At 70.6% G+C, this 57,671-nt stretch carries 44 protein-coding genes (1 of these 44 running past the window's edge); 22 read left to right on the top strand and 22 right to left on the bottom strand.

Annotated elements, in window-relative coordinates; genetic code table 11:
• Positions 1-555: the final stretch of a serine hydrolase domain-containing protein gene (locus IU476_RS00220; RefSeq protein WP_195095335.1), read on the top strand. 627 nt of this gene lie to the left of the window's left edge; the window shows 555 of its 1,182 coding nt (coding positions 628-1,182); the start codon falls outside the window, past its left edge; its stop codon occupies positions 553-555.
• A gap of 76 nt (positions 556-631) precedes the next feature.
• Complete coding sequence (locus IU476_RS00215; protein WP_195095333.1) at positions 632-2,101, top strand: amidase; 1,470 nt, start codon at positions 632-634, stop codon at positions 2,099-2,101.
• On the opposite strand, the gene IU476_RS00210 is transcribed toward IU476_RS00215, so the two are convergent.
• The 9 genes from IU476_RS00210 to IU476_RS36940 form a co-directional block, all read right to left on the bottom strand.
• A complete protein-coding gene (locus IU476_RS00210; RefSeq protein ID WP_195095330.1) occupies positions 2,094-3,332 on the bottom strand; it encodes a geranylgeranyl reductase family protein in 1,239 nt (412 codons plus the stop codon). The two genes, IU476_RS00215 and IU476_RS00210, sit on opposite strands and share 8 nt — an antisense overlap.
• A gap of 10 nt (positions 3,333-3,342) precedes the next feature.
• Positions 3,343-4,986 carry a thiamine pyrophosphate-binding protein gene (locus IU476_RS00205; protein ID WP_195095328.1) on the bottom strand — a complete coding sequence of 548 codons (1,644 nt, stop codon included), beginning with the start codon at positions 4,984-4,986 and terminating at the stop codon, positions 3,343-3,345.
• The gene (locus tag IU476_RS00200) at positions 4,983-6,086 is read right to left on the bottom strand and encodes an isochorismate synthase (protein WP_195095326.1); all 1,104 of its coding nucleotides are present in this window, start codon (positions 6,084-6,086) and stop codon (positions 4,983-4,985) included. The genes IU476_RS00205 and IU476_RS00200 overlap by 4 nt, the downstream gene beginning before the upstream one ends.
• A gap of 27 nt (positions 6,087-6,113) precedes the next feature.
• Positions 6,114-7,538 carry a class-III pyridoxal-phosphate-dependent aminotransferase gene (locus IU476_RS00195; RefSeq protein WP_195095324.1) on the bottom strand — a complete coding sequence of 475 codons (1,425 nt, stop codon included), beginning with the start codon at positions 7,536-7,538 and terminating at the stop codon, positions 6,114-6,116.
• Complete coding sequence (locus tag IU476_RS00190) at positions 7,535-8,713, bottom strand: aminotransferase class III-fold pyridoxal phosphate-dependent enzyme (RefSeq protein ID WP_195095322.1); 1,179 nt, start codon at positions 8,711-8,713, stop codon at positions 7,535-7,537. The genes IU476_RS00195 and IU476_RS00190 overlap by 4 nt, the downstream gene beginning before the upstream one ends.
• A gap of 10 nt (positions 8,714-8,723) precedes the next feature.
• Entirely contained in the window at positions 8,724-10,325 is a 1,602-nt protein-coding gene (locus IU476_RS00185; protein ID WP_195095320.1) for an AMP-binding protein, read from the bottom strand.
• Positions 10,326-10,358: 33 nt separating this feature from the next.
• Positions 10,359-12,887 carry an ABC transporter permease gene (locus IU476_RS00180; protein WP_195095318.1) on the bottom strand — a complete coding sequence of 843 codons (2,529 nt, stop codon included), beginning with the start codon at positions 12,885-12,887 and terminating at the stop codon, positions 10,359-10,361.
• Positions 12,884-13,579, bottom strand: a complete 696-nt coding sequence (locus tag IU476_RS00175; RefSeq protein ID WP_195095316.1) for an ABC transporter ATP-binding protein — start codon at positions 13,577-13,579, stop codon at positions 12,884-12,886. Before IU476_RS00175 ends, IU476_RS00180 begins: the two co-directional genes overlap by 4 nt.
• Before the next feature lie 110 nt (positions 13,580-13,689).
• Positions 13,690-15,867: a winged helix-turn-helix domain-containing protein gene (locus tag IU476_RS36940; protein WP_195095314.1), complete on the bottom strand. Its 2,178-nt coding sequence runs from the start codon at positions 15,865-15,867 to the stop codon at positions 13,690-13,692.
• A 534-nt stretch (positions 15,868-16,401) separates the two neighbouring features.
• Here IU476_RS36940 and IU476_RS00165 point away from each other — a divergent pair.
• The 8 genes from IU476_RS00165 to fni are packed head-to-tail and all read left to right on the top strand — an operon-like array spanning position 16,402 to position 24,903.
• Positions 16,402-17,424 (top strand): polyprenyl synthetase family protein, encoded by a 1,023-nt coding sequence (locus tag IU476_RS00165; RefSeq protein ID WP_195095312.1) that lies wholly within the window; start codon positions 16,402-16,404, stop codon positions 17,422-17,424.
• A 29-nt stretch (positions 17,425-17,453) separates the two neighbouring features.
• A complete protein-coding gene (locus tag IU476_RS00160) occupies positions 17,454-18,308 on the top strand; it encodes a methyltransferase domain-containing protein (RefSeq protein WP_195095310.1) in 855 nt (284 codons plus the stop codon).
• A gap of 13 nt (positions 18,309-18,321) precedes the next feature.
• Positions 18,322-19,386, top strand: a complete 1,065-nt coding sequence (locus tag IU476_RS00155) for a hydroxymethylglutaryl-coenzyme A reductase family protein (RefSeq protein WP_195095308.1) — start codon at positions 18,322-18,324, stop codon at positions 19,384-19,386.
• A 1-nt stretch (position 19,387) separates the two neighbouring features.
• Positions 19,388-20,572, top strand: a complete 1,185-nt coding sequence (locus IU476_RS00150) for a hydroxymethylglutaryl-CoA synthase (protein WP_195095306.1) — start codon at positions 19,388-19,390, stop codon at positions 20,570-20,572.
• A gap of 2 nt (positions 20,573-20,574) precedes the next feature.
• Positions 20,575-21,615 carry a mevalonate kinase gene (gene mvk / locus IU476_RS00145; protein ID WP_195095303.1) on the top strand — a complete coding sequence of 347 codons (1,041 nt, stop codon included), beginning with the start codon at positions 20,575-20,577 and terminating at the stop codon, positions 21,613-21,615.
• On the top strand, positions 21,612-22,649 hold the full coding sequence (mvaD, locus tag IU476_RS00140; RefSeq protein WP_195095301.1) for a diphosphomevalonate decarboxylase: 1,038 nt from the start codon (positions 21,612-21,614) through the stop codon (positions 22,647-22,649). Before mvk ends, mvaD begins: the two co-directional genes overlap by 4 nt.
• A complete protein-coding gene (locus IU476_RS00135) occupies positions 22,646-23,800 on the top strand; it encodes a phosphomevalonate kinase (protein WP_195095300.1) in 1,155 nt (384 codons plus the stop codon). Before mvaD ends, IU476_RS00135 begins: the two co-directional genes overlap by 4 nt.
• The gene (gene fni, locus IU476_RS00130; RefSeq protein ID WP_195095299.1) at positions 23,797-24,903 is read left to right on the top strand and encodes a type 2 isopentenyl-diphosphate Delta-isomerase; all 1,107 of its coding nucleotides are present in this window, start codon (positions 23,797-23,799) and stop codon (positions 24,901-24,903) included. The genes IU476_RS00135 and fni overlap by 4 nt, the downstream gene beginning before the upstream one ends.
• 27 nt (positions 24,904-24,930) lie before the next feature.
• On the opposite strand, the gene IU476_RS00125 is transcribed toward fni, so the two are convergent.
• Both IU476_RS00125 and IU476_RS00120 read right to left on the bottom strand, forming a co-directional pair.
• Positions 24,931-25,362 (bottom strand): YybH family protein, encoded by a 432-nt coding sequence (locus IU476_RS00125; RefSeq protein ID WP_195095298.1) that lies wholly within the window; start codon positions 25,360-25,362, stop codon positions 24,931-24,933.
• Positions 25,363-25,373: 11 nt separating this feature from the next.
• Entirely contained in the window at positions 25,374-25,952 is a 579-nt protein-coding gene (locus IU476_RS00120; RefSeq protein WP_195095297.1) for an NADPH-dependent FMN reductase, read from the bottom strand.
• 85 nt (positions 25,953-26,037) lie between these two features.
• Between IU476_RS00120 and IU476_RS00115 the strand changes: the two genes are divergently transcribed.
• Positions 26,038-26,826: a hypothetical protein gene (locus tag IU476_RS00115; protein WP_195095296.1), complete on the top strand. Its 789-nt coding sequence runs from the start codon at positions 26,038-26,040 to the stop codon at positions 26,824-26,826.
• Positions 26,827-26,882: 56 nt separating this feature from the next.
• Here the strand turns inward: IU476_RS00115 and IU476_RS00110 are convergent, their stop codons facing one another.
• Positions 26,883-27,299 carry a DUF1579 domain-containing protein gene (locus IU476_RS00110; RefSeq protein WP_195095295.1) on the bottom strand — a complete coding sequence of 139 codons (417 nt, stop codon included), beginning with the start codon at positions 27,297-27,299 and terminating at the stop codon, positions 26,883-26,885.
• 113 nt (positions 27,300-27,412) lie between these two features.
• Complete coding sequence (locus tag IU476_RS00105) at positions 27,413-28,021, bottom strand: TetR/AcrR family transcriptional regulator (protein WP_324193795.1); 609 nt, start codon at positions 28,019-28,021, stop codon at positions 27,413-27,415.
• 102 nt (positions 28,022-28,123) lie between these two features.
• Here IU476_RS00105 and IU476_RS00100 point away from each other — a divergent pair, with 102 nt between their 5' ends.
• Together IU476_RS00100 and IU476_RS00095 are read left to right on the top strand one after the other, a co-directional pair.
• Positions 28,124-30,862, top strand: coding sequence for an AAA family ATPase (locus tag IU476_RS00100; RefSeq protein ID WP_195095291.1), 2,739 nt, complete (start codon positions 28,124-28,126; stop codon positions 30,860-30,862).
• Between the two features lie 86 nt (positions 30,863-30,948).
• The gene (locus IU476_RS00095; protein ID WP_195095289.1) at positions 30,949-33,708 is read left to right on the top strand and encodes an ATP-binding protein; all 2,760 of its coding nucleotides are present in this window, start codon (positions 30,949-30,951) and stop codon (positions 33,706-33,708) included.
• A gap of 83 nt (positions 33,709-33,791) precedes the next feature.
• Here IU476_RS00095 and IU476_RS00090 read toward each other — a convergent pair whose 3' ends face one another.
• Positions 33,792-34,259 (bottom strand): hypothetical protein, encoded by a 468-nt coding sequence (locus IU476_RS00090; protein WP_195095287.1) that lies wholly within the window; start codon positions 34,257-34,259, stop codon positions 33,792-33,794.
• Between the two features lie 365 nt (positions 34,260-34,624).
• Between IU476_RS00090 and IU476_RS00085 the strand changes: the two genes are divergently transcribed.
• Positions 34,625-36,964 carry a hypothetical protein gene (locus tag IU476_RS00085; protein ID WP_195095285.1) on the top strand — a complete coding sequence of 780 codons (2,340 nt, stop codon included), beginning with the start codon at positions 34,625-34,627 and terminating at the stop codon, positions 36,962-36,964.
• Between the two features lie 25 nt (positions 36,965-36,989).
• Here the strand turns inward: IU476_RS00085 and IU476_RS00080 are convergent, their stop codons facing one another.
• From IU476_RS00080 to IU476_RS00050, 7 genes are all read right to left on the bottom strand, one after another.
• Positions 36,990-37,619 carry a dihydrofolate reductase family protein gene (locus IU476_RS00080; protein ID WP_195095283.1) on the bottom strand — a complete coding sequence of 210 codons (630 nt, stop codon included), beginning with the start codon at positions 37,617-37,619 and terminating at the stop codon, positions 36,990-36,992.
• Between the two features lie 150 nt (positions 37,620-37,769).
• Positions 37,770-38,972: a cytochrome P450 family protein gene (locus IU476_RS00075; RefSeq protein WP_195095281.1), complete on the bottom strand. Its 1,203-nt coding sequence runs from the start codon at positions 38,970-38,972 to the stop codon at positions 37,770-37,772.
• Positions 38,973-39,146: 174 nt separating this feature from the next.
• Positions 39,147-40,283: an FAD-dependent monooxygenase gene (locus tag IU476_RS00070; protein ID WP_195095279.1), complete on the bottom strand. Its 1,137-nt coding sequence runs from the start codon at positions 40,281-40,283 to the stop codon at positions 39,147-39,149.
• On the bottom strand, positions 40,280-41,698 hold the full coding sequence (locus tag IU476_RS00065; protein ID WP_195095277.1) for an FAD-binding oxidoreductase: 1,419 nt from the start codon (positions 41,696-41,698) through the stop codon (positions 40,280-40,282). The genes IU476_RS00070 and IU476_RS00065 overlap by 4 nt, the downstream gene beginning before the upstream one ends.
• A gap of 51 nt (positions 41,699-41,749) precedes the next feature.
• Positions 41,750-43,078 (bottom strand): MFS transporter, encoded by a 1,329-nt coding sequence (locus IU476_RS00060; protein ID WP_195095275.1) that lies wholly within the window; start codon positions 43,076-43,078, stop codon positions 41,750-41,752.
• Positions 43,079-43,088: 10 nt separating this feature from the next.
• Positions 43,089-44,153, bottom strand: a complete 1,065-nt coding sequence (locus IU476_RS00055; RefSeq protein WP_195095273.1) for an amidohydrolase family protein — start codon at positions 44,151-44,153, stop codon at positions 43,089-43,091.
• A 45-nt stretch (positions 44,154-44,198) separates the two neighbouring features.
• Positions 44,199-45,302 (bottom strand): hypothetical protein, encoded by a 1,104-nt coding sequence (locus tag IU476_RS00050; RefSeq protein WP_195095270.1) that lies wholly within the window; start codon positions 45,300-45,302, stop codon positions 44,199-44,201.
• A 271-nt stretch (positions 45,303-45,573) separates the two neighbouring features.
• On the opposite strand from IU476_RS00050, the gene IU476_RS00045 reads away from it, so the two are divergent.
• From IU476_RS00045 to IU476_RS00025, 5 genes are all read left to right on the top strand, one after another.
• Positions 45,574-48,780: a helix-turn-helix transcriptional regulator gene (locus IU476_RS00045; RefSeq protein WP_195095269.1), complete on the top strand. Its 3,207-nt coding sequence runs from the start codon at positions 45,574-45,576 to the stop codon at positions 48,778-48,780.
• Positions 48,781-48,809: 29 nt separating this feature from the next.
• Positions 48,810-49,619: an LLM class flavin-dependent oxidoreductase gene (locus IU476_RS00040; protein WP_195095268.1), complete on the top strand. Its 810-nt coding sequence runs from the start codon at positions 48,810-48,812 to the stop codon at positions 49,617-49,619.
• 120 nt (positions 49,620-49,739) lie between these two features.
• The gene (locus tag IU476_RS00035; RefSeq protein WP_195095266.1) at positions 49,740-50,690 is read left to right on the top strand and encodes an RNA polymerase subunit sigma-70; all 951 of its coding nucleotides are present in this window, start codon (positions 49,740-49,742) and stop codon (positions 50,688-50,690) included.
• Positions 50,691-50,735: 45 nt separating this feature from the next.
• Positions 50,736-52,190: an MFS transporter gene (locus tag IU476_RS00030; RefSeq protein WP_195095264.1), complete on the top strand. Its 1,455-nt coding sequence runs from the start codon at positions 50,736-50,738 to the stop codon at positions 52,188-52,190.
• Positions 52,187-52,939: an isocitrate lyase/PEP mutase family protein gene (locus tag IU476_RS00025; RefSeq protein WP_195095262.1), complete on the top strand. Its 753-nt coding sequence runs from the start codon at positions 52,187-52,189 to the stop codon at positions 52,937-52,939. Before IU476_RS00030 ends, IU476_RS00025 begins: the two co-directional genes overlap by 4 nt.
• A 4-nt stretch (positions 52,940-52,943) precedes the next feature.
• Here the strand turns inward: IU476_RS00025 and IU476_RS00020 are convergent, their stop codons facing one another.
• Positions 52,944-53,579 carry an RICIN domain-containing protein gene (locus tag IU476_RS00020; RefSeq protein ID WP_195095259.1) on the bottom strand — a complete coding sequence of 212 codons (636 nt, stop codon included), beginning with the start codon at positions 53,577-53,579 and terminating at the stop codon, positions 52,944-52,946.
• 267 nt (positions 53,580-53,846) lie between these two features.
• Between IU476_RS00020 and IU476_RS00015 the strand changes: the two genes are divergently transcribed.
• From IU476_RS00015 to IU476_RS00005, 3 genes are all read left to right on the top strand, one after another.
• On the top strand, positions 53,847-55,679 hold the full coding sequence (locus tag IU476_RS00015; protein WP_195095257.1) for a DUF4357 domain-containing protein: 1,833 nt from the start codon (positions 53,847-53,849) through the stop codon (positions 55,677-55,679).
• Positions 55,676-56,869 (top strand): McrC family protein, encoded by a 1,194-nt coding sequence (locus tag IU476_RS00010; RefSeq protein WP_195095255.1) that lies wholly within the window; start codon positions 55,676-55,678, stop codon positions 56,867-56,869. Before IU476_RS00015 ends, IU476_RS00010 begins: the two co-directional genes overlap by 4 nt.
• A 288-nt stretch (positions 56,870-57,157) precedes the next feature.
• The gene (locus tag IU476_RS00005; RefSeq protein WP_195095252.1) at positions 57,158-57,511 is read left to right on the top strand and encodes a VOC family protein; all 354 of its coding nucleotides are present in this window, start codon (positions 57,158-57,160) and stop codon (positions 57,509-57,511) included.
• Positions 57,512-57,671: the final 160 nt, after the last annotated feature.

The following is a 57,671-nucleotide window of genomic DNA, read 5'->3' as shown; positions in this document are numbered from 1 at the left end:
AACTACGACTCCCTCAACACCTTCGTGCTCGGCCGGGTCGTCGCCGAGGCCACGGGCAAGTCGTTGGCGTCGTACGTCCAGGACAAGATCTGGCAGCCGGCCGGAATGGAGGCACCGGCACTGGTCGGCCACGATTACCAGGGCAACGACATCGGCTACTGCTGTTTCCACGCCACGGCCCGCGACTTCGCGCGCTTCGGCCTGCTCTATCTCCACGACGGCAGAGTCGATGAGCGCCAAGTGCTTCCGCGGCAATGGGTGTACGACGCCACCCACAGCACCGAACCGTACCTGCAGCCGCACCACCTCGTGCCCGGCAAACCCGACAGCTCCGAGAACACCTACGGCTACGGCTACGGCTACCAGTGGTGGCTCGGCGACGGCGACCGCGGCGACTACCTCGCCATCGGCATCCTCGGCCAATACGTCTACGTCTCCCCCGCGGACGACCTCGTGATCGTCAAAACCAGCGAAGACCTCGATTCCGAGCGGAATCTGGCCGAGGCCGTCCACGCCTTCCGCGCCGTCGCCGACGCCGTCGGCGCGGATCACTGAGCCCGGCGCACCACGGAAACCTGTTGCGGGAATTGGCGTTTTATGCCCGTTCCGGCGGAGCGATAGCGTCGGACGCATGGAGTGGAACTATCGGTCGGCCGAGGAGCTCTCGGCCGCGTTGCGTGCCGGTGACGTGAGCTCGGTGGAACTGACCGAGGAGGCGATCGCCCGGATCGAGCGGCACGACGAGGCGATCAACGCGATCTGTGTGCCGGACTTCGAGAATGCCCGGGCCGCCGCGCGCCAGGCCGACGAGGCGCGTGCCCGCGGCGAGGACCGGCCGCTGCTCGGGATTCCGATCACGGTCAAGGAGTCGTACAACATCGCCGGGCTGCCCACGACCTGGGGCATGCCGCAATTCCGCGACTATGTGCCGGCCGAGGACGCGGTGCAGGTGGCACGGGTGAAGGCGGCGGGCGCGGTGGTGCTCGGCAAGACCAATGTGCCGGTGATGCTGAAGGATTGGCAGAGCTTCAACGAGATCTACGGCACCACCAACAATCCGTGGGACCTCTCGCGCACCCCTGGCGGCTCCTCGGGTGGTTCGGCGGCGGCCCTGGCGGCCGGTTTCGGTGCGCTGTCGCTCGGCTCCGACCTCGCCGGGTCGTTGCGGGTGCCCGCGCATTTCTCCGGCGTCTACGCGCACAAGCCGTCCTTCGGGCTGGTGGCGGCGCGCGGCATGGTGCCGCCGGGCGTCCCGGCCCTGCCGGCCGAGGGCGACCTCGCCGTCGTCGGCCCGATGGCCCGGACCGCGCGCGACCTCTCGCTACTGCTGGACGTGATGGCCGGCCCGGATCCCCTGACCCTCGGCGTCGCCTTCGAGCTGGCACTGCCGCCCGCGCGGCACCGGGAACTGCGCGACTTCCGGGTGCTGGTCCTCGACGAGCATCCGCTGCTGCCGACGGGTTCCGCCGTGCGGGCCGCGGTGGACCGGGTCGCCGACGCGCTGGCCGCCGGCGGCGCCCGCGTCGAACGGCACAGCCCGCTGCTGCCCGACCCGGTCGAAGCCGCCACGCTCTACACGCAGCTCATGGTGTCGAACGTGGCCGCGAGTTTCCCGGCGGAGACCTACGAACAACTGCGGGCCGCGGCGGCCGCGCTCTCCGCCGACGACGACAGCCGCGACGCGAACTGGTTGCGCGGCACCGTGTTCAGCCACCGCGACTGGATTCTGGCGAACAACCGCCGCGAGCAGCACCGCCACGGCTGGCGGCAACTGTTCGCCGAGTTCGACGCCGTCATCTGCCCGATCACGCCGACGCCCGCGTACCCGCACGACCACAATGCCGACTTCCGGCAGCAGCAAGTCGACATCGACGGCGTCGGACACCCGTACGGCGACCAGATGCTCTGGCCCGGCGTCGCCACCATGCCCGGCCTCCCCGCCACCGCCATCCCCGCGGGCCGGTCGCCCGAAGGCCTGCCGGTAGGCGTGCAGCTGATCGGCCCGATGTTCGAGGACCGCACACCACTGCGGCTGGCCGAACTACTCGAGGAGAAGATCGGCGGCTTCGAAGCACCCGACCTGCGCACCGGGGTCAGCTGAACGGCGGCCGGGCGTCGCGCCGGGTCGAGCGGTGACCGGCCGTACGCCAGATCTTGGCGACCAGATCCGTGTCCTCCGGTGTGACCAGATTGCCCATCAGCCGCACCATGAGGCGCAGCATCAGCGGCGACCGCATGGCGATCGGACCGCCGAGTCCGATCGCGTGCGGGCGGGTGGCGACATCGGCCAACCGGCGCGCGATGGAGAAGGCGGCGCCGTACTCGGCCCTCAGCAGGGCGGGCCAGGCCCGGCCCAGATCCGGTTCGCCGAGAGCATCGGCGATCATCCGGCCGCTTTCCAGGCCGTAGTCGATGCCCTCGCCGTTGAGCGGGTTCACGCAGGCCGCGGCGTCGCCGATCAATGCCCAGTTGCGCCCGGCGATGCCGGAGACGGCGCCGCCCATCGGCAGCAGCGCCGACGCGTAGGCGCGGATGTCGCCGCTGGTCTCGCACTCCGCGCGCCGTTCCGACACGTAGCGGTTCAGCAACGGCCGCAACTGCACTCGCGCCGGCCGCCGGGCACTGGACAGCGACCCGACGCCGATGTTCACCTCGCCGTTGCCCAGCGGGAACACCCAGCCGTAGCCGGGTTGCAGCGCGCCCGCGTCGTCCCGCAGTTCCAGATGTGAGGTGATCCACCGGTCGTCGGCGCGGTCGGTCTTCAGGTAGGCGCGCGCGGCGATACCGTAGACGCAGTCGCGGTGCCACTCGCGCCCCAGGATCTTGCCCAGCGGCGAGCGGACACCGTCGGCGACCACCAGCGTCCGGCATCGCACGGAATGTGTCACTCCCCCGCGCTCGACGCGCACGGCCCGCACGCGGTCACCGTCCATCTCGACACCGACCGCGCGGGTGCCGTCGGACATCCGGGCGCCGCTCTCGATGGCCGTGCAGCGGAGCTTGTCGTCGAATTCGAGGCGCGGGATCGCCGTGCCGCGATCCTCCCAGGCGCCCGCGGGCCACGGCAGTTCGGCCTCGCGACCGAACCCGGCGACCCGGAGTCCGCGGTTGTAGGTCCGGGTCGTGGCCCAGTCGCCGAGGCCGAGGCGGGTCAGTTCCTTCATCGCCCGGGGTGTGAGCCCGTCGCCGCAGGTCTTGTCCCTGGGGAACACCGCGCTGTCGACGAGAGCGACCTCGTGGCCCGCGCGTGCCGCCCAGATCGCCGCCGACGAACCCGCCGGGCCCGCCCCGACCACCAGAACCTCTGTGCTGTCCGGTATTTCGGTTGTCATGCCGGTCCTCTCATAGTGCCTTCCCCGCGTCGGACACCGCCGCGCGGATACCCTCGTGCAGATCGCGCAGTGACGATCGGTCGGTGGGGACCTCCAGCACCCGTGCGCCGGGCCACGGGGCGGACAGGCGCTCGGAAAGCGTTGGCAGGTCCACTGTTTCGTGCGGCACGCCGTGTGCGCGGCACAGCGCCGCGAGTTCGGTGCCGTGCGGGGTGCCGAAGATCCGGTCGAAGGCGCCGGCGAACTTGGGGTGGCCCTGCTCGAGCAGTTCGAAGATGCCGCCGCCGTCGTCGTTGGCCACCACGATGGTCGGATTCGCCGGTGCGGGACCGTGCGCGCGCAGCAGGGACAGGCTCGAAACATCGTGCAGGAACGTCAGATCGCCCATCAGGGCCACGGTACGGCCGGGGTGGCGCAGCGCGGATCCGGCGCAGTAGGCGACCGTTCCGTCGATCCCGGCGACCCCGCGGTTCGACAGGACCGTCGCCGCGCGCGGGGGATGTCCCGCCCAGGACACGTCCCGAATGGCGTTCGAGGCGCCCAGCACCAGCTGATCTCCCGGCCGGAGCGCGTCGAGCACCTCGGCCGCGACATGCAACCCGGTGCTCTTGCCGTGCGACGCCAATCGCGTGCGGACCACCGCACCGGCACGCTCGGACGCCGCCCGGCACGCGGCCAGCCAGCCCGCGGCCGGCGCGCCGCCGACCACCGCCCGGGTGCCGACCGCGCGGACGGTGCCCGCGACATCGGCCCACTGCGAGAAACGGCTCAGCGCAACGATTTCGACCGCGGGATCGGCGAGCAGCCGGGACACGTCGCGATGCAGCGTCGGGCGGCCGACCACGACGACCTGCCGCGGCCGCACCACCGTCAACGCCAGCGGATGCAGCGGCGGCCCGAGCACCGGCGCGGTCGGTTCGGCAACGGTGGGCAGCGCGGCCAGCTCCGGATGCGCGCCCGCGCCATGACCCGCGATCACGATAGTCGGTGCGGTGACGTCGATTTCGACCGGCGCGTCCGCAACGCCCGCCCCGGCCTCCGTCCAAACGGCATCCCCTGGCCGCCCGTGGGCACCCTGGCCACTGTCGGTCCGCAACGCACCCTGGCCACTGTCGGTCCACACCGCGCCCTGGCCACTGTCGGTCCGCACCGCACCCTGGCGAGGGTCGGCGTTCGGTGGGACGAGCAGGTGCACCGGTCCGGCGTCGCCGTTCCGGTCGCCGCGGGCTGCGGCGAGCGCGTGGCAGGTGGCGGACCGCCAGGTTCCGGGGGCGTCCTCGGCGCGCAGTGCGAGGGTTCGGCGGACGGTGCGGCCGAAGGGTGTGCCGGAGTCGGACCGCGCCGCGGTGATCACCAGCATCGGCACGCCCGCGTAGGCGGCCTCGAGTACTGCCGGAAAAAGGTTCGCCCCACCGGATTCCGCGGTGGCGAACACCGGCACCGGGGTGCCGCCCCCGGCGAGTCCGAGCGCGAGGAATCCGCCCGCTCGCTCGTCGAGCCAGATGTGCAGCCGGACGCGTCCGGCCCGCTCGGCCCGAAGCAGGGGCGCGACGGCCGCGGCGGACATTCCCGCCGGGCACAGCACCACGTCGCGGACGCCGCCCCGGACCATTTCGTCGACCACCGTCTCCACCGGGCCGCCGGGCGTGCTCATGTCGGCGGTCCGCCCGCGGCGAGCTGCGCGGCGGGCACGTCGAGAACCCGCAGCAGCGTCCGCAGTTTCGCTGTGGTCTCGTCGAATTCGGCCGCGGCGTCGGATGTGGCGATGATGCCGCCGCCCGCGTACAGGCGGCCCTCGGTCTCGCCGGCGCTCAGTTGCAGGCACCGGATGGTCACGATCCAGTCGCCGTCGCCCGCGCTGTCACACCAGCCGACGGTGCCGCCGTAGAAGCCGCGGCGGCCGTCGAGGGAGCGAATGATCCCGCGGGCGCGGTCGGTCGGCGTGCCGCACACCGCGGGCGTCGGGTGCAACAGCAGCGCGACGTCGAGCGCGGTCGCGTCCGGATCGCGGAGCACCCCGGTGATGGGTGTGCCGAGATGCCAGACATCCGGTGTGGCGAACACTTTCGGCCGCTCCGGTATCGACAGCTCGGCGCAGATCGGGGCGAGACACCGCCGAATCCCCTCGACCACGAAGGCGTGCTCGCGCAGATCCTTGTCCGAGGCCAGCAGCCGCTCGCGCGCCAGGCGGTCGAGATCCTCGTCGGGGTGCCGCGGCGCGGTGCCGGCCAGCGGGCCCAGCGTCAGCGCGCGGCCGCGTTTCGACACCAGGAGCTCCGGGCTCGCCCCCACCAGCGTCCCCAGCCCGCTGTCGGCCATCGATACGTCGACGGCGAAACCGTTGGCCCGCGGGTTGCGCGCCATCAGGTGCCCCAGGACGGCCAGCGGATCCACCGGCCGGTCCCAGCGGCACTCCACGGCGCGGCTGAGCACGACCTTCAGCACCTCGCCGCGCCGCAGCAGCGCGAGAACCCGGTCCAGCCGGCCCAGGTATTCCGCCTGTCCCGGAACGTCTTTCGTCGACACGATGCGCGGCAGTCGCGCCGGGACGTGCGCCGCCGCGGTGCGGCGGTGGATCCACGCGGGCCGTACCAGCGCCGCGGGCTCGTCGGCGTCGAACGGGATCGCCCCGACCAGCACGTCGACATCGCCGTCACGTACCGCCCGCGCGGCGCGCGCGGCCGAGGTGAACGCGGCCGCCGCGCCGCCCGCCCGGATCACGTGGACGCCGCGGGCCAACCGGAAATGCCTCATACCCGGCCCCTTTCCGTTGTCACGGCCTCAGTCGGTCACGTAGGCGACCGGCGAGCGCGGCGCCGGCGGACGCGCGCGCAACACCGTCCGCCGCGAGGTCAGGACGTCGGCTCCGTAGGTCAGGAACCACTGCGGCAGGTGATACTGGACGCGCATGAGGTGGTTGAGCGCCCGGTAGCAGATCGCGGGATACCTCGACAGCTCGGTCAGCGAGGCGTCCAGTGCCTCGACCGTCACGTCGATCTCGTCGACGCCCACCGTGAGCGGCGGGAAGATCCGCAGTGCCGGATTCCGGGCGACGGTGTTCATCGAGATGCCGGTCATGACGCCGTGCCGGATCATCTGCAACCAGATCGCCTGCTCCACCAGGGGATTGGCGACCTTCACGCCCACCATGAGCCCGCGCCCGTCGACCTCGCGGACGAGTTTCGGGTACTTCCCGGCGACCGCGCGCAGCCGCGTCAGCAGATACGGGCCCAGCCGTGCGGCATTGCCCGGCAGATCCTCCCGCACGATCTTCTCGATCGCCGCCGTCGCGGCGGCGCACGCCAGCGGCGAGGTCCCCATCTCGGTGTCGAAAGGCAATGCGCCACCGGCGTTTCCGCACGCCTCGGCATAGACCCGAGCGCGCACGAGGACCGCCGACATCGGGACGTGGCCGCCCGACATCGCCTTGGACACCAGCAGGATGTCGGGGACCACCGCGTCGTGGTCCACCCCGAACATCGTGCCGGTGCGCCCGAATCCGGTCTGTACCTCGTCGACCACGAGCAGCGCGCCACGTTCGGCGCACAGCCGCGCCACGGCGGCGAGATAACCCGGCGGCGGCACGGTCACGTACCCGCCGCCGACGACCGGTTCCAGATAGACGGCCGCGACATCGGCATCGATCGCCGCGTCGATGGCCGCCAGGTCGCCGAAGGGTACGAAGCGCGTGCTCGCGTCGGCGTCGAGGAACGGGTCGGTGAGGTGCCGCTGGCCGAGCACCGCCATCGCGCCCAGGGTCTTGCCGTGGTAGCCGGTCGTCACGGCGACCGTCGCGGTCCGGTCCGGGCGGGCCAGCCCCGCGATGCGCTGTGCGACCTCGGTGGACTCCGACCCGCTGCCGGTCAGCACGACCCGGTCGAGGTCGCCGGGCGCCAGCCGGGCCAGCAAGTCTCGCAGGCGATCTCGAGCCTCGGTGCGCGTCGCGGGCGGGACCGCCGCCAGGGCGGCGAGCTGCCGCTGCGCCGCGCGCTGCACGTCCGGATCCAGATGGCCGAGCCCGAAAACGCCGTAGCCGGCCGAGAAGTCGAGATAGCGGTGGCCGCGCTCATCGACGATGTAGTGCCCCTGCGCCGTCTCCTCGAGGGGACAGCGTCCCGCCCGCAGCATGATGGCAAGCGGCGGATTGTAGTGGCGCTGATATCTTTCCAACAGCGACTGCCGCGGGTTCGTCGTGTCCCGGTTCATGCGGCCGACTCCTCCGCCGCGGCGGCGAGCGCCTTCTGCAGGCAGCCGTGTCCCTGTTCGGCCTCCTCCGCGGTACACAGCAGGGGCGGCCGGATACCGAGGAATCCCCGCTCGACGCCGCCCTGCCACAGGATGACACCGCAGTCGAGCGCGTGCCGCGCCACCGCGCGTGCCGCGGCCGCGTCGCGCAGGCGCACCGCGGCCAGCTGGCCCACACCGGCGACATCGGTGACCAGACGCGGGTGGTCGGAGCGCAGCTGCCGCAGCCCGGCCAGGACGGCGCCGCCCACAGCACGGCAGCGTTCCGGCAGCCCGTCGTCGGTCATGGCGGTGAGCACGGCGGTGGCCGCCGCGCACGCGATCGGGCTGCCGCCGGTGGCACTGCCGTGCAGCCAGGGACCGCGCCGGCCGTACACCCGACCGTTGATCTCCTCGGTCGTCACGTAGGCGCCGACCGGAATCACGTTGCCTCCCAATGCCGCTCCGAGCACGAGGATGTCGGGGGCGACGCGTTCGGCGTCCATCGCGAAGGGACGGCCGGTGCGTCCCAGGCCGGTGACGGTCTCGTTCACGATCAGCAGCGCGCCGAATTCGTCGCAGATCTCCCGGACCGCGGTGTAATAGCCCGGCGGCGGTATCGCGACGCCCGCCCCGCACGCGATCGGTTCGAGCACCACCGCGGCGGGGCGGCGGGCCGCGACCGCGCGGCGCATGGCCGGTGCGTCACCGAAGGCGACGAAACCGACGTCGATCGGCGCGCCGGGCTCCGCCGCGGCCGCCGCGGCGTCGAGCCGGGACACCCGCAGCGCGCCGCGCGTAGTGCCGTGGTACGAACCGAGTGTCGCGACCAATCCCGTGCGGCGGGCGCGGCGGTGATATCCCAGCGCCAGCTTCAGGGCGCCCTCCACGCCCTCGGTGGCGGAGTTGCAGGGATAGGTGACCGACAGCGGGCCCGGCGTGGCGGCGGCGACGGCGGTGACCAGCCGCGCCAGCGGCCGGTTCAGGAACATGCGGGTGGATTGCGGCAGCACGCGCAGCTGTGCGGAGACCGCGTCCAGGACGCCGGCGTGCTGATATCCGAACGAGCCCGACGCGAAGTCGATCACCGTCCGTCCGTCGGCGGTGCGCAGTGTCGCCCCGCTCGCCGCGGTCACAGTCGTATCGAGGACAGGCATGGCATTCCCTTCAGGTCCAGCGGCCGGTTCCGAAGGTCTCGCTGGATCCCAGCGTCAGCTCCCGCAGTTCGGGTCGCCGCACCTTCCACGTCGAGGTCCGCGGTATGTCGTTCCAGGGCAGGATGATCGGGCTGTCGAGAGTCGGCAGCCCGGCCGTCGCGCGCGCCCACCGATCGGGGTCGATCGTCGCCTCGGGCAGACACAGGATCGGCACCGGCAGCCGGCCGGGAGCGCCGAGCACGACCACTTCGGTGGCGTCCGGAAGCCGGTCGAGCAGTGTGCTCTCGATCTCGATGCCGCTCAGTCCCGGGATCATGTCGACCTCGCGGTCGAGCAGCCGGACACGGCCGAGCAGGTCTCGATACCCGAGATCGCCGGTGTTCCACCACTTTCCGGACAGCTTTTCCGCGAAACGCTCCTGCTCACCCAGGTACCCGATGCAGCGGCCGCGGCCGGCGGACAGCAGCAGGCCGGGCTTTCCCGGCCGTCGCCGGGCGCCGGTCACCGGATCGACGACGCGGACGCGGCTGAAGCCGGGCACGGTCCAGCCGACGTCGCTGGTCACGGTGGATCTGTTGCGCAGCCGCTTGACTCGCGTCCGGTTGTAGACGGCGGCGGTGAGCGGTCCGGTCTCGCTCTGCCCCCAGCCTTGCAGCCACAGCGGGAAGCGGCGCCGCGAGGCGTCGAGGAAAGCGCGGACGGTGGAGGGGTGGATGAGGTCGAAGGTGTTGAAGTACAGCCGGATTCGCTCGAACAGCCCCGGGTTCGACCGGGTCAGCGGCTGCCAGTGCAGGAAGACGTTCGGGGATGCCTCGAGCATCGTCACCCGGTAGTTCGACAGGACGCGCGTGACGTTCTCGATCCCCGGATCGGAGAGGACGACCAGCTTCGACGGCGGGTGTACCAACTGGGCGCCGAAGGTTCCGGTGGCGCGCGCGTGGACGAAGGAGATCGCCGACCCGAACACGTCGCGGCGGCCGCTGGCGAGGACCGGGGACCGCAGGGAGTCCAGCCGGTTCGCGTCGTGCAGGCTCTGCGTGGAGTGCACCACCAATTTCGGCAGGCCGGTGGTGCCGGAGGTGTGGCAGACGATCGCGGCCTCGTCGTCGCCGCGCATCCGCACCGGCGCGGGCGGCGCGCCGTGCAGGTCCTCGAATCGCAGCACATCGTCGATCTCTTCGGTTCCCGCCCCCGTGACGACGACCCGGCCGAGTTCCGAGCCCTCCCGGCCCGGGTCCGCGAGGGCCCGATAGGACGCGGCCGACGCGACCGTGACCGTCGGCTCCACCTCGGCGACCAAGTGCCGCAACGTCTCCGGCGGAGCGGCCGCGGAGAGCAGGGCGGGCACCGCGCCGATCCGGGCCGCCGCGGCGGCGAGCAGGAGGATGTCGTAGTGGTTGTCCTTCACGATGGCCACCCGGGCACCGGGCCGCGCCCCCGCCGCGTACAGCCACGCCGCCGCGTCGTGCACCAGCCGCGCCGCGGCCGCGCCGTCGAAGACGGTGCCGTCCCAGGGGGCGATGTCGAAGGGACGATCCAGGTGGAACACCGTTTGCGCGCGTTTGTCCGCGTGCCAGTCGAGCATCGCACCGATATTCTTGGGCTTGGGCATTTTTGATCCTCCACGGGCAGCACAGGTTTCGATTCATTCGTCGGCGAGCACGGCGGCCACCGGCAGCGATCCGGCCGATCGGCGCGCGAGTCGCAGCGCGGCCGCGACGGTGAGCAGGGTGACGGGAAGGCCAGCGGCCAGCATCGGCCACGGCACCGCCGGCGGCGCGACGATGCCGCTCTGCAACGCCTGCGCGCCCACCATCACCACCGTCATCGCCACACCGCAGGGCGCCGCGACGAGCCAGGCGCACGCGCCGATGATCGACGCCTCGCCCGCCAGCATCCGTCCTTCAGCGCGGCCGGACGCCCCCACCAGGCGGCTGACCGCCAGCCCGCGCCGCCGCTCGTCGATGTTCGACGCCAGCGTCGTGGTCCCGACCACGGCGGCGACCGCGTACATCACCCAGGAGAAGACGCCGAACGAGCTCATCAGCCGCGCGAGCATCGAGCTCACGCCCGCGCGGTAGGCGTCGCGATCCAGCACGGCGGCGCGCGGATAGCGCTGGGCGAGCAGCGTTTCGAGCTCGGCGGTCACCGCCGCGCGGTGCTCCGCGGCGGCCGTGGCGCCGTAGGCGTAGACGCCGACGTCGCCCGCGACCCGGCGGAACAGGTCGTCACCGACGAAGATCGCGCCGCCGTCGGAGGCCGCGTCGTCGAGCACGGCGACGACCGTCGCCGAGCGCATGCCGTCGAGCGTCGGGATCGACAGCGTGTCACCGATTCCCACGTGCTGGGTGCGGGCGAAATTCGAGGCCACCGCGATGCGGTCGCCGGTCAACCGGGCGATCGCGTCGTCCGGCCCGTCCAGCACGCGGGTCGCCGTGCCCGCCGCGATGTCGCCGGCCAGCGACCAGATCTGGTAGCGGCTGCCGTTGACGACCGCCGCGGCCCACGAGAAGCTGTACACCGCCGTGACGCCCGGCACCGCCCGGATCTCGGCGGCCAGGCTCGCGGGAAACGTCTCGCTGGACAGGTTCTGCCCGATCGGCGCGGCCTGCGCGTAGACGTCGGCCCGCGTCCATCGTGCCATCGAGGCGTCGAGTTCGTGCCGCATGCTGAGCGAGGCGCCCGACATCGCGACGGAGGTGACCAGGGCGATGGCGAAAGTCGTTGCCAGCGCGGCATTCCGACGCCACTGCACCTGGAGCTGCCGGCCCACCACCAGCCCGCCGGGCCGCCGGCTCCACGTCCGGACGGCGACGCCCGCCACGACCGGCAGGACGACGCCGAGCAGCGCCGCGCCGAGGATCAGCGGCGGCCCCGCCAATCCGTGGACGACGGCCGAGAGCGTGGGCGCGGAAATCCGGCGGGCCCAGGCGATGGCCGCCGCCGCGGCCACCACGCTCACCGCCGACACCGCGAGCGGGACTCGTAATCCCCCGGCCCGCAACGGTGTTCGGTCGCGACCGGTGACGGCATCGATCGCGGTCACGCGCCGCAGCCGCGACAGGCCCGACAACCAGGCGGCGCCGAACATCACCGCGCAGGCCATCGCGCCGCCGAGCAGCGGGATCGGGTAGTTGGAGCCCGGCCGCAGCGCCTGCTGGGTGAAGTTCGTCAGCTGCGTGCCGATCGAATCCAGAGCGTGGCCGGTGGCGAGGCCGAGCACCGCGCCGATCGCGTAGCTGCACACCATGATCGGGACCAGCACCAGGCCCGACCCCGCGAGCAGATCTGTGGTGCGGGCCCCGGCGAGCCGCATGCGCGCGAGCATCGGTCGGGCGTCGGCCAGCGCCAGCCGCCAGGTCAGCAGGATGACGACGGCCCCGGTGAGCACCCCGATCCCCAGGAACATCCAGATCAGCAGCAGCGGCGTGCGAAAGATCCGCGAGTAGCTGTCGAAGATCCGGTCCGGCGAGCCGACCACGGCGAGGTCGGCGGCGGCCGCCCGGGCACGGTCGCCGAGATCGTCTGCCGCGCCGCCCGGCGCCCGCAGCAGCACGATGTCGACGGCGGACCCGCGGTCGAAGGCGCTCGCCAGGTCGGCCAGCGACATCACCGCCGCGGCACCGCTGTTGCCGAGGTCGCCGTCGATCAGGTCGGCCACGCGCCACACCCGCACGCCGGTCGGCGTGGCGATCTCGATGCTGTCGCCCTTGTCGATGTGCTGCGCCGCCGACCACGCGCGCGGCAGATAGACCTCGCCCGTGCCCAGCGGAGCGACCCGGGGAAACGCGTTGCCGGACAGCATGTTCGGCAGCCCGGCATCCACGCCGACCACCCGGACCGGCACGAACCGCCGGTCGGGACCGCGAAGGTTGGTGTTGGCCAGCGACATTCGCGACGTGAGCGCCCCGGTCGCGGCGCTCAGCCGGGCCTGCGTCTCGGCCGACAGCCCGGCCGGCGCCTTGGCCGACACCGCGACGACGTCCGGGGCGATCGCGTCGATCGGCGCGGAACGCGCCGACAGGAGCACCGGGACCGAAATCGTGAGCACCGCGACCGTCATCACCACGCCGCCGACCCCGCCCGCCAGCGCGGCGACGAGCCGAATCGGCCGGTGCCGCCACGCGCGCGCCAGGGCCCGGACGACCAGCCCCACCGCGCCGCCGCGCCTCACGCCGGCCCGCCTCGGTCGAGCACCCCATCGGCCATGTGCCACACCACATCCGCGTCGGCGGCGACGTCCGGGTCGTGGGTGACCAGGACCGCGGCCGCGTTCGCCTCCCGGATCACCTTGCGCAGCAGTTCCCGCACCCGCTCGCCGTTGTGCCGGTCCAGGGCGCCGGTCGGCTCGTCGGCGAACACCACCGCGGGCCGGCCGATACACGCGCGCACCACCGCGGCGCGCTGCGCCTCACCGCCGGAAACCAGGTTGGGCCACGAGCGCGCCCGGTCGGCCAGCCCGACCGTGTCCAGTGCCGCGCGGGCGGCCGCGAGTGCCGCGCGCCGGGTCGCGCCGCCGAACATCAGCGGGGCCGCGACGTTCTCCTCGATCGTCAGCCAGGGAATCAAATTGTCCCGTTGCAGCACGAATCCGATGCGGCGGGCGCGGAATTCCGCCGTCTCCCCCGCACTCAGTCCGGCCAAATCACGACCGAGAATGGACACGGTCCCCGTGGTCGGCCGGTCGATGCCGGACAGCAGATTGCACAACGTGGACTTACCGCTTCCGCTCTTGCCGACGATCGCGGCCATGCACCCCGATCGCAATTCGACGTCACAGGGCTCGACCGCCGTGACGACGGTGTCGCCGAGGCGAAACTCCCGCGAAATTCCGCGAGCCGAAACGACCGTCTCGGATATCGTCATGCGTTCCTCTCGCACGCGCCGAACGCGTTACAGCTCCATATAAGTCGAGGAATGGCCGGAAGCCTATGACAGACATTTGCCGTAGGCCTTCGCCCGCGGCAATCGGCGCCTCACGCGGACTGCTGGGATTCCCGTTCCATCACCAGCGCGACATGCAGCCGCGACGGACAATCCAGCTTGATCATCACCTGCCGGAGATGATTGATCACCGTCCATTCGGCAATGCCGAGCCGAGTAGCGATCATCCGGTTGGTCATCCCCTCCGCCACCAGATGTGCCACCTCCAATTGACGCTTGGTGAGCCGGGAGACCGGGGAGTCGATGTCGGCCGTCGACAGCAAAGGAGTCGCCAGGGCGTAGGCGATGGCCTCGTCGACCTCGCGCAGCGAGTCGAGCGCCGGGTCGGACGGATCGCCGTGTTCGGCAAGGCATTCCAGACCGGCGTCGACCAGGCGCGGCGCGGCGTCCGTCGGCCGCGGGAGCGCGTAGGTGTCCCGGAGCCAGCGGGCGGCGGCCGAGAAGCGCTGGATCTGTTCCGGATACTCCGCACCCACCGCGCGATAGGCGCACACGCAGCCGTCGAGCGCGCCGACCGTCTCGAGCAGATTCGCCTCGGGGTCGGGGGCGCGCAGCACGAGGTGGAACACCTCCAGCGCCCGGTGCGGGGCGTCGGCCCGCAGCAGCGTGCGGCCGAGCGCGTTCAGGACGGTCAACCGGTCGCGCCGCTGGACGAGACCCGCGGCGCGGTCGCGCAGGCTGGACCAGGCGTGGTCGTCGCGCAGCGGAGACTCGCCGAGGTCGGCCAGTTCGCGCGCGAACTCCGCCGCTTCCCGTTCCTCGGGTCCCGGATGCCCGAGCAGCGCTCGATCCAGCTCGGCGCGTGCCCGCCCGTAATCACCGGTCTCGCGGTACGCCGCGCCCAGGTGCGGGGCCACGCGATTCCGGTGGGCCGGGCCGCATTCGGCCGCCTGGATCAGCAGCCGGACCGCGTCCTGGAACCGGCCTGCTCGAAATGCCCAGCGCCCGGCCACTTCCCAGCAGCGCGCCGACACGTCGGCGTCGGCCCGGTCCGGGATCGAGAGCACGATCGCCTCGGCCTCGGCCAGCATGCCCCGGCAGATCCAGGCGTCCTCGAGCGCGGCCAGCAAGCGCACGGCGCGGGCGGCGTCACCGTCCTCGATCAGGAAGTGGACGGTGGCGACCAGGTCGGCGAGCCATCGATCGACCAGCGGCAGGGCGGCGGCGCGGTGCTCGGGCTCCGCCAGCTGCCGCCCGATCTCGAGACCGAGCGTGGACAGGGCCCGGGCCCGCGAGCGCCGGACGCGGGTGCGGATCCGCGGGTCGGCGTTCAGCACTTCGCGGCAGTAGGTACGGGTGAGGCCGGAGATCGCGTAGGTGTAGTGGCCGTCGGCGGCAACGCCCTGGTCGACCAGGCTCCGCGCGACCAGCTCGGAGATCGACTGCGTGGCAGCGTCTTTGCGTTCGCCACAGAGCAGGATCAGTTCTTCGAAGTCGGTCAGCACCTCGGACATCCCGATGTGCAGCAGCATTTCGTAGGTGTAGTCGTCCAGATCGGCCAGGCCCCATTCGACGCATTCGCGAATCGTGCGGTGCCGCTGGGGAATATCGACGTACGGCGACGGCATCAACGGCAGCCCCGCGGTGATCCGCTCCAGGGTGCGCCCGGCCCCGATCCGGCCGATGGTGGTGGCCACCAGTTCCAAGGCCATCGGCACGCCGCCGACCGCGGCGACGATGGCCTCCAGTGTCGCGTGGTCCACCGTGGCGGCCACGCCGCGGCACCGTGTGTCGATGCTGTCGAGCACCAGCCGGGCAGCACCGGACAGGTCCGTCGAGGCGCCGGAGGCACAGGCCAGCGGCCGCACCTTGACCAGACACTCCTGATACATGTCGAGGGCGCGGCGGCTGGTGACCAGGATGAGCAGGTGCGGGTACCGCGACAGCGCGGCGGCGATGTCGCCGGTGATCTCCGCGGCGAGGCGATCGCAGTTGTCCAGCAACAGGATTGCCCGCCGGGGCTCGTCGTCGCCGCGGGTGTGCACGATACGGCAGCAGGTGGCCGCCGCCGCGATCCAGGCGTTGCGCCGGTCGGTGCGCTCGGCGATGTCCACCGCCGCGGTGCGGTAGCCGCGCTCGGCCGCGACCTCGAGCAGAGCCGCGGCCAGCCGGCTCTTGCCCACGCCCGCGATGCCGGTGAGGGTGAGCAGGCGGATCCGGGGATCGGCGATCAAGCGGCCGAGCTCGTCGAGCTCGGAATGTCGATCCACCAGCGCCGGAATACGATAGCCACCGGCTATGCGACTTTCCTCGGGTGCCGAAAAACTGACCGGAGCAACGCTACTGAAAGAATTTTCGACCACTGCGCCTACCTGACTCTCGTACATCTCATAGGACGAAGCCGCACAGACCAGACCCCCTTCGCCCCTGCGCATCTCGACTATATAACAGGCCGGTCGGCAGCCGCCGTCATTCGCGCGCTTCGCGGCCGCCATGACAAGTTCTTGCTGTCCCCGTGCGGAACTCGGGCCCGCCACCCCGCACGGTGCGCGGCCCGGCCGCAGAAAGCTTGCAGCGCTGTCCGTTTCGCTGTGAGGTGCGCCGCGGCCATCACCACGCTGACAAGCTACTGCCAATTCCGTTGCGGCCGCCTCGGATCGGCCGCGCGGATCGGTATCGTCGGTCGCGATATGGCAGGAGCAATTCGAGCACTGTTATCGACGAGGGTCGGCGAACGCTTTTGTGCATCGCGATATCACGCGGCCATGCCGGTCGAATGCACGCCCGCAAAAAAGGTGACGAAAATGGTTGACACTCGCAAAACGCACAACGCCGGCTTCGCGGCGGGCACGCTGTTCAGCGACCCCGAACTCGCCGCCGCGGTGACCCGGGGACTCGCGGCGACGGAAGCCATTCTCGACGACCGCTTCGCGCGGGGACACGATCTGATGATCGAACCGGCCCGGCACCTCTCCGACGCGGGCGGGAAACGCTTCCGCCCGCTGTTCACGATCCTCGCCGCGCAGCTCGGTCCCCGCCCCGAGAGCCCGGACGTGCCGGTTGCCGCGGCGGTCGTGGAATTGATCCATCTGGCCTCGCTCTACCACGACGACGTGATGGACGAGGCCGACCTGCGGCGCAGCGCACCGACCGCCAATGCGTTGTGGGGCAACAACATGGCCATCCTCACCGGCGACTACGTCTTCGCCCACGCCTCCCGGCTGTGCGCGGATCTGGGCGCCGAAGCCGTGGCCATCATCGCCGACACCTTCGGCGAGCTGGTGGCAGGACAGGCGCGGGAGACCGCCGGAGCGCGGCCGGACCAGGACCCGGTGGAACACTATCTGCGAGTGGTGTGGGAGAAGACCGGCGCGCTGATCGCCACCTCGGGCCGGTTCGGCGCGATGTTCTCCGGGGCCGAGCCCGAACAGGTGGAGCGGGTGCGCCGGATGGGTGACGCCATCGGCGTGGCCTTCCAGATCGCCGACGACATCATCGACATCGCCTCCACCGCGGACCAATCGGGCAAGCAGCCCGGCACCGACCTCCGTGAGGGCGTCTACACGCTCCCGGTGCTGTACGCACTGCGCGAGGAGGGTCCCGACGCGGACCGGCTGCGCGACCTGCTGGCCACGCCGCCGTCGCGGGACGCGGAGGTGGCCGAATCCCTTGCGCTGCTGCTGCGTTCGCCCGGCATGAAGCGCGCCCAGGTCGACCTGCGCCGCTACGTCGATCGCGCCTTCGGCGAACTCGACGCGCTGCCCGCCGGTCCCGCGAACGCCGCCCTGCGCAATCTGGTTCATCGCGCCGTCGAACGCGCGTCCTGATATCGACCGGCACGGTGGGAGAGATTTCGATGACGACACCGGATCACGCGCGGATCGCGGACTATTACCGCAAGACCTGGTACGACTATCGCGGCGTCTGGATGAACAAGACGAACCGCGCCATGCACTACGGGTATCGGGACGCCCGCACGGTCGACCACGCCGCCTCGCTGCTGAGGATGAACCACGAATTGGCGACCCTCGCCGGAATCCCGCGCGGCGCCAGGGTGCTCGATGCCGGCTGCGGCGTCGGCGGCTCCTCGATGTGGCTGGCCGAGCGGTACGACGCCACGGTCGTGGGCATCACGCTGAGCGAGTTCCAGGTCGGCAAGGCGCGCGGCTACGCGGCCGAGCGGTCGCTCTCGCAGCGAGTGGAGTTCCGGTCGGCCGACTACAGCGACACCGGATTTCCCGACGACTCCTTCGATGTCGTCTGGGCGCAGGAAAGTGTCTGCTACGCCCGCGACAAGGGCGATTTCCTGCGCGAGGCGTTCCGTGTGCTGCGGCCGGGCGGCCGGGTGGCCGTGGAGGACGGCTTCCGGTTCCGCCGCGATCTCCCGGCGCGCGACGAGGCGCTGATTCTCGACTGGGCCGATGCGTGGGCCTTCCCCGATCTCGACACGATCGACGAATTCCGCACGTCGGCAAAGGAAGCGGGCTTCGTCGACATCGTCGATCGCGATGTGACCACGCACGCGATGCGCTCCGCACGCCGGCTGCGCCGGGCCGCGGGCCTCTTCGCCGGACCGTCGTGGCTCGCCTGCAAGGCCGGTCTGCGTCCCCGCGAGGCGCATCGCAACCTGATCGGCGCCCGGCGGCAGTGGGACGTCCTCGGCGGCGGCCTGTGCGGCATCTCGCTGGTCGCCGCCCGCAAGCCGGAATAGCGGGAGTCCGTCGATGACCGACATCGAACACCGGGCCGGGGTGGCCGCCGTCCCGCTGCGGTGGGTGGGCCCGATCAAGATCACCGGTAATGTGCTGGACGAATCCGTCGAGGTTCCGATGGCGACCTACGAGTCGCCGCTGTGGCCGTCGGTGTCGCGGGGCGCCAAGATATCCCGGCTCTGCGACCGCGGCGTCGTCTGCACGCTGGTGGACGAGCGCATGACCCGGTCGGTACTGCTGGAGGCCGACGACGCGGGTACCGCACTGGCGGCCGTCCGCCGGCTCCGGGCCACGAGGGCCGACCTGCGCCGGATCGTCTCGGAATGCAGCCGGTACGCGGAACTGCTGGACATACATCACCAGATCGCCGGCAATCTGCTGTTCCTGCGCTTCGAATTCGCTACCGGCGACGCGGCCGGACACAATATGGCGACGCTCGCCGCCGATTCCCTGCTGACCCACATCGTGCACACGATCCCCGGATTGCACTACGAATCGGTGTCGGGGAACTTCTGCACCGACAAGAAGGCGTCCGCGGTCAACGGCATCCTCGGTCGGGGCAAGAACGTGGTCGCCGAAATCCTGATTCCGCGCACCGTGGTGGAGAATCGGCTGCACACCACCGCGCGCCGGGTGGCCGACCTCAACGTCCGCAAGAACCTGATCGGGACGAATCTGGCCGGCGGCGTCCGCACGGCGAACGCGCACTACGCGAACATGCTGCTCGCGGTCTACCTGGCGACCGGGCAGGACGCGGCCAATATCGTCGAGGGTTCGCAGGGCATCACCTACGCCGACGACCGGGACGGCGATCTCTATTTCTCGTGCACGCTGCCGAATCTCGTCGTCGGCACCGTCGGCAACGGCAAATCGCTGGATTTCGTCACCGCGAATCTCACCCGGCTGGGGTGCCGCGCGGACCGCGAGACCGGCGCGAACGCCCGCCGGCTCGCCGTGGTGATCGCGGCCTCGGTGCTGTGCGGCGAGCTGTCGCTGCTGGCGGCCCAGACGAATCCGGGGGAATTGATGCGGACCCATCTGCATTTCGAACGCTCGCCATCGGACAGGGAGAACTGAAGTGGCCGTTGCGGTAGGGATACACGACATCGCGCTCGCGACCGGGCATTACGCGATGGACCTGGCCGAGTTGGCGGTCCGGCACGGGGTCGCGGCCGACAAGTACTACATCGGCCTGGGCCAGCATCGCCAGACCGTTCCGGCCGCCGACGAGGACATCGTCACCATGGCCGCCGCCGCGGCCCAGCAGATCGTGGCCGAGCACGGCGCCAACGACATTCGCACCGTGCTACTGGCCACCGAGACCGGTGTCGACCAGTCCAAGGCGGCCGCGGTCTACGTGCAGGAGCTGCTGGGGTTGCCCTCGTGCACCCGGGCCGTGGAGCTGAAGCAGGCCTGCTACGGCGGCACGTCGGCGCTGCAATTGGCCGCCGGGCTCGTGCACCGCGATCCCGGCCACCGGGTGCTGGTCCTCGCCAGCGATATCGCGAAGTACGACGTCGACTCCGCCGGCGAGGCCACCCAGGGCGCGGCCGCCGTGGCGATGCTGGTGTCGGCGGATCCGGCCGTGGCGGTGCTCGAGCCCGGATCGGGTCTCTACACCGCCGACGTGCAGGATTTCTGGCGACCCAACTATCGGACGACACCGGTGGTGGACGGCAAGCTGTCGGTGTCGGTCTATCTCGAGGCGGTCGAGCAGGCCTGGAAGGACTACGAGGCGCACGGCGGCCGATCGCTCGGCGAGTTCGCGGCCTTCTGCTACCACCAGCCCTTCACCAAGATGGCCTACAAGGCCCACAGCCGACTGCTCGAGATCAACGGCGTCGCCCCGGACCGCCTGCGCCTGGACGCGGATCTCGCGCACTTCACCGTGTACAACCGCATGATCGGCAACAGTTACACGGCGTCGTTGTTCGTGGGCCTGCTGTCGCTGCTCGACCACGCGGAGGATCTGAGCGGCCGTTCGGTGGCGCTGCTGAGCTACGGATCCGGTTGTGTGGCGGAGTTTTTCGGGATGTCGGTGGTGCCGGGCTACCGGGAGCGCCTGCGCACCGCCGCCAATCAGGCGGCCATCGCGCGGCGGGAGCCCGTCGGCTACGAGCGGTATCGGCAGCTCCGGGAGGCCGAGTTGCCCGAGGACGGTTCGTCGTTCACGCTGGAGTCGCGCGGCGCCGGTCCCTTCCGGCTGCACGCGGTGCGCGAGCATTCGCGTATCTATCAGGCGCGCCGGTTGATTCGGGTATGACGATGACCGCAGGACGATCGCGGCCCTGCGGCCGCTGGCTGCTGCCGAGCGTCCGATCGATGCTAGCCGGCCGGGCGGGCGTCCCGGCCACCGGCGACAGCGCGACCGGAACCGGCCGCGCCGCCGCCAAACTGATCCTGTTCGGCGAGCACGTGGTGGTCTACGGCCGGCCGGCCATCTCGATGCCCGTGCCGGAGTTGGCGGCGACCGCCACCGCCCGCCGGTCGAAGGGTCCGGTCGTGATCGAGTCGACGCACCGGGCGGGCCAGGGGCTCACCTCCCGGTTCGGTGACACCGCGGTGTCGCGGGTGGCGGTGTCGGCGGTCTGCACGCACCTGCGGACGCGGGACAGGGGCTTGGTTCTCACCGTGCGCAGCGCCATCCCGCCCGCGCGCGGGCTCGGCTCCAGCGCGGCCATCGCGGCGGCGATCATCGAGGCGGTAGCGGACCTGGGCGGCCGGAAGCTGGCCGACGACACGCTGTTCACGCTGATCCAGGAATCGGAGGCGCTCGCGCACGGCAAGGCCAGCGGGGTCGACGCGCGCACCGTCATCGGCTCGGGCGGGCCGCTGTGGTTCCACGACGGTGCGGTGCGGCCCCTCGCGGTCGCCGACGGCCCCCACTACCGGCCCGTCCTCGTGGTCGCCGACACCGGCGTGGCGGGCAGTACCCGGCGGGCCGTCGCCACGGCGCGACGCCGCCTGGCCGCGCTGGGCGCCGAGGGCACCGAGCTGTTGGATCGCGTGGCCATCCTCACCGCGGGCGCGGCCGAGGATCTCCAGCACGGCCGGTGGACCGAACTGGGACACGCCATGACCGTCAACCAGGGTCTGCTGCGTCGGCTCGGCGTCAGCTGCCCGGCGATCGACACGCTGGTGGCGGCCGCGCTGGACGGCGGCGCCCTGGGCGCCAAGCTGTCCGGCGGCGGGCTCGGCGGCTGTATCATCGCCCTGGCCGCCGATCCCGACGCCGTCGAGCGGGCGTTGCACACCGCGGGCGCACCGCACTGTTTCCGCGTCCCGCTGCACCCGGTGCGCGAATGACCGGCGAACCTGTTGCGGCGGTGGCCAATCCGAACATCGCGCTGATCAAGTACTGGGGCAAGCGCGACGAGGCCCTGCATCTGCCGACCACCACCAGCCTGTCGCTGACCCTGCGGGAGTTTCCGACCACGACCACCGTGACGGTGGTGTCGGAGCTCGGGAGCGACCGGGTTTCCGTCGCCGGTGAGCCGGCGCCCGATGCCTTCGCGGGCCGCGTGTCCCGCTTCCTCGATCTCGTGCGCGAACTGTCCGGTGACCGCCGGAACGCGGTGGTGGACACCGTGAATACCGTCCCGACCGGAGCCGGGCTGGCCTCCTCCGCGGCGGGCTTCGCCGCCCTGGCGACCGCCGCGTCGGCCGCCTACGGGCTGGACCTGGACCGGGCGGCCCTGTCCCGCTTGGCCCGCCGCGGGTCCGGCAGCGCGGCCAGATCGATCTGCGGCGGTTTCGCGGTGTGGTGGCGCGGTGACGGCCTGGGTGCGGCGGGTGATCGAAGCAGTTTCGCCGAGCCGATCGACGCGCCGCTGGTGACACCGGCGTTGGTCGTGGCGGTGGTGGACGATCGCGAGAAACGGGTATCCAGCCGGGAAGCCATGCGCCGCACCGTATCCACCTCGCCGTTCTACCGGCCGTGGGTCGAGACCTCGGCCCACGACCTGAGCCGGATGATGTGCGCGCTGCGTGCCGGCGACCTGGCGACCGTCGGCGAGATCGCCGAGGCGAACGCGCTCGGCATGCACGCGACCATGCTCGGCGCCCGCCCGGCCGTCCGCTATCTGGCCCCCGCGTCGCTGCGGGTGCTGGACCGAGTGCTGGCGTTGCGCGCCGCGGGTATCGGGGCCTGGGCCACCATGGACGCCGGGCCGAATGTGAAGGTGCTCTGCGATCGGCGGGACAGCGCGGTGGTCGCGGAGGCGATCGCCGAGGTGGCCGGGGAGCCGGGGCGGGTGGTGGTGACCACCTCCGGGCCCGGTGCCGCACTGGCCGAGCGCAGGTCCGCGAGCGCGGGCGCCGGACCGAACGGGCTGCGATGATCGTCGTCGATGTTCCCGGCAAGCTCTATGTCGCAGGCGAATACGCGGTGCTGGAGCCGGGCAGCCCGGCCGTCCTGATCTGTGTCGACCGCTATGTGCGGGCGCGGCTGCGGATGACCGGAGCGGCGCGTCGCACCATCACGAGCGGCCACCTTCCCGACCGTGCTGTCGAATTCGTCCGTCGTGGAATGCTTTTCGAACCCGTGCCGCACGCGGACACCGCGGGACCGACCCACGTGCTGGCGGCGCTGGCCGCGGTGGACCGCTACGCCGCGGAAGCCGGTCGCGAACCGGTGGGGTTCGATCTGGATATCGACTCGCAGCTCGACGATTCGGTGACCGGGCGCAAATTCGGGCTCGGCTCCTCCGGGGCGGTCACGGTCGCCGTCGTGCGGGCCGCGGCCCGGGCGTACCGGCTGTCGCTGGATGCGGAGGCGGAGTTGAAACTGGCGCTGCTGGCGACCTTCTCGGTGGATCCGCACTGTTCCGGTGGCGACGTCGCGGCGTCGGCGCGCGGCGGATGGGTGTACTACCGCACACCCGATCGGGCGGCGCTGGCCGCGGCGCTGCGGCGACCCGGTCACTCGCTCGCGGCGCTGGTGACGCGAGCGTGGCCGCTGCTGGAGGCCCGGTCGATACGGCCGCCGCGAGAGCTGTCGTTGCAGGTGGGCTGGGTCGGCCGGCCGGCTCGCTCGAGCGCTCTGGTGCAGGCGATGAAACGTGCTGTGGCGGAACATCCTTCGGAGTACCGGCAATTCGTCGCCGCGAGTGGGCACTGCGTCGACGAGTTGGCGGCGGGGTGCGACCGTGCCGACCCGCGCGCGATCACCGGCGCGCTGGCCACCGCCGGGCGGCTGCTGCGCGGTTTGACGGCCCTGTCCGGAGTGGCGATCGAGAGCCCCGAACTGACCCGGTTGCGCCGCATCGCCGAGGAACTCGGCGCCGTGGCGAAGAGTTCCGGTGCGGGCGGCGGCGACTGCGGGATCGCGCTGGCCGATCCGGCCGTGGCGCCCACGCTGCGGCGGCGTTGGCGCGACGCCGCCATCGAACCGCTGGATCTCCGCGTGCATCAACCGGTTCCGAAGGTTCCGGAGCGATGCGGGCCGGACCCCGCGCCGACGAATCCCGCAGTGACGAAGGGAAATAGGTGACCTACGCCAGCCGCAAAGACGACCACGTCCGGCTCGCCGTCGCACAGCAACGCGCCTGCGCGGGCGAGCACCGGCGCAGTCCGTTCGACGACATCACCTTCGTACACCACGCGCTGCGCGGCACCGCCGAGGACAGGGTTTCACCGGCCACCGAGGTGGGCGGCGCGCGGTGGCGGGCGCCGCTGTACATCAACGCGATGACCGGCGGCAGCGCCCGCACCGGCGAGATCAACCGCGCCCTGGCGATCGCGGCCCGCGAGACCGGCGTGGCGATCGCGTCCGGCTCGATGAGCGCGTACCTGGCCGACGACTCGGTGGCCGAGACGTATCGCGTGCTGCGGCGGCACAATCCGGACGGCTACCTGATCGCCAACGTCAATGCCCATGCGACGCCGCGGCTGGCGGCGCGAGCCATCGATCTGCTGCGAGCCGACGCCTTGCAGATACACGTCAACGCCGTGCAGGAGATCGTGATGCCCGAAGGCGACCGGGACTTCTCGGCCTGGCCGCGCAATATCGCCGAGCTTGCCCGGACGGTCGGCGTCCCCGTCATCGTCAAGGAGGTCGGCTTCGGCATCAGCGGTGACACCGTCGCCCGGCTGGCGGATCTGGGTGTGCGGATCGTCGACGTCTCCGGCCGGGGCGGAACCGATTTCGCCTCGATCGAGAACGCCCGGCGACCCGGCTCCGAGTTCGGCGCCCTGAGCGGCTGGGGCCAATCCACCGCGGCCTGCCTGATCGACGCGGCGGAGCCGGCCCGGCGACACGACGTCGCGCTGCTCGCGTCCGGGGGCGTCCGGACACCCCTGGACGTGGTGCGCAGCCTGGCGCTCGGAGCCCGGGCGGTGGGGGTCGCCGGCCACTTCCTCTCGGTGCTCGAAGCCGGCGGCGTCGAGGCTTTGATCGCGGAGATCGACGACTGGCTCACCCAGATCCGGCAGGTGATGGTGATTCTGGGCGCCGACTCCGTCCCCGCGCTCGCGCACACCGACGTGCTGCTGACCGGCGAGCTCGCCGAGCACTGCCGGTTGCGCGGCATCGACCCGGCCGGGTACGCCCGGCGCTCCGACCCCGCGCGACTCGTCCTCGAGCGAAACCCCTAGCGCCGCTTCGGAAGCCCCGGCACACCGTCAGGGCTCCAGGTCGACCACCCCTCTGCCGGTCGCGAGGTCGAACGGTACCGAGACCTGGTCGTGCGCGATCAGCCAGACGCCGTCGATCTTGCGCATGCCGTAGGTGACGCGCACCCACATGCCCTTCGCCGGCACTCCGTCCTTGGTGGTGCCGCTGAGGCGGGCGAAGGCGTGGCCGAACGCGACCTCCTCGCCGAGGGTGAAGGTGAGGTCGCGGATCTCGTAGTCGACGGTTTCGAAGAACATGAACACCTTCGCCCAGTTCTCGAGTTTCGCGGCGATCCCGACATGCTGGAGCGGCGGCTCGACGTCGAAGGACACGACATCGGTGGTGTAGGCCTGCCGGACGGCCTCGAGGTCCTTGGCGCGCAGGCCCTCGATCACCTTGTCGATCGAGCGGCGGAGTTCGGCATCGGTGGAGACGGTCATGATGGGGCTCCTCAGTGGTCGGCGAGAACGGTGTCGGCGCGCAGCGGGGCGAGCGCGGCGCTCCAGGCGAGCAGTTGGTCCAGGGTTCGGCCCAGGGCGGCGGCATGGTGCTCGCGGGGCGTGAAGGTGGTGTGGTTCTCGAAATCGGTGAGCAGCGAGATCTCCACCGGGCGGCTCACATCGGCCATGCCCAGCGAGCCGCACACCACCCGCAACTGCGCCACCGCGCGGGCGCCGCCGCTCACGCCGTAGGAGACGAATCCCACCGCCTTGTCGGCCCATTCGCCGCACACGTGGTCGATGGCGTTCTTCAGCACTCCGGGCATGCCGCCGTTGTACTCCGGGGTGACGATCACGAAGCCGTCGAAGGCGGCGATCCGCGCGGCCCACGCGCGCGTGTGCTCGTGGATCGACGGCCCGGCCATCGGCGGTGCGGGCTCGTCCAGATGCGGCAGCGAATGCTCGCGGAGATCGATCCGCTCGTACTCGGCGTCGCCGCGCCGCGTCGCGCTCTCCAGCACCCACTGCGCGACTTGCGGACCCCTGCGATTGGGCCGGGTGCTGCCGAGGATGATGCCGATCCTGATCATTGTCCAACTCCTGCTTCGGCGGAAAGTGTCTCGACCTACCGACGACACAGCCCGCCGAAATGTCAGGCGGGCCTACGCTTGCCCTGTGAAACCACTGCTGCCCGCGGCGGGCGGGCGTTACAGCTGGGAGATCGTGGGCTCGGGCCGCGACGGCGAGCGCCCGGTCGACTCCGGACACGGCGAGTTGGGCACCCCCGACCCCGTGACCGGGCGCACCTGCGAGACCTACGTGGAGGTCGGCACCGCCGTGTTCGACCAGATCGCGGACGAGATCGTCGCGGAACACCGCTACGAGGTGCTGGAGGCGCGTCTGGAAGGACGTCCGGACCCGGACCCGCCGCTCGACCGGATCAGGTTGCTCGTGTGCGATCACGAAGGCGTCGAGAAGCTGTCCGCGACAGCGGCTTTGAGCTGCCCCGCGATCACCGGCGACGACGTCGAGAGTTATCGCAGGGAGCAGGCGCTGATCGAGAAGCGCGAGGCGCGCCGCCGCGAGCGCCGCGACCGGGCGATCGCCGCGGGCACCGCCGCGCCGCCGGGCGCACCGGCCGACCCGCGGCTGCGCGGGCTGATCAACACGCTGCGGGTCGAGGCCGCGACCGTGCGCGAGGAGGTGCCCGACGCCGACCACTGCCGCGAGCAACTGTTCCTCGCGCAGGCCACCGTGCGCGCGGCGACCGAGGCCGAGGAGCGCGCACGCTACGGCGGCACACCGGCCGAACTCGAGCACGCCCGCGCCTACATCGCGCGCTGGACACCCCGCATCGAACGCTGGGCGGCGATCCTGGAACTCACCACCGAGGCCTACGCCGACGCCGACGCGGTCGACGACCTCGCCGACCGCATCAGCCTCCAACCCCCGGTCGACCCGTGAACCCGCGGGCGTCGGCGGTCACTCGCGCGGCCGTTTCCCCTTGCGGCCGTGCGGTTTCAGACCCGGCGCATGGTGGCGTCGTACTCGGCGTCGGCCATGTCCGGCCGATCGGGGTCGGGCCGCCAGGTGCCGGCGATGGTGGCGCCGTCGGGGCTGATGGTGCCGGTGTAGGTCATACCGAGACCGGCGTGGACCAGGGTGTCTCCGTCGCGGCGCCACCGATAGTCCAGCGGGGCGCCCGCGCCGGAATACACGTGCGCGGCGAAGCCCGACCCGGTGTCGTCGGGCCAGATCAATTCCAGGCTGTGGATTTCCGTGCCGCCGATCCGCATGCTCCCGCTCAGAGACAGCATCTGCCCGTTCAGGATTCGCGTCGCGGTGAGTTCCCCGGCGACATCGTCGTGTTCGGATTTCTTCGTGCGCCCGGTGAGTTTCCAGGAGCCGACCAGTACCTCGAGATCGCTGATACCCATGTTCTTCCTCGCTCGAATAGTTCGTCCGGGCCCTGTAGCGGCCCCTCTCATTCCGTAGGTCGAACGAGAACTCCGGAGATCGACACGGCGGCCCGGAGACGAGCGCCGAGGCCCTACCGATCTCGGCTCGGCTCGATTCCGAGTACCACCTGAAGTTGGCGGGCCCACCAGCGCACCTGGGCGTGCGAATCGTCGGCGTCGGGGCCGACCAGACCGGCGCTGCGCCGGAAGTCCTTGCCGTACAGGACCTCCGTCGCCATCGCCTGGTGCAGGGCCGCGACGGCGAGCTGGGTGTCGTGCCGGGAACTTCCGGAGGGCCGGAGCCGGTGCAGCGCGTCGACGACGGAATCGAGCATGCCCGTATTGGTATCCCGCCACCCGGCCGCGTGCAGCGCCACCGCGAGATCTCCTAAACCACTGCGGTACAAGCCTTCCAGCGACTCGACGAGTTCGAGCAGATCCGCGTCCCGCTCCCGCCACGCGGTGAGCACCTCGTCGAGTTCGGCGCGCAACCGGTGCCCGCCGTACCGGAGGAGTTCGGCGAGCAATTGCTCGCGATTGCCGAAATGATGCGTCACCCCGGCGTCGGTCATGCCGACCCGGGCGGCCACCGCGCGCACCTGCACGGCGGCGACGCCGCCTTCGGCGAGCAACGCGGACGCGGCGTCGAGAATCAGCCGGCGCGATTCCTCCGGCGGGCGCCGGGTCCTCGAGACGGTCACGACCACGAATCCTACTTCCACTGGCCAACACCACTCGCGACCACCTAACATTGAGCCGTCAAGGTAAGGAGAAGAGCCTCGCGTGATTCGGCATGCGGCACGGTGACCGGCAACCCCGGGCCGGTGTTGCACGGACGGGAGAACGAACGCGCCCTGTTGCGAGACCTGCTGCGGCGAGCCGTCGGCGGCCACGGCGGCGCCGCGCTGGTGCACGGGGATCCGGGCATCGGGAAGAGCGCGTTGCTGAACGATGCGGTGCACCGGGTTTCGGGCCTGCGCGTGCTGCGCGTGTCGTGTGTCGAACCGGAGTCCGATCTCGGTTACGCGATGTTGCATCGGCTGCTCACACCGGCGCTCGCCATGCTCGATCGGCTGCCCGCACCGCAGGCCGGTGCCCTGCGCACCATCTTCGGGCTGGCGCCCGGCGCGACGCCGGACCGTTTCCTGGTCGGTCTGGCGACGCTGTCGCTGATCTCCGAGCTGGCCGAGGAGCGGCCGCTGGCGTTCCTGGTCGATGACGCGCACTGGGCCGACCGACCCTCGCGGCACGTGCTCGGGTTCGTGGCGCGTCGGCTGGCGACCGAACCGGTCGCCCTGCTGATGGCCACGCGCGACGGGCCCGGCGCGCTCGCGGACAGCGGCACCCTCGAAGTACCGGTGACCGGCCTGGACCGGGCGTCGGCGCGGGAAGTGCTGCGCGCGGGGCCGGGTGCGGAGCTGTCGCCGTACCAGCAGGAAACCGTTCTGAACGCGGCGGTCGGCAATCCGCTGGCGCTGCGGGAACTTCCGGCCGCCGTCCTGCGCGCGAATGTCGCGACGGAGTTGCTGCCGCTCGCGGAGGAACTGCGGCACGCGTTCCTGTTCCGGGTGCGCCAGCACGACGAGCACATCCAGCGGCTCATGCTGCTGGTCGCGGCCGACGGCCATGCCCGGGGCGAGGTGCTGCGCCGTGCCCTCGCCGTGCTGGATCCGGCGGTGGACTGGCACGACATCGACTTCGGCGCGTTCGACGATCTGCTCGTCGTCGACGAGAACTCGGTGGTGGCGTTCCGTCACCCGCTGATTCGCTCGGCGGTCTACAGCGGCGCGGATTCCGCCGCACGGCGCCGGGCGCACGGCGCGCTGGCCGCGGCGTTGCGCGGCGACGGCGATGTGTCCGAACGGCGCGCGTGGCATCTGGGCTGGGCCACCGACGGCGAGGACGAGGCGGTCGCCCGGGAACTGGAGCGCTCGGCCTACCGTGCCGCCCGGGTCAGTTCGGCGACCGCCGCGGCGCTGCTCGCGCGGAGCGCGGAACTGAGCGCGCCCGGCCCGCTACGGTCGCGCCGGCGCTTCGAATCGGCTGCCGCGTGGTGGACCAGCGGCGACTTCGACCGCGCCGCAACGATGTCGGCGGGCGGCGCGCGTGCGGAGCCGCGGCGGTGGGACGTCACCTGGTTGTCGGCGTCGCTGGAACTGCACGTCGGCGATCCGGCCGCCGCGCTGCCGTTGCTGCGGCCGGTTCTCGTTCCGGCGGCCGAGGCGAACATTTCGCTGGCCCTGCCGCTGCTGGTGCTCTTCGACGAGGCCGCCTACTGCGCCGATGCCGATGTGTGGGCCCAGTTCGCCGCGGCGGCGGAACGGCTCGCGCCGGTCGGCGACGGGATCGAGAACGTGCTCGCCCGGCTCCTGCGCGGCGGCTGCCGGGTCCGTGCCGGGTCGGCGGCCGGATTGGCGCCCGGTGACCTCGACGCGGTGGAGCAGCTGAGCGATCCGGCCCACCTGTGGTGGGCCAGTGGCTTCATGCTGAGTCTCGGGCACAAGGATCGCGCGCGGCGGTTGAGCCGGCTCGCCATGCAGCAGGCCCGGCGGCGCGGCGCGGCGGTGTTTCTGCCGTGGGCCCTGTGGCGGGTGGCCGACGACGATGTCGCGGCCGGCCGGTTCCGCTCGGCGGAGGCCTTCGCCGAGGAAGGCCGCCAGTTCGCGACGGAGACCGGACAGGTCAACGCGGGCCTGGCGCTGCGCGGCTCGCTCGCGGTGCTCGACGCGCTGCGCGGCCGGGCCGAACCGGCCCGGCGACGCGCGCTGGAGGTGATCGAGGAGGGCACCTCGCGCGGCATGAAAGGCGCTGTGGCCGCGGCACATCGGGCGCTCGGGCTGGTCGATCTCGCCGCCGGACGCCCCGAACAGGCGCTGGCACACCTGCGCTCGCGACCGGACGGGTCCTATCTGCCCCTCGCGATGGCCAACGTCCCCGACCTGGTCGAGGCGGCGGTGCAGGCGGATCGGCGTGACCTGATCGCCGAACCCGTCGCGGCGTTCAACCGGTGGGCCGACGCCGTCGATCTGCCGGAGCTGAGCGCCCTGGCCGCCCGGTGCCGGGCACTGCTCGCCGCGCCGGACACCGCGACCGACGAGTTCCGGCGGGCGCTGGCCTTGCACGCGCAGGTCGATCAGCCGTTGGAGCAGGCGCGAACTCAGCTTCTGTTCGGCCGATACCTGCGCCGCGAACGCCGCCCGACGGAGGCCCGCGCTCCGCTGCGCTCCGCGGCGGAGACCTTCGAGTCGCTGCAAGCGGTCGTGTGGGCGGACCGGGCCCGGCAGGAACTGCGGGGCGCGGGCGAAACCCCGAGGGGCTTCCCGCTCGACGACTCGACGCCCCTCACCGCGCAGGAGTCCCGGATCGCCGATGCCGTCGCCGCCGGACTCACCAACCGCGAAATCGCGGCCCAGCTATTTTTGAGCCCGCGCACGGTCGAATATCATCTGCGCAAAGTATTCGTCAAGATGCGGGTGAGTTCACGCGCCGAGCTCACCCGAACCATTCTGGAACTCCGCGGCACGAAACGTGGCCGAAAATAGCAGGTTGGGACCCGGCGGCGGCACATCCGAAAAACTTCCCGGAGCTGGCGAATATTGCGGAGACAGAGTCCGGTTAGCCTGGTCGGGTGTTATTGGGACGCGAAAACGAACTGGCGGCACTTGCCGCACTGCACGAAAGCGCACGCACCGGCCACGGCGCGGCCGTGCTCGTGCACGGCGAGCCGGGAGTCGGGAAAAGTGCGCTGCTCGAAGAATTCGTCGCGGCCGCTTCCGGGCCGTGTGTGCTGCGCGCGGCCGGCGTGCCGCCCGAATCGCGTTTCGGTTATGCGACGCTCCATCAATTGCTGCTGCCGGTATCGGGCCGGGCCGATCGGTTGCCGGCGCCGCTGGCGAGCGCGCTGCGGGTGGTTTTCGGGCTCGCGGAAGGCCCGGCACCGGACCGGTTCCTCGTCAGCCTGGCCACGTTGTCCCTGCTCGCGGAGCTGGCACGCGAACATCCCGTGGTGTGTTCGGTCGACGACGTCCACTGGATCGACGAGCCTTCGCGCAATGTGCTCGAGTTCGTCGCACGGCGGCTGGACAGCGAGCCGATCATGCTCGTGCTGGCGGCGAGATCGGACGGCCGCCGGCCGTTCGCCATTTCGGGTGTGCACGATATGCCGGTGCGCCCGCTGGATAATTCGGCGGCCCGCCGACTCCTACGTGAGCGAAGCATTTCGCCGTTGTCACCGGAACAGCAGGACGCCGTCCTGGCAGCGACCGGCGGCAATCCGTCGGCAATTATCGAATTTCCGGCCGAGGCCGTGCGGAATACCCTCTGGACGGATACTCCGTTACCGCTGACCGACACGTTGAGAACAGCCTTCGGAGAGCGGATACAGCAATACTCGTCGCCGAAACAACGGTTACTGCTCTTGGCCGCGACCGCCGGTCGGATACGGCGTGATGTGCTGGCGCGCGCGGCCGCCGAGATCGGTGAGTTCTCGCTGACGGAATTGGACGAGTCGGACGATCTCATTGCCGAAACGGATGTGGGGACGATCACCGTCCGCCACCCGCTGGTGCGCTCGGCCGTCTATCACGGCGCTCTGGCGGCCGATCGCAGGAATGCGCACCGGGCGCTGGCCGCGGCGCTGCGCGCCGCCGGAGAGGAGGACGAGCGGTACGCAGGGCATCTGGCTCGATCGGTGGACGCCCCGGACGACGAGATCGCCGAGCAGCTCGACCGCGCGGCGCGCCGGGCCGCTCGGGTCGCCTCGAAGACCTCGGCCGCACTGTTCGCTCGCGCGGGTGAATTGAGCACGGCCGGGCAGTCTCGCGCCCGGCGGATCCACCGATCCGCGGTCGCCTGGTGGAACAGTGGCGACGTCGACCGGGCGGAACTCCTTCTGCAACTGGCCGACTCGGGAGAATCGGCCGGTAATGCGTTGCACCGGAACACGATCGGACTGCGAGCGCTGATAGAGCTGCGTACCGGGATTCCGGCGGACGCGGTGGCCATGGTGCGCCCGCTGCTCCCCCAGGCGCTGGAAGCCGATCCGCGGCAGGCGATTCCGCTGCTGTTGCTGTTCGACGAGGCCTGCTACCACGCGAATACGCCGGTTGCCGCGGAGATCGTGGACGCCGTCGAACGTCTGCCGCTCGCCGGCACCGATGCCCGCACCGCGTTGCTCCGGTTGTTCCGTGGCGTGCACCGGCGGCGACGGGGACTGACCGGTGCCGCGTCACCCGCGGACATGGAGATCGTGGAGACGTTCAGCGATCCCGTCATGCTCTGCTGGGCGAGCCGAATCCTGCGGGATCTGGGCGATCGGGAACGCGCGCGGCGACTGAATCGTGAGGCCGTGCGGATCGCCCGGAGCACCGGCGCCACCGGCATTGTCGTGTGGGCCCTGCAGGACACGGTCGGTGACGATATCGCCGACGGGCGATTCCGCGCGGCGGAGGCGGCCGCGGCGGAGGGCTATCGGCTCGCCGAGCGGATCGGGCACTGCAACGTGAAATGCTGGCATCGCGGTGCGCTGGCAGTGCTGGCCGCGTGCACTGGGCGACGGCAGCGCGCCCACGAACTCGCGTACGACGTGCTGGCCGAGGCGGTGCCGCGACGCCTCGGGGATCTCGTCCTGACCGCCCGGCGGGCCCTCGGTCTGCTCGACCTGGCCGCCGGCCGGCCGGATTCCGCGCTGACGAGTCTCCAGCCACCCAACGGATTCGCGCATCCGGACATCCTGCTCACGTACACGCCGGATCTGGTCGAGGCCGCTGTGCACGCGCGCGAACCCGATCTGGCCGCCGAATTTCTCGAGCCGCTGCTGCGCCGGGTGGCGTCGGCGGTACAGCCGGAAGCGGCGGCCGTGGCAGCGCGCTGCCGAGCCCTGGTCGCCACTCCCGACACGGCCGACGCCGAGTTCCGGCGGGCACTCGCCTTGCACGAGCGCGGCGGTCGGCCGCTGGAATACGCGCGTACACGTCTGTTGTACGGCGAATATCTGCGCCGCCGACGGCACCGAGCGGAGGCGCACGGGCCGCTGCGGGCGGCCCTCGACACCTTCGAGGCGCTCGGCGCCGCCGTGTGGGCCGACCGTGCCCGCGCCGAATTACGCGCTCTGGGAGAGACTTTCGGGCTTCCGGAGATCCGGATCACCGCACTGACGCAGCAGGAGACACGCATCGTGGACGCCGTCACCAGCGGCTCCACCAACCGGGAGATCGCGGCGCAGCTGGTCTTGAGCGCGCGGACGGTCGACCACCACCTCCGCAAGATCTTCGGCAAGCTGGGCGTGAAATCGCGCAGCGAACTCATTCGCGTGGTCCTCGATCCGCGTTACGGCCGCCGGGTCGAGCCGGAAGGCCCGGCGGCCGTCAACGCTTCCTGGGTCAGTTGACGATCGGAAGTCCGGATCTGTCGAATTCGATCGCGCGGACTTGCCGGGCCGCGTCATCGAGCCGCTGTGCCGACATCGCCGTTCTAGTCCCGTTCGTGGAGACCGGCGACGAGCTCGAACAGATGCAGCAGGGCCAGATAGTCCGAGGCCGCCGCCACGACATGTGGCAGCGCCGGCTCGTCCGCGACGGTCGCCCCGGCGGCGGGCGCCAGCAGTCGCGCGATCGCGGCGGCCACGATCTCGCGGGCGTCGGCGGCGCTCACCTCCGCGGGCGCCCGGGCCAGCGACTCCGCGAGCACGGCATGCGCCTTCGCCAGTTCGTCACCGACCCGGCGCACCCCTTCCTCCCCGGTGAGTCGCGCGTCGCCGAGTTCCAGCTCGGCCGCCAAGCGGTTCCGCCGATCCACGAGTTCGTCCGCTACTTCCTCCTCGGTGAGATGAGTGGCGTGGACCAGCGAGGTGAGGGCCACGTGGTCGAGCTGCTGATGCAGTGCTTCCAGGGCGGCCGCGGTGACGCCCGCGCCCTCCAGCCAACCCCATGGATTACGCATGTGCTGATTCACGATTCCCACAACACTTCGAACAATCCGACTCCCGTGTAATCGATCGATCTTGCACTGTCGCCATGATCGTGACTCGATTCGCCGGGCCCGCGTAAGACGTAAAGCACCGGTTGCCGTCGACCTCGCCGCGGAGCGCCGGTAAGCCCCGACCCCCTTCCATGTGGACGGCCGGGAGACGGGCCTCGAGATCGAGGTGGCGCGACACCGGTGATTTCACCGATACGACCGCTGACCGGTGATACTCCCGATCCGAAAAGCCCTGGCCCGCAACTACTATCGGTTCCGATACCGAAAATTGGCATTTCACAATCACGGCCGTCGCCGTACCGTTTGCTCTGGCAAGGTCATAGAGAATGCTTTCACCGCAGCGCCGCTTTCTGACGAGTCGCCGGGCCGTCGAAGTGTATGCCGTCTTCATCGCGCTTTTCGTGTTTCCGGGGATCGTCGGCGCGGTCGCCACCGCGCAGTCCGGGACGTCGGCGAACGGCGAACTCTCGTGGATGGACGTGCGCGATTCGTCGGGTGTCTCGTTGTCGAATTACTTGATCGTGACCGATTACAGCTTCTTCAATCCGGGCAAGACGGTGGTATCGGCGCTGCTGGAGCTGGAATTCGTGGGCTATATGGCGATCGTGACCTCCGCGATCTGGATGATCGGATTCGTGCTCGGGCTCGGCTGGCTGAACACGGTCGGCGCGGCCCTGCAGGGCGTCGCCGCCGGGATGACGGATCAGGTCGCGACGACGGCCGCCCTGATCACCGGCGTCACCATCGGGGCCCTCATCGTCGGAATCTTCCTCATCCGTGGACATTTCGCGAAGGCGAAGGTTCAGGTGGTGACGATGTTCGCCGTGGCGGTGCTGGGCCCGGTGTTCCTCGCCGATCCGCTGGGCGAGGTGCTGTCCGCCGACGGGTTCTTCGTCCAGGCCCGCAATGTCGGCATCGCGGTCGCGGCCGGCGTGAACGGCAACGACAACCCGGATCCGGACCGTGTCGTGGCGTCGATGCAGGAAACGCTCGCCGACAATTTCGCGCGTAAACCGGTACAGGTGTGGAACTTCGGGCACATCGTCGACGAGCGGCCGGCCTGTGGCGCGGGGTGGAGCGCGGGCCAGCAGGCGGGCAGCGCGGACCGGGTCCTGGACACGATGCGCGCGTGCGGTGACATGGACGCGTACGCGCACGCGAAGAATCCGGGGATGGGCCAGGTCGGCGCCGGGCTGATCCTGATGTTTTCCGTCATTGTGCTGCTGGGGTTTTCGGCGTATCTGGCGGGCAAGGTATTCGGGTCGACGATGCGCACCATTTATCATCTGTTCCGGCTCATCTTCGGGGTCGCGTTCGGCGGTTTCGTCTACGGGCCGACGCAGATCGCCCTCATCCGCGATGTGACGGACGTGCTGATCGGTGCGGCGCGGATGTTCGTCTACGTGGTGTTCGTCGGCATCTACACCTTGTTCATCGGGAATCTCTTCCGGCAGGCGCCCGGACAGGTCACCTCGGTGATGATGATCGCCGCGGTGGTCATGGTGGTCGCCATCTTCCAATTGGCGCGGCTGAGCAAGGGAATGGATCGCGGTCACGACTGGCTGGCGCAACGATTGGCGGGCGCCACACTCGGAAACGGCTCGGGCGGCGGCACGTCCGGCGCCGCCATGGGAATGGGAACCACGCGGGCCAATGGAACGCTCGCCGCGGGCATGCTGACCGGACTCGCCGCAGTGAGCACGATCAGTAATTCGCCGGCCACCGAATGGCTGGCCGGGCGCACGCGCTCCCCGCTCCGCCCGTTCTCGCGGACCGAGCGAAGGGCGCAGCGCGCGACGTGGGGCGTGTGGAACAGTCCGGGATTCGGCGGTGAGCAAGGGTGGTATCGCCAGTCGTATCTCAATCGCCAGCAATTCGCCGAAGCCGCGCGCAGAGGCGCCGCACGCTACGGCGGCGTGGACACCGTCAAAGGTGTGGCCGCGGCACTGCAGGGTCTCCAGGATCGCGGCGGCACGCTCGGCGACGCGCAGGGCGCACTGCTGGGAGCCGGGTTCTCCGATCAGCGGCTCATCGGTTACGGCATTCGGTCCTGGGGCATCGTCGACGCCAACGCCGAGGACGAAACACTCGCCGACAAGCATTTGGGTCACGTCGTCGCGGCGATGCAGCGCACACAGCATTCGGCCAACCGGGTCGCGCGGAATCGCGGCGACGCGGCGGAGACAGCGGCGGATCTCGCCACTCTGCAGGCGTCGACGTTCCGGTACCGTCGGGCGAATCCCGGTGGCGTCACGCTGGACGGCGGAATCCCGGGTGGCCCGCAAACCGCCTGGGTCACCGATTACATGGCCAATCCTGCGCGCCGCAAAATACAGGCCTTGCAACAATTGGCCAGCGGAGATCCGGCACCCGCCGGTGCCGGACTCGGCGGGATCGACCAGAACGGCGCGGCCCGGATGATGACCTGGATCGGAAACGAGCACGCGAGGCTGGTGCAAGGTCAGGTCGACCGACTGCTGGCAGACCCCACCGATCCACAGCGCATCCGTGATGCCCGGGCCGCGATCGTAGCCGCCACGGATACCGACCAATGGGCCTCGGGTGTGCATCGCACGCCGTGGAACTCCCTCGCGCCGCCCGGCAACAATCCGCCGCCGCGTAACTGGCGCGACAGAATGCAACCGGTGGCGGACCTGCTGCGCTGAACTCCGGGAATGCAGCCGGGCGCGGTCAGGGGGTGCGGGTGAACGTCAAGTGCGTCACGCCGCTGGGTGAAGAGACGGACTCGATTCGATAGTTGCGCTCGAGTCCCTCCAGGCCGTCCCAGAGGCGCACGCCCCGGCCGAGCAGAATCGGGACCACCGCGACGTGCATGTGGTCGATGAGACCTTCGGCGAGGAATTCGCGAATCACGGTGGCGCCGCCGCCGATTCGAACGTCTCGATCACCGGCCGCGTCGCGGGCCGTCTTCAGTGCCTCGGCGGGCGGGGCGTCGAGGAAATGAAAGGTCGTTCCGCCCTCCATCTCGATCGGCGGCCGGGTGTGCCGGGTGAGGACGAAGACTGGCGTGTGGAACGGCGGGTTGGCACCCCACGCGCCTCGCCATTCCGGATCCTCGTGCCATCCCGGGTGACCGAATTTCCCGGCTCCCATGATCTCGGCCCCGATCCCGATGTCGTGCTGCCGCACGAAAGCGTTGTCGACACCGACACTCCCGGTCGGCTCCCACCACCGAGTGGCGAACATCCACTCGTGCAGCCTTTCCCCGGCATGCCCGAAATGCGCATCCCGGCTCTGCCCCGCCCCGGTCCCGAACCCGTCCAGCGAAACAGCGAAATTGTGAACTCTCGCCAACCCCACGACATACCTCCCGTAACTCCCGAACTCCGAGCGTCCACATTCTCCCCACCTCCCCCACGCCCCGAATCAGTGAAAACACCGGTTCCCACCCGCTGCCGACCTGGCATCAGGCGTAGCTCGACCTGCCGGTGGCGCTGCCGCTATCGCGGTCTACCCGATGAGGTTGATGTCGGCACCGCTGAACAGGAGATCGTCCGGGCGGTCTCGCGGTGTTCGCACGTCCTGATCCAGACGGCATTCCGGAGCGCGCAGGCGCAGTTCCGTCAGGAAGACCTCGATCGCCAACTGCGCCAACGATTTACCCGGACAGACATGTCTGCCGAAGCCGAAGGTCAGCGGCAGTTTGCCGGGGGCACGCAGGTCGAGGGGATCGTCGAAGGCGAGCGGGTCGCGGTTCGCGGCGGCGAACATCACCAGCACCGGTCCCGCCGGCAGCGTGGTGCCGCTGCGCAGCGTCACCGGCCGGAGCACGGCGCGTTTCCACGCGACCAGGCCCGGGTCGAGCGCTAGCACCTTGGCGGCGACCCGACCGGCGTCGGGCCCGGCGAGAAGCTCCCACCAGGCCCGGTCGGGATCGCTCAGAAGTCGTTGCAGCCCTTGCTGAATGGTGCCGCTCACGGTGTGCACGCCCGCGGCGAGCGAGTTCGCCATCGCGGACACGGCGACGCGGTGCGGAATCCCGGCGTCGGCCAGCCGCCCGGCGAAACCCGCCGTCCGCTGTCGCCGGGCGGCGGCCACGGTCCGGCCGCTCACCGTGAACAACCGCCCGAGCGCACCGACCGCGTCGACCAGCTCGCGGCCGCGCAACGCACGGCCCAGCAGCCCGGATTGCGCGCCGCTCCACTGCGCCACCGACGGCCACTCCGCCGCGGGCAGGCCGACCGCCGAGCCGACGACCCGCGCGGCGTAGGCGATCGACAACGCCGTCGCGTCGGCCGCCACCCCGCGCCCCGGCTCCCACTCGTCCAGTACCGCCTGGGCGTGCGCGGTCAGCTCGGCCGTTCGCCGGGAACGCAGGCCCGGCGTGATCGTGAAATGCCCGGTCGAGCCGGCCATGCTGTCCCACACGCGCTTGTGCAGGACGTCGTCCGTACAGTCCGCGGTTGCCTTGGCGGGCAACGGAATCAGATGCCGGCACAACTGGACGACGGCACGTGGGTCCGCGGCGATGCGCCGGTAACCGACCAGCGGCTGCAGCGAATTCGCGTTCGAGATACCGGGTTCCGTCGCCTCCAGCAGCTCCCGCGCGTCGTCGTAGCGCCACACCATGCGCAATCCGCTGGCGTGCCGATAGCTGCGCTCCGGCCGTTCGTGCAGCCGCGCGTACAGCGCGTCACGGTCTCGGAAGGACAAACGATTCGCAGTCGACTCGGCGAAGGGAAAACTCGTCGCCACCAGCTCTCACCCTCTACTCACGGCCGCCGGAGTGGTTCCGGTCGACCGCCCGGCCACTCGATGCCCGTGACTGTCGCACATTCGCCACCCTGTTGCCAGCCGAATCGAAACATTATGCCGACGCGGCACAGCTCAGCGGTCGCCCCCGTGCAGAACCGGGTCGTGAGCTCTCAGATAGGCGGCGCGGTCGTGGTACGAGGCGGCTAGGGCGTCACCGTAGGCGACGAGCCGGGCGTGCAGTGCGCGGCGTGGTTCGTATCGTTCCTGGAGCAGCAGTTCCAGCCGGTGCGCGTCGGTGGCCTCGGTGAGGATTTCGGCGAGCACGGTGGCGTCCTCGAGGGTGTAGCTCATGCCCTGGCCGGTCATGGGATGTGGCGAGAACGCGGCGCTGCCCAGCAGTATGACGTTCTCTCGGTGGTAGGGCTTACTCGTATAGACCGCTATCGGCACCCGCGCGAACCGGTCGGCTCGCAGCAAAGCTACGGCGTCATCGGTGTCGGTGACGAAATCCGCGAGCCGTGCCCGCAGGTCGTCGCGGTGCTCGTCGAATATCCGTGCGTCCTGCTCGCGCGGGAACCCGACGAATACCCGGGCGGTGCGGTTGTCGATCGGATAGAAATAGGCGAGCCCGCCGCCCGAGCCGAAATAGAGCCGGTTCCGCGACAGCACACTGGCGGTGACGGGCACGGTGGCCATGCGCAGCACCTGCCCCTGCCTGGTGACGTCGCGCGCGGATTCGACGAAAGTGCCGAGCGCCGAGAGGGATCCGGCGGCGTCGACGAACGTGCGCGCCCGGATACTCGTTCCGTCGTCGAGCATCGCACTGGAGACGGGGAACTGCTCGCTGCACAGTGCGAGCAGGCGGCGGCCGAATCGGAGGTCGACATTCGGCAACTCGGCGCACGCGTCGAGAACGACCGAGACGATTCGAGAGTAGGGCACGATGAGAAACAGCCCGAGTCGCGTGTATTCGGCGAAATCGTACGAGAGCAGCAGCGCTCCGTCGTGGTAGATGTCGATGCGCACGCGCTCCAGGGCTCCGCGATTCAGCAGTTCGGCGAGGAGGCCGTGCTCGGCGAGCACCCGGATACCGCGGGCCTTCAAGATCTCGGCCCCTCGGGTGGGCGGCCGGGATCCGGCCTCCAGCAGCAACACTCGCTGTCCCCGGCGGCCCAGCAGCAAGGCGAGCAGTGCGCCGCCGACGCCCGAACCCAGTATCACGCAATCGAATTCGGTGGTTGTGCCCGGCGAGTTCGTGGCGGCAGTCATCGGCTGGTCACCAGGAATCGGCCCGGGGCGATGATTCCGGCCGGATCGTAGACCTGTTTGAGGGCGGTCAGTGGTCCGTCGCTGTAGGTGGCGGCACGGTCGGCCAATTCCGTTGGGGCGTGGTCGATGTCGGAGCGGTACGGGGGAAAGCCCGCGTCGAGGAACCGCCTGCGGGCCGCGTCGCGCAGCGCGTGTGCCCGCGCGACCGCCGCGGGTTCACGCCGGAACGGGATCTGCGCGACCAGGTTGGTGCTGTGCGATGAGACGACATTGAACTCGAGCATGCCCGCGGTGCCGTACCGCTCCGCCTCGCCGGTGAACAGGTCGACCGCCGTGCGCATCGCTTCGCGCTCGAGCGGGACGATGGGAAGGAACATCAGCCAGCCGATGTCGGCGTGGTCGACCTCCGTGCAGGCGGTGATGCCCAGGCGGCGTTGCAGATTCGCGCAGCACGGTGTCCCGCGGGCGAACTGCGCCTGGGGGTACAGCGGGTCGCCGGGCACGACGGACTCGGCGGCGACCGTCCGCAGGGAGGCCTGTCCGGGAATCTCGGAAAGGATTGCGCGGATGGCTCTTCGGGCCGGTCGCACCGCGGATCGGGAGCCGAGCACGGGCAGCTGGATCGTCACGTGCGCCGGGTCGGCTCCGTCCGGAATCACCGCGCCGTCGGGCACGACGAACAGTTCCTTCAATCGCAGCATGCCCAGGGTGGGGCGGAAGGCGCGGCCGAGGGTGATCGTGGCGTCGACGGCGTCGCCGAGCACCGACCTGTCGAAGGTGGCGTGGACAACGGTCGCGGCCTCGGGCCGTGGGATCAGGCCGACCGCCATCGCGGTCACGACGCCGAGATTGCTCTGCACGAACGCGCGAGTCAGGTCGGGGCCGGCGGTGCAGCCGGGCCGCGTGCCGTTGCGGTCGAGCCCGCCCGTGGTGATGATCTCGCCGGTGCCGAGCACCACCTCGAGGCCGAGCAGATCCTCGGTGCGGGAACGGATCGTGCCGTCGCCGCGCTCCAGCGTGTTGCCGACGATGCTCGCGTCCGCGCATCCGGCGGTCACGTTGAGCATCCACGGCGTGCCGTCGAGCAGCGCGGCCAGCCGGCGCTGGGTGACGCCCGGCTCGACGACCGCGTACCCCCGGTCCAGGTCGAGGGTCCGCACGGCCGTCATCCGGTGCAGATCCAGCACCGCGCAGTTGTCGCGCACGGGGTTTCGCGACCCCATCCCCCAGTTGCGGCCGGTGCTCAACGGGTACAAGGGAATTCCGGTGCGAGCGGCCGAGAGGATGTGCTGCCGGACCTCTTCGGTGCTCGCCGGGAAGTAGGTGTCGTGAATGCGGCGTTGTCGATGTCCGCCGAGGTCGGTCGATTGCGGGTGTTCGGCGAGCAGCTGCCGGACGGTGTGGTCGTGGTTCATGAGAACTCCAGGAAGGGGGATCGCGCCGAGGCTCTGCGATTGGTGAAACCGTCAGGGCGCGTTGCCGATTGATTCAGCGGGCTTCGATTCGCGCGCATTCGAGCGCGTACGTAGTCGAAGACCGCGTAGCTTCGGCAAGGTTCCTGGAGAGCCGCCGTGCCGATCGCCCGCAGGGGCGTGCCGCAGCGCCGCCATCCCCGCCACGGCCTGGATCACGCAGGTCACGAGCAGCAGCCCGATGATCGGGCCCCACCCCTCCTGATGAACATGCAGCGCGCTCAGGGCGGCGACGCCCGCGCCCGCCAGGGCGTATCCCACGCCGTGTGTGATCGCCGAAATCGTTGTGGCCGTGCCGGATTCGTGCGCTGCGAGCGGTATCAGCGTGAGAATCAGGGACAAGCCGCCCAGCCCGACGCCGAGGCAGAGCGCCCACAGCCAGGGAGCAGCCGTGGGCAGCCACCACAGACCGAGCAGCCCCACGGCCGGAACCGAAGTGGCGACAAGCACCGGGCCAGCGCGACGCGGCCCACCCCAGGCCCGCCGCATCCGCCCCGGCAACACCAACGCAACCGGAATCCCCGCAGCCGCAGCCACTCCCAGCAAAACCCCCGCCCACGCCCCACCCACCCCAGCATCCCGATACATCGACGGCAACCAACTCATCACGCCGAACGCCAACACAGCCCAAGCCCCGAACAACACAGCCAACGCCCAAGCCAACGACCCCCGCAACGCCCTACCCCACTCCGACAACGCGCCGGGCGCGGAAGGTGCTGCTGATATGGGAAGCGCAGGTTGCCGTAAGGCGCGCAGCCATAGGACGAGGGCCAGTGCGCACACCGGTGCCCAGATTCCCAGGCCCCAGCGCCAAGAGGTGGCCGCGCTCACCGGTGCCGTCACGAAAGCTCCTGCAGCACTGCCGATTCCGATCGCAGACGCGTAGACGGCGGTGATGCGGGCCAGGCGGCTGGCGGACCGTCCGGCGATGACGGGGAGCAGGGTTGCCACCACGGCGGTGGCGAGCGCCGTGACCGTGGTGCCGATCAGCAGTGCGACCGCACTACCGGCGACGCGTGCGAGCTGGCCGGCGGTCATGACGGCCAGGGCGACGGCCACGGTTCGCATCGCGCCCCACCGGCGTGCCCAGCGCGGTGTCAGCACCCCGCCCAGCGCATAGCACCACAGGGGCACGGTGATCACCCAGCCCAGGATCGCCGAGCCGAATTCCGCACCGTCCGGCACGAATCCGAGGGCAGCGCCCATGCCGGTGACGGGCGGCCGCAGGCTGAATCCGGCGGCCCCCAGCGCGACGGCGAGGGAAACCCAGCCGCCGGTCCCGACACCGGTGGTGTGCTCCGTCGACTCGCGAGTCCCGGTCACGGTGCCGCCCTCAGCCGCTGATCGGTTGGACGCGCGACCCGTAGACGCCGTGCGACAGACCGAGCAATCGGCCGACATTGCGCCACGCGACGTCCGCGAGCAGTTCGTCGTCGGCCGCTACACCGAGACTGTCCACCCGCCAACGGTTCCGCAGCGCGGTCACCTGCGGGCCCATCTCCTCCATCGGATAGTCCAGCGCGAACCCGACCCGGCTCCGTCCGACGCCCTCCACGGCGGCCCAGAACGCCAGCGGGTCGGTCACCCCGGAGGTCGTCACGAACAGGTTGGTGCGCAAGTACTCCGAGGGCGCGCGGTCCAGGTGGCGGCCGTGCCGCTCGGCGTTCGCCACCTGCCACCGCGAGTCCAGGCGGGAGGGCGCAGCGAGCAGTCCCTCGCCCGCGTGCCCGAGAATCACGGTCAGCCCGGCCGTCTCCGGTCGGTCGAAGATCCCCGCGAACAACAGGCGCAGGAAGTGCGCCGCGGTCTCCACGCCCCATCCGAACAGCGGGCCGCGCAGTTGCGGGTGGCCCTCCGACCACGCACAGGCGTCGGGCGAATTCGACGGGTGCAGATACAGCGGGACACCCAGTCCGGCAACGGTTTCCAGAAACTCGCGGTACTGCGGCTCGTCGAGATAGGAGCCGCAGGTGTGACCGTTGACGAGCACGCCGACCATACCGAGCTCGAGCACCGCCCGGCACACCTCGCGCACCGCCGCCGCGGGGTCCTGCAGTGCCACGGTGGCGAATCCGGCGAACCGCTCGGGCGCGTCGGACACCGTCGCCGCGATCAGGTCGTTGGTGCGCGCGGCGAGCAGCGTGGCCTTGGCCGCGTCGGGTTCGACCTGGATGCCGGGCGCGGTGGGCGAGAGCACCTGCGTGCGCACGCCGTGCGCGTCCATGTCGGCCAGCCGCTCGGGGCCGAGGTCGCGCAGTTTCGCCTCCGCCGCAGTCCAATACGCGGCATCCAGATTCGCGCGGGCGCCGCTGACGTACTCGGTGAGGAAATCCGGGAGCAGGTGCTCCTCGATGGTGATGATCCGGTCGAGGGGGCCGGGTTCGGGCACGGACGACATCGCTGTCCTTTCGGGTGTGATCGTGGCGCTGGTGGTGCCGCGCGGTCAGCCGGCCACGACGCCTGCCAGCTCTTCCGCGGTGTGGGCGGCGGGCAGCAGAGCGCGCCCGGCGAACGCGTCCATGCCGAAACCGGGGCCGAAGCCCGCGCCGAGCAGCGGCGTGCCCCACGCGGGACGCAGTTCCGGGCGGGCGGCGATGAGGGCCAGCGCGTCGAGGACCGCCGAGGACATCAGGTTCCCCCGGCGCAAGGACAGCCAGGCGGGCGCGACCTGCCGCGCGGTCAACCCGAGCGCGTCGGCGGCATCGCGGATGATGGTGTTGCCGCCCGAATGCAGCGCGCAGCTGCCGAGATCGCCTGCGCGCCAGCCCTGTCGGTCGAGCAAGCCGCGCAAGGCCGGGGCCACCGCGGGAATCGAGCGCACGGCGTCGGTGGTGAGGCGGAAGCGCAGTCCCTCGTCGGTGGCGGCCCACGTGATCGCGTCCGGGGTGCCGGGCACCTCGTAGCGGGCGACGTCGACGATCTCGATGCCCTCGTCGAGGGTGCAGGACGCCACCGCCGCGGCCGCCGCGTCGGAGAACAGGGCGCTCGACACGATGCTGCCCACCAGACCGGTCTCGTCCAGCTCGGTTTCGACGTGGAAGTGCGGCGAGGCGAAATCCGCGGTCACGATCAGGACCGTGGCCCGGGGGTGGGCGCGCAGCCAGGTGGCCGCGAGGGTGATCGCGTGCGCCCCGCCGCGGCAGCCCATGCCGAACACGGGCAGGGCCGCGCAGTCGGGACGCAGCCCCAGCGCCCGCGCCACGGCCGTCACCGGTGCGGGCATGGCGACCACCGTCGACGTCTCGAAGATGACCGCGTCCACCTCGGCGCCGGTGCGCCCGGCCGACTCCAGCGCCGCGCGGGCCGCGGGAATCGCGTAGGCGTGCAACGCTTCCCAGGCCACCCGGTTCCGGTCGGCCAGGCCGCGTCCGGAGACGATCTCCGCGACGGGCAGGTGCAGGGGGTGGGCATCGATCGCGAGCCGGCCGGCCATCCCGAGCGCTCGCTCCACCGTCGCGGACCGCGGGTCGTGCGCGGGGAAGACGCCGTCGTACCGCTGCCGTACGGCGTCGACCAACGCGTCGTGGGCGACTTCGTGCGGCGGCACCGCCACCACCGGAACCGATACTCTGGGATGTAGCGCGGAGGAATTCACAGGCCCGTTCTGTCCAATCTCGTTGTGATCGGCGACAATGCGCCGGCCGCACTCAGAATCGGACCTCGGCCGCGCGGGCGACAGTAGGGATATCCCTACATCCGGCCCTCCACCCGTGCGAACAGCTCGCTGCGACAGCGGCTCCCGGGCTGGCTACTATCCACGCGGCAGGGCCCGGAGGATTGGCGTACCGGGCTCGCGATCACCCGGAGGTGACGTGTCGGTGCTGTCACCGGGACGAGGTGTCCGGCCACTGGTGGGCCGCGTGGCGCAGGTGCGCACGCTGGAGTCGGGATTCGAGACCGCGCGCGCGGGGGCGTCCGCGGCGCTGTGCGTGACGGGCGAACCCGGGATCGGCAAGACCCGGTTGCTCCGCGAGGCGGTGTCGCGCGCCGAGGCGCTCGGTTTCCGGGTGCTGGGCGGGCGCGGCACCGAGCTGGAGCGCGGAATTCCCTACGGCGTGGTGATCGACGCGTTCGACCATGCCCTGGCCGCCCTGCCGCCCGCCGAGCTGACCGGCCTCGGCACCGAGGCGCTGGCGGAGCTGGCGCGGCTGCTGCCGTCGCTGTCGCGCTGGGCTTCCCCGCTGGCGACGCCGCTGCAGGCCGAACGGCACCGCTGCCACCGCGCGCTGCGTATCGCACTGCGGCAGTTGACCGTTCACCGCCCCGTGCTGCTGGTGCTGGACGACGTGCACTGGATCGACCACGCCTCACTGGAATTCGTGGCGCACCTGCTGCGGCATCGGGTGCCGCGCTCGGCTCTGCTGCTGGCCCACCGCGCCCGGCAGCTGCCCGACGCGGACGCCTCGCTACTCGAGCCCGCCGTGCACGACGAGACGCTCACCGTGCTCGAACTCGGTCCGCTGACCCCGGCGGAGACCGCCGAACTGCTTCCCGGGCGCACGCCTGCGGAACTGGCGGAGCTGCATGCCGAATGCGGCGGGAATCCGTTCTATCTCCAGGAATTGGCCCGTGCGCGAGCGCGGTCCGACGGATCCGTACCGCGCGGCCCCCGCTCGCCGGATGCCTCGGGCGTTCCGCCCGCCGTGGCCGCGGCCTTGGAGCAGGAGGTGCGGGCGCTCAGCCCGGCCGCGCGCCTGCTGCTGCGATCCGCGGCCGTCGCAGGCGGTGTGTTCGACGTGGAGCTCGCCGCCGCGGTGTCCGAACTCGGCGAGGACGAATCACGCTGGGCGATGGACGAATTGGTGCGCTCCGGGCTGGTGCAGGAGACCCGCACCCCCGGACGGCTGACCTTCCGCCACCCCATCGTGCGGCTGGCCATCTATCAGCGCGCCGGATACGGGTGGCGGCGGCGGGCGCACCGCCGGGCCGCGGCGGCGCTGGCCCGCCGGGGCGCGGCGCTGTCGGTGCGCGCCCACCACATCGAGCACTACGCCGAGGTCGGTGACGAGCTGGCGATCGAGCTGCTGACCGCGGCGGGCACCTCGGCCGCGCCCCGCGCGCCCGCCGCGGCGGCTCGGTGGTACCGCGCGGCGCTGCGCCTGCTGCCCGACGCGGCGGCGGGACCGCGGCGGCTGGCCCTGTCGACGGCGCTCGCGGACGCGCTGAGCGCCACCGGCCATCTCGGCGAATGCGCCGAGGTGCTGCGCGAGGCCCTGGCGCTGCTGCCGGCCGGCGAGCACACCGACCGCGTGGCCGTCATGACCCGTATCGCGTTGACCGAGCAGGGTCTCGGCAACGCGGCGGAGGGGCGGCGGCTGCTCGACGCCGCCCTGGCGCTCACCACCCCGGGCGGTCTGGAGGACGCGCGGCTGCGGCTGGAACTGGCCCGGAACCATCTGATGATGCGCGACTGGCAGCGCGCGGCCGAGGTCACCGCGGCCGTGCAGCGCAGCGCGGAGGTCCGCGGCGACCGGCGACTGGCCCTGGTGGCCACCGCGGCCGGGGCCTACATGGGCACCATGCACTGCGGGCAGTCGCTGGTCGACGGGAAGCGCTACCTCGACGCCGCGACCGCCACGCTGGACGGCCTCTCCGACACCGAGGTCGCGCCCGCGCTGCTCGACGGGCTCACCAATGTCGTGTACGCCGAGGTGTCGCTGGAACGCTGGGAGAACGCGGCGGCGCACGCGGATCGCGGCATTCGGCTGTGCCGCGACACCGGCCACGGGCGCTACCTCGTCGAACTCCAGCATCTGCGGGCGCTGGCACTGATGATGGTGGGCCGCCTCGACCGGGCGCTGAAGGCCGCCGACGCGGCCGTGGAAACGGCTCTGCTGCTGGACAATTCGCCGATCGTGGCGCTCACCGAGGCGACCCGGTGCTGGATACTGATGCTGCTGGGCCGCAACACCGACGCCCTGGCCTCCGGGGCGCTCGCCATGCGGGTCAACGCGCAGGCGCCGAACGCCCTGTTCGCCTGGCACGCCCCGCTGGTCTACGGTTCCGCGCTGGTCGAGGCGGGCCGCTGCCGCCAGGGACGGCAGGAACTGATGAAGGTGGCGGGCGGCGAACTGCTCGACGCGATCTTCCCGACGACCATGCCGCACTTCTACCGATTTCTCGTCGACGCCGAACTGGGCTTGGGCCGCGTCGACGCCGCCGAGCGCACGACCCGGCGCGTCGAATCGATCGTCGACGCCATGCCCGCCATGTACATGCGCCTCGGTGACGCCCGCTACTGCCGGGCCCGGGTCCAGTCGGCGCGCGAGGAGAAACGGGCCGCCGCGGCCAGCGCCGAGCAAGCCGTGCACGCCTACGAGGTGAGCCGCACCCCCGTCGACGCCGCCCGCGCCCGCCTGCTGTTCGGTCGGACGCTCGCGGACCTGGGCGACATTGCCGCCGCGCGCAGGGAATTCGACGCCGCGCAGATGGCGGCCGAGCTGTGCGGGGCGGGGCGGCTGACGGAACGGGCGCGCGCGGCGTTGCGGCGGATCGAGGAGCGGGGGGTGGGGCGTGGGGGCGGTGGCCGCGGTGCGGGCGGCGGGAGCAGTGCGGAGGGCATGGGCGGTGCAGACGGTGCGCGCGGCGGGCGCGGTGCCGGTGGCACAGGCGGTCCGGACAGCGCGCGCCGTGCCAGCGACACCGGCGGTGCAGGCAGCGCCCGCGGTGGTAGTGGTGGAAGCGGTGCCAGCGACACCGGCGATGCCGACAACGCGCGCGGTACCAGCGGTGCAGGCGGTGGTAGCAGTGCCGACAAGGCCCGCGGTACGAGCGGCCGGGGTGGTACGAACGGTACGGATAGCGCGCCGGGCCGGTTGGGCGGCCTTACCGAGCGGCAGTCCGAAATCATCGACCTGGTAGTCCGGGGCCGAACGAATCGGCAGATCTCGCACGAGTTGTTCGTCAGCGAGAAGACGGTCGAGGCACACCTCACCCGGCTGTACACCAAACTGGGCGTCTCCTCGCGCGCGGAGCTGGCGGCGCTGGCGGCCAGCGAGCGAGTCCGGGCGGCGGTGTCGGAATAGGTTGGCCTCCTTCGGGGGTTGCAGGCGCTATGCGATTCGGTGTCTACGTTCCCTCGTACGGCCCCTACGGCGATCCGGTTGTGGTGCGCGATCTCGCCGTCGCGGCTGAGCAGGCCGGATGGGACGGCTTCTTTCTCTACGACCTGATCGGTCCCCTGGACGACGCGCCACCGCCGGTCGTGGATCCGTGGGTGGTGCTGTCGGTGATCGCGCAGGCGACCACGACGATCACGCTGGGACCGATGGTCGTTCCGGCGCCGCGGCGGCGACCGTGGAAGCTGGCGCTGGAGGCCGCCACGTTGCAGCGCCTGTCCGGCGGGCGGCTGATTCTCGGACTGGGCGCGGGGGTGGCGACGGACTACACGAACTTCGGCGAGTCGGCCGCCCGGCTGGGCTCGCGGCTGGACGAGGCCGCTGTTCTCCTGCGACGCATCCTGGCGGGCGGGGAGGTCGAACACGCCGGTGAGCACTACCGCGTGTCGGGCGCCCGCTTCGCTCCGATCGAGGTGCCGGTGTGGACCAGCGGATTCTGGCCCCGGCGGACGCCGGTCCGCGCCGCCCGGAACGCGGAGGGCCTGTTCCCGCAGATCCGCGACCCCGAACACGACTTCCGGCTGCCGACACCGGAGGAATTGGTCGGCATCCGAAAGGATTTCGTGGCGGCGGGCGGACGGCCGGACGGCGACATCGCGATCTGGTCCCCCAGCGCCGAACCCTCCGCCACGCGCGCGAGCGACTACGCCGCGGCAGGCGCGACCTGGTGGTTCAGCGACGGCTCCACCGTCATCCCGGAACAACTCCGCACCCGCATCGAGGCCGGGCCACCCGCCCTGACCTGACGGCACGCAGAGGGCCGCGCTAGTGCCGGTCGGCGCGACGAGTTTCGGTGACTTCCCCGGTCATACCTGTCGAAGGCGTTCTCTGCGAACGCACCGGTCCGATTCGAGGAGTCACCGCGGATGAACCCCACGACAGTTCTCGCCCCGCCGTCGCTGGAACGGGACCTGGCCGCCCTGCGGCAACCACTGTTCGGCTACTGCTACCGGATGCTCGGCTCCGCGCTCGAGGCCGAGGACGCCGTGCAGGAAACCCTGATGCGGGCCTGGCGTTCCGCGGGCGGCCTGGCCGATCCGGCGGGCTTGCGGCCCTGGGTGTATCGCATCGCGACCAACGTGTGCATCGACGCGGCCGGGGAACGGCGGCGGCGCGCACTGCCGATGGACCTGGTCGCCGCCGCCGACCCGCACAGCGAGCTCGGCCCGGCATTGCCGGAATCGACTTGGCTGCAACCCTTTCCGACCGCCCTCGCCGACGATCCCTCGGAGCGGGCGGTCTCCCGGGAGTCGGTGCGGCTGGCCTTCGTCGCCACCCTTCAGCATCTGCTGCCGCGCCAGCGCGCCGTGCTGATCCTGCGAGACGTGCTGTGCTGGCGCGCGGCCGAGGTCGCCGAACTGCTCGACACCAGCGTGGACGCGGTCAACAGCATGCTGCGCCGCGCCCGGTCGGCCCTTGCGGCGGCACCGGCGGCGCCCGGTGCGGACGAACCGATCGACACCGAGTTGCTCGAACGCTACGTCACCGCCTTCGAGCGCTTCGATATCGATGGCATCGTCGCGCTGCTGCGGCACGACGCCGTGATCGATATGCCGCCGGTGGCGTTCTGGCTGTCCGGCCGGGAAGCGTTCCGGCGCTGGCTGATCGAGTCCGATCTCGGTTGCCGGGACAAGCGGCTGGTGCCGACCGAGGCCAACGGCTCCCCCGCGGTGGCCGTGTACCGCGACCGCGGCGACCGCTTCGAGGCCGTGGGCATCCAGGTGCTGGAGTGCGCGGGCGGCGAGATCGTGGCGCTGCACGCGTTCTTGCAACCGGAGCTGTTCCCGCTGTTCGGGCTGCCCGCCACGCTCGGCTGACGACGGCCGCGACGAGTTTTCGCGGCCCGGCCGGTTGTGCAGGGTATGGTCGACGAAATTCTGTTGCCGCCACCGGTTTCCGAGCGGCGGACGCTGCATCCCGGGGCGATTCTCGCGCTGATGTGCGGCGCCCAGTTCATCATCACCCTCGACATCGCCATCGTGAACGTGGCCCTGCCCGCCATCCAGGCCGATCTCGGGCTGGCGCCCGGCGATCTGCAATGGGTGGTCATCACCTACGTCCTGCTGCTGGGCGGTCTGCTGCTGCTCGGCGGGCGCGCCGGTGACCTGCTCGGCCGCCGCCGGATGCTGCTGCTGGGCCTGACGCTGTTCGCGGTCGCCTCGCTCACCGCCGGCATCTCGGCGTCGTTCGCGCAGCTGGTGGCGTCGCGGGCGGTGCAGGGCGTCGGTGCGGCGCTGACCGCTCCGGCCGCGCTCGCCATCCTGGTCGCGACGTTCCCCGAGGGCGCCGCGCGCACCAAGGCGCTCGGCGTATTCGGGGCGGCCGGTGGCAGCGCGGCCTCGGTCGGCGTGGTGGTCAGCGGCGCGCTGACCGCCGGGCCCGGCTGGCAGTGGGTCTTCTTCATCAACGTGCCGATCGTCGCCGCGATGGTCGCGCTGATCGCGAAATACGTTCCCGCAGACCGGGAAATCCACCGCGGGCCATTCGACGCCGCCGGTGCGGTGACAGTCACCGCCGGGCTCGCCGCGCTGGTCTACGCCATCAACAAGAGCGTCGAGCACGGGTGGACCTCGGCGGTGACGCTCGGCTTCCTCGCGGCCGGCGTCGTGCTGCTCGCGGCGTTCGTCGTCGTGGAGCACCGTACGGCGGAGCCGCTGGTGCCGCTGTCGATGTTCCGGCGGCCCACCCTGAACGCCGCGAATCTCGTTGCGGCGCTGGTGTATGCGGCGTTCTTCGCGACGATCTTCCAGGCCTCGCTGCTGATGCAGCAGGTGCTCGGGTACTCGGCGCTGCGCACGGGCGTGGCGTACCTGGCGATCGCGGCGACGGCGGTCGTGGTGGCGGCGGGGATCGCGCCGGTGGTCCTGGCGCGGCTCGGGGCCGGGTGGTCATTGGTTGTCGCACAGGCGAGTTCGGCGGCCGGGCTGCTGTGGCTCGCCCGCGTGCCGGTGCACGCCGCCTACTGGCCGGACCTGTTCCCCGGGTTCCTCGCCGTCGGCGCGGGGGTGGGCCTGTCGCTGGTGTCGATCCAGGTCGCCGCTTTCGTCGGCATACCCGAGGAGGTCAGCGGGCTAGCCGGCGGCATGGTGGAGACCGCGCGGGAGATCGGCGGCGCGCTGGGGACGGCCGTCGTCGCGGCGGTGGCGATCGCCGTGGCGCGCGGCGTGTCCGGCGGCGGGACACCGGCCCTGGCCGAGGGCTTCCGGCGCGGCTCCCTCGTCGCGGCGGGCTTCAGCCTGGTCGCGGTCCTCGCCGCGGTCACCGTTGTCCGGCGAGCGGAACGGTCGGCACGGGACACCGCGGGGGTGCGGGCATGAGCGAGCTGAGCGACGCCGCGAAACTCCTACGGTCCCTTCATGTTCCAGGACGACCCTTGTTTCTCGTGAACGCCTGGGACGTCGCGTCGGCGGACCGCGTGGTCGCCGCCGGCGGGCAGGCGGTGGGCACCTCGAGCGCCGCCGTCGCCGCCGCGCTCGGCCTGCCGGACGGTCCGGACACCCCGCTGGATCCGCTGTTCGAGGTGGTGCGGCGGATCGCGCGCGCCGTCCCGGTACCGGTGACCGCGGACCTCCTCGACGGATACGGCCGCGACGCAACGGAACTCGTCGATCGGCTGCTCGCGGCGGGGGCAGTCGGCTGCAACCTCGAGGACTCCGATCACCGGACGCCCGGGACGCTCGCCGACCCCGGGTTGGTCGCCGACCGCCTCGCCGCGGTCCGCGCCGCGGCCACGGCAGCGGGCGTCGACCTCGTGCTCAACGCGCGCATCGACGCCTACCTGCACCACGGCCCCGCCGCCACACCGGAGGTGATCCGCCGAGCCCGGCTGTACCTGGCCGCCGGGGCGGATTGCGTCTATCCCCTGCGCCTGACCGACCCGGAGGTAATCCGCCAACTCGCTACCGATCTCGCCACCCCGGTCAACGCCAACCTGGCTCCGCCCTTCGACGGGCGGTCAGCCGCGGCAGCGGCCGGAGCGGCCCGAATCTCCCTGGGTCCCAGTGGTTTCCACCGAGCCATGTCCACCTTCACCGACCTCGCCACCGGCCTGTTGGGCACGCCCTGATCGGTCATTGCCGGTGGAGGATCCATCGCGCGTGCGGCTGATCCCCGACGCGGCCGAGCAACGCCGTTCCCTGCGCGGTATCGGCGTACACGGTCAGGCTCGAGTCGGACGCCAGCGAGATCCGGTAGTTCCCGGCGGTCCGCGCGACGAACCACAGCCCGGCGTCGTCCACCGTGCACACGTCCTGACCCACGGAGTAGCTGACCGCGTCGATCCGTCTGGGCTGCAAGCACATCCGAGTCGTCGCATTGCGCAACTGGAAGATCGGCCCGGCGGGCCGATAGGCGATCAGAGCGAGTTCCCACCCGCTGATGTCGGCCCCGTCGTCGCGCCCCGCCTGCGCCACGGGACGCGACGCCGTCACCGGTGGCGCCAGCGCGTACGCGGGTTGCGCTTCGAGGAAGATCCGGTAGGTACCCGGCTGCAGCGGCGCCGCCGCCGCAGGCATAGCCGTAAACACCACGGACAACAAACCCGCCGCGATCACCATCGCTCGGCACAGACGCATCGAGGAGAACTCCGTTTCCCATTGTTTGACGAATGACCCTGCGGGCAAGCGCACACAACATACTCCGCCCACACCCGATCTCCGGTGAAGCGCGAACAACGAATTCGAGGCGTCACCCGAAAATTCGGTCATACGAAGACAATTCAGTCAAAGGGCACCGGGAACGAGCTCGGTGAGCAATAGAGATCGGGAGATGCGCGAACTCGTGGAAGCGAATCACGTACGGTACCAACAAGATCGCCGCCCCGGTGGCGCGCAGCCCTGGTACATTGCCGGTACCTATGTCGGCCGCTGTCGGTTCCGACGATCCGTCGAGCCCGGTCGCAGCGCAGGATGCCTGTCCGAACTGTATGACTGCTCGATGGCAGCCCCGTGACCCGCCAGGAGCTCTCACCTCTGATGACCAGCGACACCCTCGAATTCCAGCTCCGGTTGCCCGACAGCGGCCATCTCGCTCACGGTCGGTTGCTACCCGAAGTCGGGACTCGCGGTAGCCGGAAGTTCCTGCTCCTGGCCGGCTCCCCGGTCCGACCGCAGGTCGTGCCTTCGTTCGCCAAATGGATGCCCTCTTCACACAAGTTCCGCGAGGATCTCCTCGCGAGCGGCCGGATCACGCCCTCGCGAAGGTGGGAAGGACTTCTGGAAACGATCGAGGACATCGTTTGTGGTTCACCGTCAGCCGCCGCCGAGGTCGTTCTCGGGCGCAGTGCGAACGGGTTCATGGAATGGCGGACCACCCAGGGACATCCGCTCCGAGACTTCATGGACGGCACCCGGTCCGGACCTACCCGTACCTGGCTGGTGCGCGGCTCGAACATCGCCGGTTTCGATCTCGTGCAGCGACTCTGGCGACCCGATGGACTGGTCAGCCTCGCGGCCGAACACCTGCGGGAGGTCGATCCGGATATCAGCAAAGCGGAGTTGCGGACATTCGTCGATGAGGACTACGAGGCCGTCCTCACATACAACCAGCGACTCCAATTGGTCGAGGAACTGCACGCCTTCCTGTCGAAGATGAAGCCCGGCGACACGGTGTGCACGATATCCGGAGGATTCGTCTACGTCGGCGAAATCATCGGAGCTGCGGAGCAGGTTGTCTCCGAAGGCGGCCGATCCAATCTGCGCAGGCCGGTCGAGTGGATAGCGGAGGGCCATCCCTACGAAGACATTCCCGAGGAGCTGCAGCAAAAGCTGTCCGTTCAGCATGACGTCGTCGATCTCACTGCCGTCGCGGGCTTGGTAGCCGGGCTCGGCCGCACCGATGAGGAGCTGGAACAGGAGGCCCGTGAGTCGCCGGACGACGTCAGTGCGGAGATCGCCATGCTCGCGCGCCGCGAACTCGAACTTCCCGAACCGACCGCCGAGCTGGCGGAAGAGTTGCTCGTGCACGACCTCGACTGGCTTCGAGAAATTCGCGAACTGCTATGGGACGAGCGGCAACTCGTCTTCTACGGCCCGCCCGGCACCGGCAAGACCTACCTGGCGCTGAAACTCGCGGAATTCTTCGGCGGCGGCCCGGAACAGGTCAAGCTCGTACAGTTCCACCCGTCCTATTCCTACGAGGACTTCTTCGAGGGCTTCCGGCCCCGAGAGGATCCGCGAACTCGCGAAGTCGGCTTCCGGATCACCGACGGTCCGCTGCGCGAACTTGCCGACCTGGCGGCCCGCGAAGGGAACCGCCATGTCCCCCATTTCCTCGTCATCGACGAACTCAACCGCGCGAACCTGGCGAAAGCGTTCGGAGAACTGTATTTTCTGCTGGAATACCGCAACAAGTCCGTGCCGCTGACATACTCCGGCGATGACTTCGCGCTCCCACCGAACCTGTTCGTCATCGGCACCATGAACACCTCCGATCGCTCTGTCGCGCTGGTGGATTCGGCGATGCGGCGGAGGTTCGCTTTCGTGGAGCTCTCCCCGAGGGCAGAGCCGACCCGCGGTCTGCTGCGGCGGTGGCTCGAGCGTGAGGGCCACGATGCGGAACCGGCCGACCTGCTCGACGCGTTGAATTCCCGCATCGACGACCAGGATTGCTTGATCGGGCCGTCCTATCTCATGAAGAAGAGCGTCTACCGCGACGGTGGCCTCGAACGCGTCTGGCGCACGAAAATCCTTCCGCTGCTGGAAGAACACCATTACGGCGACGCATTGAATGTGGTGCAGCGGTACGGTCTTCCAGCATTGCGCTCCACTGTCGGACCTGCGGCGAGTAGTACGCCGTCCTCGGAATGATCGATGTAGCGCTGACAGAATACGCAGCGCCGCTGTCGCGGGCGCTGAGTGACGCGGCGGGCCGGGCACTGGCACGGTCGGGGGTGGTCGAGGCGACTCCGGACCCGGAGATCCCCGGCAACTGGCGGCTACGGGCGAAGAGCGTCGTCGGCGTCGCTTCGGTGCCCGTCTCCGACGGCGAGGCGATCAGCCTTCGAATCGCGCCCAAGATGCCCGTCGCCCGGCTGCTGTTCCTGCTGGGCTACAGCCGAAATCCGAAGGGATGGCGCGGCGAGCATGTCCGTGTCGACGAGGAACGCGACCTGCTGCCCACGTTCGCCCGCCTCTTCGCACGCCAAGCGGAACACGCACTGCACCGAGGGCTGTTGAAGGGTTATCGCGAGACCGACGAGACCGCGCTGGTCATCCGCGGCCGTGTGCGCAATGCAGAGCAGGTCCGACGTCACTACGGCAGGCTCATCCCGCTGGAGATCACTCACAACGAGTACACCATCGACATCGCGGAGAACCGCCTCTTGCGCACGGCCGACGACACCCTGCTCCGTCTTCCCGGTATTCCCACCGATGTGCGCCGCACGCTGCTGCGGTTGCGTGGCCGGCTCGCAGACGTCACCCCGATCTCGCGCGGCACACCACTACCGACCTGGAATCCCAGTCGTCTGAACGCCCGTTATCTCGAGGCTCTGCACCTAGCGGGCCTTGTGCTACGCGGGACCTCCGTGGAGCACCGGCCCGGACAGGTCGCGGTACACGGTTTTCTGTTCGACCTCGCGAAGGTGTTCGAGGATTTCGTCACCGTCGCGCTTCGCGACGCGCTTGCAGACCGTGGCGGTCACTCGGTTCTCCAGGCCACCCATCACCTCGACGAACGGAACGCGATCCGCATGGTTCCCGACTTCGTCTACTACGCCGCCGACGGCACCCCGCTCGCCGTGGCCGACGCCAAATACAAGGCCGAAAAGCCCGCAGGCTTCCCCGACGCGGACCTTTACCAAATGCTCGCCTACTGCACCGCGCTGAACCTGCCTGAAGGTCACCTCGTCTACGCCCGGGGAAACGTGCCGAGGCGTGCCCATCGCATCAAACACACAGGCGTCGTCATCCATCAGCACGTCCTCGATCTGGAACAGCCACCTACCGGGTTGCTGCACGATATCCGCGCGGTCGCCGATACGCTCGTCAAACGCTGAGGGATGCGAATCCCGTCGCCAGCACAGCCAGGCGTGGGTGCCGTCGACGATATCGACGCATGCGGCGGTGATCGGTCGTCGCGCGTGGCCCGTCGAGCACGTACAGGGCTGCACTACCGACGCGCGCCACCCACTGCACCCGAATCTTGATGGGCTCCATGCGTTCGACGTCGATTCCAGCGGCGCCCAGGGAGAGCTGCCGCCCACCAGCAACTGCGCCGATTCCGACCCCGTCGCGGTGCGGCGACGTGTCGCTGCGGGAACCTGTTCGTCCGGCAGAGTGGTGCGATGAGGAATCGCTGGATCGGTGTGACGGTCGACTGTCTCGATGTGGAGCGGGTGGCCGGGTTCTGGAGCGCGTTGCTGGATCGGCCGCCGGGACCGTCCCAACCGGGTTGGGTGTATCTGGGGACGCTCGACGATCCGTTGCCCCGCATTGTCTTTCAGCCCGTGACCGAGGCCAAGAAGGGGAAGGTGCGCCTGCACCTCGACGTGGCGGTGGAGGACATAGAGCAGGGCATGGCGCAGGTTGTCGCGCTCGGCGGCCGCTTCACCGGGGAGCGGCACGACTACGAGGAAGGAGTGGTCGTGGTGATGGCCGATCCGGAGGACCATGAATTCTGCCTGGTTCAGTACTACTGACGAAATGATCGAGTTCGTGCCGACTGAACCGCGCTAGGGCCTGTCTCCCAATAGATTTTGCATGACCAGCCCGAACAGCGGGCCGGTCATGCATTATGGTCGCCGTGGCGACACTGACCGGTGATCGGTACCAGGTGCTGACGGACAAGCAGTGGGAGCT

Source organism: Nocardia blacklockiae, assembly GCF_015477355.1.
Lineage (GTDB): Bacteria > Actinomycetota > Actinomycetes > Mycobacteriales > Mycobacteriaceae > Nocardia > Nocardia blacklockiae.
This window is presented reverse-complemented; position numbering and strand designations above follow the sequence as displayed.

Excerpts from the sequence above, each read along its gene's own strand:
- IU476_RS00185 (WP_195095320.1), bottom strand. The coding sequence starts at position 10,325 with ATGCCCAAGCCCAAGAATATCGGTGCGATGCTCGACTGGCACGCGGAC.
- IU476_RS00010 (WP_195095255.1), top strand. The coding sequence starts at position 55,676 with ATGATCGATGTAGCGCTGACAGAATACGCAGCGCCGCTGTCGCGGGCG.
- IU476_RS00195 (WP_195095324.1), bottom strand. The coding sequence starts at position 7,538 with ATGAACCGGGACACGACGAACCCGCGGCAGTCGCTGTTGGAAAGATAT.
- IU476_RS00160 (WP_195095310.1), top strand. The coding sequence starts at position 17,454 with ATGACGACACCGGATCACGCGCGGATCGCGGACTATTACCGCAAGACC.
- IU476_RS00125 (WP_195095298.1), bottom strand. The coding sequence starts at position 25,362 with ATGACCGTCTCCACCGATGCCGAACTCCGCCGCTCGATCGACAAGGTG.
- IU476_RS00215 (WP_195095333.1), top strand. The coding sequence starts at position 632 with ATGGAGTGGAACTATCGGTCGGCCGAGGAGCTCTCGGCCGCGTTGCGT.
- IU476_RS00035 (WP_195095266.1), top strand. The coding sequence starts at position 49,740 with ATGAACCCCACGACAGTTCTCGCCCCGCCGTCGCTGGAACGGGACCTG.
- IU476_RS00015 (WP_195095257.1), top strand. The coding sequence starts at position 53,847 with ATGACCAGCGACACCCTCGAATTCCAGCTCCGGTTGCCCGACAGCGGC.
- IU476_RS00090 (WP_195095287.1), bottom strand. The coding sequence starts at position 34,259 with ATGCGTAATCCATGGGGTTGGCTGGAGGGCGCGGGCGTCACCGCGGCC.
- mvaD (WP_195095301.1), top strand. The coding sequence starts at position 21,612 with ATGACCGGCGAACCTGTTGCGGCGGTGGCCAATCCGAACATCGCGCTG.
- IU476_RS00070 (WP_195095279.1), bottom strand. The coding sequence starts at position 40,283 with ATGACTGCCGCCACGAACTCGCCGGGCACAACCACCGAATTCGATTGC.
- mvk (WP_195095303.1), top strand. The coding sequence starts at position 20,575 with ATGACCGCAGGACGATCGCGGCCCTGCGGCCGCTGGCTGCTGCCGAGC.
- IU476_RS00120 (WP_195095297.1), bottom strand. The coding sequence starts at position 25,952 with ATGATCAGGATCGGCATCATCCTCGGCAGCACCCGGCCCAATCGCAGG.
- IU476_RS00030 (WP_195095264.1), top strand. The coding sequence starts at position 50,736 with ATGGTCGACGAAATTCTGTTGCCGCCACCGGTTTCCGAGCGGCGGACG.
- IU476_RS00065 (WP_195095277.1), bottom strand. The coding sequence starts at position 41,698 with ATGAACCACGACCACACCGTCCGGCAGCTGCTCGCCGAACACCCGCAA.
- IU476_RS00020 (WP_195095259.1), bottom strand. The coding sequence starts at position 53,579 with ATGACCGAATTTTCGGGTGACGCCTCGAATTCGTTGTTCGCGCTTCAC.
- IU476_RS00175 (WP_195095316.1), bottom strand. The coding sequence starts at position 13,579 with ATGACGATATCCGAGACGGTCGTTTCGGCTCGCGGAATTTCGCGGGAG.
- IU476_RS00205 (WP_195095328.1), bottom strand. The coding sequence starts at position 4,986 with ATGAGCACGCCCGGCGGCCCGGTGGAGACGGTGGTCGACGAAATGGTC.
- IU476_RS00190 (WP_195095322.1), bottom strand. The coding sequence starts at position 8,713 with ATGCCTGTCCTCGATACGACTGTGACCGCGGCGAGCGGGGCGACACTG.
- IU476_RS00110 (WP_195095295.1), bottom strand. The coding sequence starts at position 27,299 with ATGGGTATCAGCGATCTCGAGGTACTGGTCGGCTCCTGGAAACTCACC.
- IU476_RS00055 (WP_195095273.1), bottom strand. The coding sequence starts at position 44,153 with ATGTCGTCCGTGCCCGAACCCGGCCCCCTCGACCGGATCATCACCATC.
- IU476_RS00165 (WP_195095312.1), top strand. The coding sequence starts at position 16,402 with ATGGTTGACACTCGCAAAACGCACAACGCCGGCTTCGCGGCGGGCACG.
- IU476_RS00155 (WP_195095308.1), top strand. The coding sequence starts at position 18,322 with ATGACCGACATCGAACACCGGGCCGGGGTGGCCGCCGTCCCGCTGCGG.
- IU476_RS00025 (WP_195095262.1), top strand. The coding sequence starts at position 52,187 with ATGAGCGAGCTGAGCGACGCCGCGAAACTCCTACGGTCCCTTCATGTT.
- IU476_RS00200 (WP_195095326.1), bottom strand. The coding sequence starts at position 6,086 with ATGAGGCATTTCCGGTTGGCCCGCGGCGTCCACGTGATCCGGGCGGGC.
- IU476_RS00085 (WP_195095285.1), top strand. The coding sequence starts at position 34,625 with ATGCTTTCACCGCAGCGCCGCTTTCTGACGAGTCGCCGGGCCGTCGAA.
- IU476_RS00135 (WP_195095300.1), top strand. The coding sequence starts at position 22,646 with ATGATCGTCGTCGATGTTCCCGGCAAGCTCTATGTCGCAGGCGAATAC.
- IU476_RS00005 (WP_195095252.1), top strand. The coding sequence starts at position 57,158 with ATGAGGAATCGCTGGATCGGTGTGACGGTCGACTGTCTCGATGTGGAG.
- IU476_RS00040 (WP_195095268.1), top strand. The coding sequence starts at position 48,810 with ATGCGATTCGGTGTCTACGTTCCCTCGTACGGCCCCTACGGCGATCCG.
- IU476_RS00210 (WP_195095330.1), bottom strand. The coding sequence starts at position 3,332 with ATGACAACCGAAATACCGGACAGCACAGAGGTTCTGGTGGTCGGGGCG.